Here is a 56,166-nt window from a genome sequence, read left to right as displayed (position 1 = left end):
GTCGGGGCTGATCTTAGCGCCGCCGCGTTGAAGTTCGGTGATCTCGGCGCCGTAGCGCTCCGCAGGGGCGTCGGGGCGTTGGATCGGGCGGGTGGCGATGTCGTGGGGTTCGGTCTCGGGGTGTCGGTCGGTGATCGTCGTGTCGTCGATGATGCCGTGTCCGGCGATCTCGCGGCAGTAGGCGTCGAGGATGTTCTGTGCCGCGAGGAGGGCTGTCCGTGCGGCGTGGATGTCGTTGGTGGCGGCGAGTGCGCAGTGTCGGGCCGACTCGACTGCGGGTTGCGTGGAGCCGGTGGTTGCGGTGTCGAAGGTGGTGGTGCCGTCGTCGATCGCCTGTTCGGCGTGGGCGGTGGCGGCGAGGGCGTCGACGAGTAAGGCATGGGCACGGCGCAACTCCGTCACGACGTCGATCACGGACACGATCCGACTCCTCACCGTCAGTGATAAGCCTCATGGTGTCGGATCGCGCGATGCCACCGACAAGCGGGGCGGCGGATTTTCGGGGAGAAGCAGCCCAGGGGCGGTGTCGTGCGAAGAACCTCGCTCGACACCGTCCGTGGACGCGGGGTCAGCGGAGTCTGTCGGCCTTGATCGCGCCGAGGAAGCCCGTGAAGGCGGCGTGGCCGACGACGAGGGTCCCGCCGTCGCGGTTCTTGGTGTCGCGGATGCCGACTAAGCTGGAGGTACGGCCGACCTCGACGCAGTTGGTGGTGCTGTGGCTGCGGCTGGACTTCTGCCAGCCGGTCAAGCTGTTCATGAGGGCTGCTCCCACCTGGCTAGTTGTCGCCGAATCGCGTCTACGGATTCCTCCGGCTGCAACGCCGAGCCCGAGACCGCCTCCAGAACGCGACCGTAGGCGGTCGTGTGTTTCCGCTTGTCGAGCAGGATCGAGGCTGCGTGGTGCTCGACGTGAATCACGCGGCCATAGGAAGTATCCAGGACCATGAACGACCCTTCCAACCCTGGATGTACTTGATCACCAGGTAGCAGCCGAATGGTCACGTTCGGCTGCTTCGACATGACGAGCAGGTGGTCGAGCTGCTGGACCATCGCTTCTGCGCTGCCGACCCTCCGTGTCAAGGCTCCTGCATCGATGATCGCCGTGTACTCGATCCTGCGGAGAACTTCTTGCCGCCCGATCCGCAAGGTTGCACGGCCGTCAAGGTCGCGGGCGTCCGGCCCGGCGCTTGACATTACGGCCCGTGCGTATTCCCATGTCTGGAGCAGCCCCGGAACGATCATCGCCACATCGGTAATCCGTTCGGCCGCACGTTCATGAGCTATGAGGTCGGCAAGCGCGGGCGGGAACTCACTCCCGGTGGCCCACCTAGGGCTTTGGTCGTCGTCGAGCATCTCGACGAGACGGTCTCGCTCGCGACCACGAACGCCGAGCTCATCCAAGATGGCCAGGACTTCACGAGCTGGCGGGGTGCGCTGGCCGGTCTCCCACCTGCTGAGCGTAGTGGGGTCAATCCCGACTGCATCGGCGAGCTGCTGTCCGGTGAGCCCTGCCGCATCCCGAGCTGACTTCAGCGCTACGCCGAGTGCCCGAATTCTTGGTGGTGGCGCCATGCGCCGGAGCGTACTTGGCACAACGCCCCTCGCCGACATTCGATCTATTGGGGGATAGACAGCAACTTGCCGTCAAATGCACTCTTGCCGGCATGTCTTTGATTGACAGCTGGAGGCCATCAGTGGCCCTGACTCTCTCGATCCCCGGTCTGCTCGGCCCCGTCATGCTCGTCGCGACGGGCTGGTCGGCTTGGTGTGATCCCGTGTCTCGGCGCGATGCGTGTGTGCCAGAGCGCTTGTGGACCGGCGGCCATGGCGCTAGCTGTGCGCGGCTCGTGCGGTTCGTCGTCACTCGGCGGCGGGTCGGTGGTGCGTTGTGATGCCGGCCGTCGCTGTGGGTGTGTTCCTGCTCGTCGCGGGGTTCTCTTTGGCGGTATGGGGTTACCGCGTTCCGGCGTCGCGTCGACCGGGGCATCTCCGGACGGTGGCGTTCTCCGTGATCGTGGCGCGGTTGGCTGAGGAGCGCCTGGGCACCGTGGCGGTGCGGCTGTGACGACTTTGTTCGTGTTGTTCCTCGACACCGACACCAGGGGTGGTGTCATGTTCGTGACCTCGGGTGTCGGTGGGGTGTTGGTCGAGGGTGTTCGGCCGGGTCGTGATCCGGTACGTGCGGCGATCAGTGCGACCGACGCGGTGGATGTTCTTGAGGGTGTGTGGGCGGGGCGGGTTGTCGATCTGCCTGCGATGGACGGTGTCACCGGCCTTCGGCGGCTTCGGTTCTGGTCTGGGCCGCAGGGGGTCGAGGTGTCGATCCGCAGTCGCGCCGCGACGCTGGGCCGTTGGCTGGTTCACGCCGACCGTGTCCCGGAACTCGGTGACGCGCTGCGCCGCGCGCTGACCACCGCCCGTACCCACACCACCACCGGGGCGGCCCTGGGCACGAACACCGTGCCCTTCGACACCGAAGCCCAAAGCGAGGTCGCGGTCGGGATCGGCGCAGGTGGCGCTGTCGCCGCCGCGCTCCAGGTCGTCCCCGGCGGCCGCCGATGACCGGCCCGTGGTTCGTCCGGTCCGTGGGCGACGGGGACACCCACCGTGCCCACCGGGAGTACTGGACGTCGGACGGACTCGCCCGCATCCGCCCGGTCTGCGACCCGACCACCGTGTTCACGGCGCTGAACCGCAGGCCCGTGGCCGTTCCGTACTACGACGAGCATCGCTGCCCGGACTGCCTGACCGCCTCGCGCGTTCCCGACCGACCGCGTCATCTGGCGGTGGTCCGATGAGGACGCTCGTCACTTACCGGGCCGTTCCGGTCGTGCACCGGCTGCGGGCCGCCCGCGTCCGGCCCTACATCGTGGTGTTTACCGGCGGGCGACGATGACGCCCGATGAACGCGAGGTCGCCGCCGAGCCGTTGATGAGGCGGCAGCCCGCGCCGCCGCTGGTCGGGATCTTCCTCGATCTGTACACCGTGTTCGTCAACGTCGGCGAACCCGTGCCACTCGACGGCGATCGGACATCCACGATCTGCGGCGCCACGGTCACCATCGGCCCGGTTGCCGTCGACGGCCCCGCCGGAGTGGTGCCCTACGTGCAGGACTGTGCGTACTGCGCCGCGATCCTCGACGGCGACACGACCCCCGCGCTGTTCACCGCCGGGTGGTCGCTCTGCCTGCGCCGCATCGACCCCGACGGCAGACCCGGCCCGGTCCACATCATCGGAGCCGAGGGCGTCGACGACACGACACTGACCACCCGGTGCGGCAACCGAATCATGCTCGACGACACCACCGAACAGGTCGACCCCGGCCACGGCGTCCCCTGCACCCCCTGCCTGCTCCGTTCAACCCCGAACTGACCACCACACCACCGACTGTTCAGCACCCAGCACCCAGCACCCAGCACCGACACCGAGGAGAACACTCACATGCCCGTGACCCGGCCGCCCGCCACTCCGGCCCCGCCCGACCGGCCCACGCCACCTTCCGCCGCACCACCGAATTCGACGGCGAACAGGCGAACGACTACGCCCCCACCAGCACACGCCGCCACACCGACCCCGCTCGACGTCGCCGTCGGCGCAGGCACTGTGACGGCCGAGCCCTGGGTCCTCTGGGAAACCCTCATCGCCGCCACCCAACGCTGGACCACCCAGCCCGCCGACGCCCTGCGCAACAACCACGGCATCACCGTCTACGACTACCGACTCCTCCGTCTGCTCGCCCGCACACCCCGACCGATGCGCAAGGCCGTCACCCACACCGCACTCGACCTCCCACCCCGAAGCCTCGACCACAGCATCACCCGCCTCGCGGACCGGGGCTACCTCACCGTCACCGGCCGAGGCACCGAGAAACGACTCGCCATCACCGACTACGGCATCGAACTCCTCGAAGCCGTCATCGACACCCTCCGGACCGCCACCGCCGAACCCGCCACCGCACTGCCACCCCGCGACCGCACCGTCCTCGTCACCCTCCTCAACCGACTACGCCACTGACCAAGAACACCGCCGCGCCGTGTGGCCTCCGCTGTCGTCCAGCCCGGCGCGGAAAGCGGCGAGCTCGTCGGCGAAGGTCACCGTTCGGACCGGGCAGCGCCGGGCGGCCGGCCACGCCGGGGTCGTGGAGTCCAGTCCAGCGAGGTCGGCGCCGACCGCACGACCCTCCAGCCGAGTCTCGACGGCGTTGATCAACGCCGCGTCCAGGCTGATCCCGCCGTAGGCACCAAGCACGACGAGACCCGGCTGCTGAGGGGGGCCGGGTGTCGTCGTCGCAGGCGGAATCTGAACAGGGACGGGTCACTTCAGGTGGTGACGCCGAGGATTCGGCCGACTTCCGGACTGACCGGCGGTTCCTGGTCATCGAGTAGGTGCCATTGGTAGGCGTCGTGTTCGGTCAGGGTCGGGTTCGCCGCGTCGGCGGTCTCGACACGCCAGTTGTGCTGGCGGGTGAGACGGCCGCTGCCGGAGGTGTAGTCGAAACTCCCCAGGTAGTGGGAGATGGTCGTGACCGTGAGGCCGGTCTCCTCCTGGACCTCGCGGCACAGCGCGGTGTGGAGGTCCTCTCCGGGTTCGACGCGGCCTGAGGGAAGTTCCCATAGGCCCGCGAGGAAGTCGTCGTGGCGTCGGCGCAGGAGCAGGACGGCACCGTCGTGGACGATCACTCCGGCGACGACCTGCCGGTGGATGCCTGCGGCGTGGTCGGCTGCGGTGAGGGAGGCGAGGTCGGTCATGGCGATGTCGTGTCGTCCTCTCGGAGGTCGTGACTGTGGCTGATGATCTTCTCGAATGCGGTGATGTAGTCGGTGACGAGAGGGTTGTCGTCGTGGGGGACCGTCATCTTGAGGGTGCGGGAGCCCCCGGACAGGGACTGTCGGGGGTTCACGTGGCACTCCCCTGCGCCGCTCAGCGGTTGACCTCCCGCGCGTGATACGCCAACATAAGGTGAATAGTCTCGAATATTCTAGGGAGGCGCAGATGCGCGCTAGGTTCCTCGGGAAAGATCCAGAGTCCAACGTGGGTGACTCGCCTACGCTATTCGCGACGGATCGCACCGACCGTAAGACCTACATCGTGCAGGGCTGGAACGTGACCGACGTTCAAGCCCGCGCCGATGTGGGGCCGGTTCCTCCCGGTGAAGGCATTGTCGAGGTTCCAGAAGAAGTTTTGAAGTACTGGGTACGTAGGTATCAGGAGGGGGAACTCTGAATCGGTATATCGAGCCCGGCCCAGAGTTCGGACAACTATTTCGAGCGTTTGAGCATACGGCTTTTCGTCTGGAGGTCAGGGCCACCTATGCGCCACCATATGAGCGCGAGTCGTACGAAAAATTCCTAGCAGGTGAACCGTACGAGTTGCCGTGGATGCAAGATTGGCTGTCAATGGTGCGAGAGGCGACAGCTGAAGGGCGGCGTTTCATGCGAGTGCGAGTAGTTTCTCTGCCGCTGAGTGACTACAATCGATGGAGCTATGTTATTGCTCAGCACAATATTGCGGCAGGTGAGGATATTCGATATATCACCCATGAAAGTGCCCAGGAGGCAGGGCTGCCTGACAGCGACTACTGGTTGTTCGACTCGCGCCAACTCTTGCGAATGGAATTCGGTGAGGACAATCGTTTCGTTGGCGGTGAACTCATTGGTGACTCTGCCGAGATTGTCCAACACAACTATTGGCGTGATGTTGCTTGGCATCACGCGGTAAGACGGGATGAATTTGCCACCGCAGAACAATTCGGGCGCGCCCAACGTTCATGAGGCACGTGTCGCCTTGGGTAAGCGACTCCGTGAGCTGCGTCGCCGTGCTGGCCTGACGGGGATGCAGCTTGCGGAGTCGCTGTCATGGCCTCAGTCTAAGGTATCCAAGCTGGAGACTGCCAGACAAACGCCTAGCCCCGAGGATATTCGAGCCTGGATTAGGATTACCGATAGCGGTTCGCAAACCGAAGAACTGCTAACAGCGCTACAGACGCTTGAGGCGCAGCACGCAGAGTGGCAGCGCGTTCTAAACCCTGGGCTGCAACCCCATCAACAAAAGCTCTCTGAGTTAGACGCAAAAACCCGAGTTTTTCGCGCCTTTGAGGCAACGGTTATCCCGGGCTTGCTGCAAACAGCAGCGTATGCGAGGGCGCGCATGGCGCAAGGTGTCATTCTCTATAACGCCAATAACGATATTGGCGAAGCGGTGCGAGCTCGAATGAGGCGGCAAGAGTTGCTATATCGCGAAGATAAGCGATTTCATTTTGTTATCACGGAGGCTGCCCTGCGGCTGCGTTTGTCTGCGCCTAATGTCATGCTCGCCCAACTGGATCGCCTCGTTTCTCTTTCGACATTGCCTAATGTTCGTCTTGGCGTAATTAGTTCCAGCGCTCAATACGTGGTTGGCCCGTGGCATGGCTTTTGGCTCCGCGACAATGAGCGGGTTCTAATCGAAACATTTTCTGCCGAACTAAATTTAGTTCAAGCTCCAGAAATTGCGCTATACAGCAAAATCTTTGAACAATTCGCGGCGATTGCAACCTATGGGCGCTCTGCGCGAGAAATTATCACATGCGTGGCCGATGAGCTCGCTTCGGAAGCGTCGCCGGAGGGTGAGTGATTCTCCGCCGCTGAATCTCGCGAAAATCTGCTGAATATTCGAGAATAATTCTCGCCTTGTGTGTTTTGCCTGCTTAGGCTCCCGTCGTGTCCCGCAATCGGCGGGGGAGCTTCGGGAGGCCTGGTGGCGACGTTCGTTCCGTTGTTGGCGCGGGAGCAGGTTGAGCGGCTTCCGGCGCGTGCGCGTGAGGTGGTGGAGTACCGCAAGTCCGGATTGAGCCTGAACCACATTCAGGGGTGCCCGTTGGACTGCGCGTACTGCATCCGGCACACCTACGGCTTGTGGGATGCGCGGCAGCCCCGCGCGCTGATGTCGGACGCGGACGCGGTGGCCGAGCTGGTGGGACACCGCTACTTTCAGCCGCACGTGACGCCGGTTCAGGTGTTCAACCGGGCCACTGACCCGTTCTTGCCGAACGTCCGGCCGCATACGTTCGCGGTGTTGGAAGACCTGGATGAGCGCGGGCTTACCAATCACGTGCTGGTGATTACCCGGCACCAGATGAAGCCAGCCGACGTAGACCGGTTGAACCAGCTTCGGCACGTCAAGGTGACGTTGTTGTTCACGTACTCGGGTATCGACAACAAGCAGATCGAACCGTACCCGTCCCACGTGGCGGCGGAGTCGCTGAAACTAATGAGCGCTCCGGCACGGCGGAAGTACCGGACGGTGTTGTACTGGCGTCCGCTGGTGCCGGGCCTCAACGATTCCGACGAGCACCTGACGACGGCCCGCGAATTGGGGGAGCACGCCGACGCCACGGTATTTACGGGCCTGTTCTACCGCGCCGAAATAGCCGACTACTACAAAGCGAACGGCCTGCCGGAGCCGTACGACGAGACAGCGCGGCGCAAGATCGTTCCCGAGACCCTCGAAAAGCGTGTGTTGGCGGCGTTTCCGGCGTCGGCTCCGTTGTTCCGCAAAACGTCGTGTGCGGTGTCCTATGCGCACGGGTTGTCCGATTACAACGGGCATTACGGCATCCGGGAGCTATGCGATATCTGCCCGCTGTCGCAGGTGGAACTGTGTGCGGGCGCGCACCGTGTGCCGACCGCTGACCAGCTCCGGCATGCCGCCGCGTCGCTGCCGGAGGCTCGCGGCTTGGAGGTTGTCGAGGTCAGCGAGCAGGCGGTAGTGGTGGCGGGTTTGGACACGGAGCAGCCGCGCTACTACCTCCAACACGCGCTCGGGTTTCAGGTCCACGATGTAGCCCACCCGCACCGCAACCGGCGGCATGGGCGGGCTGAGATCGGATGGAAGGAAACCAGCGGAAATGACTGATTGGACGAGCCTTACCTATGTAGTCGTGGACGTGGAAGGCAACGGCCAGCAGCCCCCAGACCTTGTGGAACTGGCGGCGGTGCCAATCTATGGTGGTGTCATTGGTGAGCCGGCGAGTTGGCTGGTGAAGCCTGATCGGCCCATTACGCATTTCGCGCGCAAGATTCACGGCATCACTAACGACGACGTGACCGACGCCCCGACATTCGATGACGTCAAGGCCGACGTGTTGGACGCGCTGAACGCGCACGGTCTCAGGGCAGACGGGTTGATCGCGCATAACGCCCATGTGGATGTCGGGGTCTTGCAACGCAAGCTCGGGGATTGGGAATGCCCGGAAATCTTCGACACCCTCAAACTCGCCCGTCGCCTATTGCCGGACGCCGATAGCTACAAGCTCGGCGCTCTGGTGGACGCGTTCGAGCTGGCCGAGGGGCTGCCCGATGGACTCGCGCCGCACCGCGCAATCTACGACACGTTGGTGACTGCGCGGCTGTTCGTGCGCCTGGCGACCCGGCAGGACATGCGCCCGCTGACGCTGGAAGAGCTGCGCGACAAACCGGGAGGGGGCGAGGATGACACTCCGTCCCTTTTCTGACCGCGATCGTGGGTTGTTCGTCTCGGTGGACGGCCCCAGCGGCGCGGGTAAGTCCACTGTCGTGCAGCACTTGGCGCAACTGCTAGTTGCGTCCGGGGAGACCGTGCACACCACGGTCGAACCCTCTACCGGTCCTATCGGCGCGTTGGCGCGCGAGTTGACCGAGACCGTTACCGGCCGGGCTCTGGCGTGCCTGTACGCCGCCGATCGCTATCACCATGTGGAAACCGAGATCCGGCCTAAGCTCGCCGAGGGCGCAACGGTGATCGTTGACCGGTACATCCCCTCGGGTCTGGTGGTGCAACGGTTCGACGGTATCGACCCGGCTTTCCTGTGGAAGCTCAACGCCGAGGCCGACCGTCCCGACCTTGCGGTGATCCTGGAAGCCGACCCGGCTGTGATCGCGCAACGTCTCGGAGAGCGCGGAGCACACAACCGGTTCCAGCTCCGCCCCGGCAGCGCTCACGCGGAGATCCACTTCTACGCCCAGGCCACCGAGCGGTTGATACACGCCGGGTTCGACGTGATGCGGGTGGACTGCACCCAACCCGCTCACCACGCCGCCACGCGCATCGTGGAGCGGTTGACAACGTTCTTCGCGCCCGCGAAGGAGGCCCAGCGATGATGCCGGACCCGGTGTGCCGCATGGGTTTCGGGACCATGCAACTGATCGGCCCCGGCCACTGGGGCGCGGCCGACGACCCGGCCAACTCGATACAGGTTCTTCGGGACGCGGTGGATGCGGGCGTGACCCACATCGACACCGCCGATTCCTACGGCCCGTTCACCGCAGAGAAATACATCCGCAAAGCACTGCACCCTTACCCCGAGGGGTTGACCATCGCCACGAAGGGCGGCCTGACCCGGCAAGGCCCGAACCAGTGGGCACCGTGTGGCCGTCCCGAGTACCTGCGCCAATGCGTCGAGATGAGCTTGCGGCGACTCCAGATTGAACGAATCGAGCTGTACTACCTGCACCGCATTGACCCGGCCGTGCCGATGGAAGACCAACTTGCCGTGCTTGCCGACATGCAGAGAGAGGGCAAGTTGGGCCACATCGGACTATCTAAAGTCGACATGTCGCAGGTCCGCGAGGCAAGCAGGCTCGTGGATATCAAAGCGGTACAGAACAAGTACAACCTGACCAACCGCGCGTCGGAGTACGTGCTGAGCCACTGCGAACGCGCCGGAATCACGTTCGTGCCCTACGCCCCACTTGCCTCCGACGGGCTCACCCGCGCGGTCGGCGAGTTGGCGACTGTGGCCGCCAAACACGACGCCACCCCGGCACAACTCGCGCTCGCGTGGCTGCTGCACCACTCCCCAGCCATCACGGCCATCCCTGGTACCTCTGACCGTACGCACCTGGGTGAAAACGTTGCGGCGCAGCACATCAGGTTGACGGCCGAGGATATGACCGAGATTGAGGCGGCGTCAGGGCAGGGGGACGCATGAACCCCAAGCGCCCGAGCCCGTACCGCCCGAGTGTGAGGCCGTGATCGCGCTCGCCACACAGGTGCTCAACGACCACACCAACCCAGACAGTCCACCGAACTCGGGATGTCCGGGTCGCCGGGGGTGGCGGTGGTTGGCGTGTAACTGCCCTGCCGGATCTCCTCGCTGTGCGGAATGCCCGTCCCGAGGTGGATCACGGCGGGGGGAGCGCATGTCGGTGGGGCCACGCCCTGGTGGTGGGTGTAGGGACGTTCGGGGACGGTCCGGGCGGCGTCGGCGTCGGTGGTGACGGGCTGCCTTACCTGGAGCGGATTCTGGGTGTCGAGTTCGTTGACGATCCGCCTGCTGACGCCGTGACTGCGACACTGGCTCTCGCCGAGGATCGACATCATGGACCGACGCGGGTTCCTGACTGCCACCAGCGCGGCAAGCCTGAGCATGCTGGGCCTGACCGATCCCGACGCGGTGTCCCGTCAGCTGAGCCGTGCTACCGGATCGGTGCGGGTCGGTGCGGGCGAGGTGACCGCGATCCGCACCATGACCACCACCCTGGGAGACGCCGCCGCAGAGCTGGGCGGGGGACACGCCCGTCACTTGGCCGTGCGCTACCTCGTCGAGGACGTCGGCCCATGGCTGGCAGGCCGCTACACCGACCGCGTCGGACGGGAACTGCGCGCCGCCACGTCCGAGCTGACACACCTGGCCGGTTGGATGGCCCGGGACGCCGGTGCCGACGACCTCGCCGCGCGGTACTACGACCACAGCTACCGCCTGGCCACCGAAGTCGGGGCCGGGGCCGAGGAACTCGCGGCCACCGCACTACGCGGTCTGGCCGAACGCGCTACCGACGCAGGCGACATCCCGACCGCACTGGCCGTCGCGGAGGCCTGCGCGCAACGCGGCCGTGACCTCGCCAACCCGAAGGCCAGGGCGTACTACGTCACCACCCATGCCCGCGCCGCTGCGGCAGCCGGGGACCGCATCACCGCATCTCGGCTGTTGAGTGCGGCGCAGGCGGCGATCGAGACCGCCCCGACCACACCAGGTCGGTCCTGGGCCTCGCACTACAGCCATGGCCGCTGGGCACACGACGCCGGGATGATCCTTGCGAGGCTGGGGGACCACCGCGCCGCAGCGGAGCACCTCCACCTCGCCCTGGACATCCACGGCCTGGACCGCCGCCGCAGCCGCGCCCTCGTCCTGGCAGACCTCGGTGGAATCCAGCTCGCCCAGGGCGCCGTCGATGCGGCCCTGGCCACCTGGACGGAGTTCCTCGACGTCGCAGACGGCGTCCGATCGGTACGCATCACCGACAGCATCGGCGCCATCGGCACCCGCCTGCCTGCTACCGCTGGCGCCGAGGAACTGCGCGAGCGGATCGCCGGAGAGTCGGGGCTGCCCGGCTGAACTCAGGAACAGCCGGGTCGGCTGTGGCAGTCAGCTTCGTATGGGCACCGAGTTCGCGTGGCGGCGCGCCGAGCGCGGCCACGGTGCGAGACCTGGGCGGGCGGCGCCGCGTGTGGGGGGAGACACGCGAGCCTGCGTACCGTCGCCTCGGGCGACCGGCGCCGTGACAGACCCGGCGGGACACACCGGACGTGACGCTCGCCGCCCTCGCGCTCGCCCGATCGGGTGGCGCGGGCGGTTACCGTATCCGGTCATGGACCTGCTCGTCGTGGATCACCCGCTGGCCAAGGCCAGGCTCAGCACCATGCGGGATGCCCGCACCGACAGCCCCACCTTTCGGGCGGCACTGCATGAGCTGACCCTCATGCTGGTGTACGAGGCCACCAGGAACGCCCCGGTGGTCACCGAGCGGATGCACACCCCGGTCGCCCGCACCGACGGGTACCGGCTGAAGAATCCGCCGCTGTTGGTGCCGGTGCTTCGGGCGGGTCTCGGCATGGCCGACCAGGCGCATCAGCTCATCCCGGACGCGCAGATGGGCTTCGTGGGCCTGGCCAGGGACGAGGAGACCCTCCAGCCGACCCCGTACCTGGAGTCGCTGCCCGCCGACCTCTCGGGCCGCCCGGTGTTCGTGCTCGACCCGATGCTGGCCACCGGCGGATCGATGGAGTACACGATCCGCCTGCTCACCGATCGCGGCGCCACCGATGTCACGGCGCTGTGCGCGCTGGCCGCGCCGGAGGGGATCGAGCGGCTGCGTGCCATGGCGGCACCGCCTCGGATCGTGACCGCCAGCATCGACGAGCGTCTGAACGAGTCGGGCTTCATCGTCCCGGGCCTGGGCGACGCGGGGGATCGGCAGTACGGCGCCGTCTGACGTCCGTTGTTCCGCCCCGGCGGCCGGGGGTGTGCCTCGGTCGCCGAGGGCGAGGATCGTCTCCCTGCCGCACGCCGGCGCCGGGTTAGAAGACGAGCCCGGTTCTCCACGAGCCGAATCCGACTCCTGCCGTTCTCACCAGGGTCCGGCCCGCCCCGGCCGTCCAGAGCCGGGGCCTCCGGGCCGGACCACGGCCCGATGACGACGTCGCGCGCCGCGTCTCCGCCGCCCGCCGCCTCGCCCAGCCCGGTCGCCTGCCGCCCCGGTCCGGTGCACGTCCGCCCGAACCGGAGAAGCCGCCGTCCACCGCGACGTCCGCCCGTTGTCCGGCCGATCTCGCTGGGCCGATCGAGTGAGGCGACTGGTCTAGACCTTGACATGGAGTGGTCTGGACCACATCGTCAGATCATCGATCGAGAGCCAGTGCACTTCCCGGAGCCTCCTTGGTCGAGCGGTGTCCCCACGCTCGGCGCGCCACACCGCCTTCCCGGCACCTGATTCTCAAGCGTTCCCCGACCGAGCCCTGCGTCCGTTCGGCCAGGCGAGCTGCCCGGCCTCGGCGCCGCACCGGTCGGTCCGGTCCCGAATCGCTAGGAGTGTCCATGTCCAGACCGAGACGTCGATGGCAGTTACCCGTCCTGGCCGCCGCCGCCCTGCTGACCGCGGGCGTCACCACCCTTCCCGTGACGGCGCAGGAGCGCAGTCCTGAATCGATGACGCAGGCGTCCCAGACCTCGGATGCCGCGCTCGACCAGGACGGCTACCGCAAGATCGGTTACTTCACACAGTGGGGTGTCTACGACCGGAACTACCTGGTCAAGAACATCGACACCTCGGGGTCGGCCGCATCGCTGACCCATATCAACTACGCGTTCGGCAACATCACCGAACAGGGCGAGTGCTTCCAGGCCAACCAGCTCGGGCAGGGCGATGCCTGGGCGGACTACCAGCGTCGCTACACCGCCGAGCAGAGCGTGAGCGGCGTGGCAGACGTCTACAACCAGCCGTTGGCAGGCAACCTCAACCAGCTCCGCCAGCTCAAGGAGAAGTACCCGCACCTGCGGGTGCAGATCTCCTTCGGCGGCTGGACCTGGTCCCAGCACTTCTCCAACGCGGCGGCCACCGCCGAGTCCCGTCGCGCCCACGTCGAGTCCTGCATCGACATGTGGATCCGCGGCGACCTGCCGGTCATGGGCGGCGACCCGCAGGGCGGCCCCGGCGCCGCGCTCGGCGTCTTCGACGGCGTGGACCTCGACTGGGAGTGGCCCGGCTCCGAGGGCGCGCCGGGCAACGTGATCCGGCCGGAGGACCGGGAGAACTTCACGCTGCTGCTCCAGGAGTGGCGCACCCAGCTCGACGCGATCGGCGCCGAGCACGGCAAGGAGTATGAGCTCAGCGCGTTCCTGCCCGCCGACCCGGAGAAGGTCGACCTCGGCTTCGACGTGCCCGCGGTCTTCGAACAGCTCACCTTCGGGACGCTGCAGGGTTACGACTATCACGGCGGCTGGGACCCGACCACCAACCACCAGTCCGCGCTGCGGCTCGGTGAGAACGAGCCGGGGCCGCTGTTCGTCTCCGGCGAGGTGGTCGTGGACAAGTGGCTCGACGAGGGTGCGCCCGCCGACAAGCTCGTCCTCGGCGTCCCGTTCTACAGCCGAGGCTGGACCGGCGTGACCGGCGGCGGCGACGGTCTGCACCAGCCTGCCGCAGGTCCGGCACCCGGCCGGTACGAGGCGGGAATCAACGACTACAAGCTGATCAAGCCGTTGGTGGGCTCCTCCACGCTGCACCGAGATGAGGCCACCGGTCAGGCCTGGCTGTTCGACGGCAGCACGTTCTGGACCTACGACGACCCGACCGAGATGGTGCGCAAGGCCGACTACGTCCGGGAGCGCGGCCTGTCCGGCGCGATGATCTGGTCGCTGGACGGCGACACCCCGGACGGCGAGCTGATGGCCGCCCTCGACGGCGAACTGCCCAGCGACCCGAACCCGCCCGGCGAGCCCGGTGAACCCGGGGAGCCGGGAGAGCCCGGCGAGCCGGGCGACTGCACGGCGGCGGCGTGGAGCGCATCCGGCGTCTACACCGCCGGTGCGGTGGTCTCCCACGGCGGCCACGAATGGCGGGCGAAGTGGTGGACGCAGGGCGAGACGCCGGGCACCACTGGTGAATGGGGCGTCTGGGAGGACCTGGGAGCCTGCTAGACCCGGAACCCGACCCCCGACGGGCCGCCTCGTCTGGTAGGTCTCGGGCGTGAAGGGCATCGGTCAGCCACCCGGTGCCCTTCACGTGACCCTGCGGCCTTCCGCCCGAGCCGAGCGGCCGTGCCGAGCGGCCGTGCCGAGCGGCCGAGCCGAGCGACCACGCCGCGTGGATCGGCCATCGCCGCGAACGGGCGAGGTGCCGGGCGGCGTGAGTCGGCAGGGGCGTCGGGACGGGACCGGCGAAACCGTCGTCGGGCGGCACCGGACCTGCCATGCGACCGGCGGTCGAACCGTCAGGCCGCAGGCCTCCTGCGCCAGCCCCGGATGTTCGCCGTGAGCGCCTCCCGACAGATTCCCGCCGAGACCTCCACCGCCGCGAAGCCGCCGTCCAGCTCCAACGAGACGAGACCGTGGACCATCGCCCAGCAGGCGTAGGCGATGTCGTGTGCGGGGCGGTCGACGAGCAGGCCTTCCTCGATGCCGCGCTCCACGGTCGCCACGAGGGGGCGCATCGCCTCCGTCGCGGCCTGGGTCGCGGCCTCGTCGGCCTCCAGTGCCGTCGAACCCGAACGCTGGAACATCACCGCGTACAGATGCGGATCGGCCAGCGCGCTGCCCCGATAGGCCATGCCGAGTTCCAGCAGGTCCTCGGTCGGATCATCGGTGCGTGCGACGGCGTCGAGCCGCCTGCGCAGTCGCTGGAACGCCTCGATGTACACCGCCCGCAGCACGGCGGCCTTGCTACCGAACAGCGAGTACACGGCCGTGGTCGACGTGCCTGCGTCGGCCGCGAGTCGGCGCAGACTCAGACCCTCCGTGCCGTGGGTGGAGATCAGCTCGCCTGCCCGATCGAGCAGCCGTAGCCGCAGCTGGTCATCGTGAATCCGGGGCCGAGCCATCCTGCGAGGATAGCCGGCACGGCCCGGACCGAGGTCGGGCTCGGCGCCTCGTCGCAGGTTCTCGCGGGCCGTCCGGCCGCCATGGGGCCGCCGGACCACCGTGGTCCGAACGCCGATGCCGCCCGGTGGCGCGCAGAAATCGTCCTGGAGCGCGGTGATACCACTCCGGTACCATGGCGGGCATGGCGATGACACTGCGACTCACCGACGAGGAGAACCGCAGGCTTGCGGAACTCGCCGCGTCCGAGGGTCGGTCCAAGCAGGAGATCGTCCGGCTCGCGCTGGCCGATCGGTGGTCCAGGCAGCAGCGCGACGGCGAGCTGGGCGAGGTCCTCGGCCGGGTGCTGCCGCGCTATCAGGGTCTGTTGGACGGGCTGGGCCCTGCCTGAGTCACCCGACATGACGACCGAGTACCTCGATGCCAGTGATCTCTTCGTTCTCGCCACCGCGGTCACCGGCGGTGATGTGGTGGTGCGTGACCTCGGCCTGCTCGATGCGGCCGCCCACCGGCCTCGTGCGGTCGTGCTGGGGATCGAGGCCTACGAGACCCTGTGGCTGAAGGCCGCGGCGCTGCTGGACTCGCTGGTCCGCAGCAGGCCGCTCGCCGAGGGCAACTGGCGTCTCGGCTGGGTCGCGGCGGTCACGTTATGTGACATCAACGGCTGGTGGATCGATGCGGAGGACGAGGTCGCGATCGATCTTGTCCGGCAGGTCTCCGCAGGCACGCTGGAGCCACGCGAGCTGGCGGGCCGCCTCGAAGGCTGGGCAGTCCCCAAGGCCGCCGAGCCCGACTGACCAGCAGATCTTCCGCCGGGTGCCGGCCTCGTCGCCGCACCTCCGTGCCATCCGGGCGACCGGGCACCGCCGTCGGAGGCCCTCGATCCGGAACAATCTCGTCGCCGACGGTCACACCCGAAGCCTTGTGCTGGAGTGCACTCCAGCTCCTACTGTCCTCAACGTGAGTTACTCGATCGCACAGGCGGCAGCACACAGCGGGCTGTCGATCGACACCCTGCGTTATTACGAACGCATCGGGCTGGTCGATCCCCCGGCGCGAGACAGCGCCGGGCGGCGGGCGTACTCCGACGAGGACTTCCGATGGCTGTCCTTCCTGACTCGGCTGAGAACCACGGGGATGCCCATCCGGTTGATGCGGGAGTACGCGCGGCTTCGGCTCCTCGGCGGCGGAACCGCATCGCGCCGCAGGCAGATCCTGGCCGACCATCGCAAGGAGGTCGGCGACCGGATCGCCGAGTTGCAGACCTGCGCCGACATCCTGGATTTCAAGATCTCCCATTACGAACAGATCGAGCGCGGCGGGCAACCGACGTCTGACGCTCAGGAGGCGACCGCATGACCTTTCCGGAACGCAGGCTGGGCGCACTGACCACCTCGGCACAGGGCCTCGGCTGCATGGGGATGAGCGAGTTCTACGGGCCGGGTGACGACACCGAGTCCATCGCCACGATCCACCGCGCCCTCGAACTCGGCGTGACCCTGCTGGACACCGCCGACATGTACGGGCCGTCCACCAACGAGCAGCTGGTCGGCCGGGCACTGGCAGGCAGGCGTGACCAGGCTGTGCTGGCCACCAAGTTCGGCTTCATCCGAGGCAGTGACCCCAAGGCCAGGGGCGTCGACGGCAGCCCCGCTTACGTCCGCAAGGCCGTGGAGGGCTCGCTGGGTCGACTCGGCGTGGACCACATCGACCTCTACTACCAGCACCGCGTCGACCCGAACGTGCCGATCGAGGACACCGTCGGCGCGATGGCCGAGCTGGTCGCCGAGGGGAAGGTCCGCCACCTGGGTCTGTCGGAGGCAGGCGCCGCGACCATCCGCCGTGCCCACGCCGTGCATCCGATCGCGGCGGTGCAGTCGGAGTGGTCGCTGTGGTCCAGGGACATCGAGGCCGAGGTCGTGCCGACCTGTCGTGAGCTGGGCATCGGTCTGGTGCCGTACTCGCCGCTGGGCCGGGGTTTCCTGACCGGCAGGTTCACCGCGACCGAGGACTTCGGGGCCGAGGACTTCCGGGTCGACCAGCCTCGCATGTCGCCGGAGAACCTCGCCCACAATCTCGCGCTCGTGGCGGCGCTGCGGGCCTTGGCGGTCGAACGGGGCGTCACTGCGGGTCAGCTCGCGTTGGCGTGGGTGCAGCACCAGGGCACGGACGTCGTCCCGATCCCCGGCACCAAGCGGCGTCGCTATCTGGAGGAGAACGCGGCCGCCGTGGACATCACGCTCAATGCCGAGGAGCTGGCGCGCATCGAGCAGGCCGTGCCCGCCGACCAGGTGGCGGGCACTCGGTACCCCGAGGCGGGCATGCGGATGCTCAACGGCTAACGCTCGAACGCCGGGGACGGCGTGTTCCGGCCGGGCGGTGGAACTCGGCGCCGCAACCGGGCGGGACAGCCGCCCGGCGGGACGAGAGTGCCGTCCGACGAGGGCGACCGGACGCCGTGACGACGCGCGGATCCACGTGCGTCGTCACGGCCTCGAGTTCCTGGTGACCGGCCACGAGCTCGTGGTGACCGTCGATCGGCACCTCAGCCGAGCAGGGCGGCGACCTCGACGCGGAGCGCGGCGATCCGGCCCTGAGCGCGTGCCCTGGCCGCCTCGAGTTCCGCGGTCCCCGCGCCTGCCTCGCGCGCCGGGTCGGCCGCAGGCGTTCCGGCGCCGCTCTCGGTGGACCCGCCGTCGGCCGCCGGGCCGTTCGAGACGGGCTCGACCACCTCCAGGTAGGCCTTCACCTTCGGCTCGGTGCCGGAGGGCCGCACCACCACTCGCAGCCCCGCCCCACGCAGCACGATGACGTCCGAACGCGGCAGCAGGTCTTCGGCCTCGACGTCGACGCCCGCCAAGGAGGTCGGGGTCGCGGTGCGCAGCTGTCGCATCACTCGGGTTCCGGCGGCGACCTCGGGCAGCCGGACCGAGAGCTGCTCGGTGAGATGCACGCCGTGGCGGATCGCCAGCTCGTCGAGCACGTCCCACAGGTTCCGGCCCGTCGCCCGCAGCCAGGCCGCCAGGTCCGCGCCCAGCACGGCCGCTGAGATGCCGTCCTTGTCTCGCACCGAGTCCGGCGCCACGCAGTGGCCCAGCGCCTCCTCGTAGGCGTAGACGAGGCCGGTGCCCGCGCCGTCTCCCGACCGCACCAGCCACTTGAACCCGGTCAGCGTCTCGTCGTAGCGCACCCCGTGCGCGGCGGCCATCGCCTTGAGCTGCGAAGAGGACACGATGGTCGTCGCCACCAACGGGTCCGGATGCGCCGTGCGGTCCAAGGTGGACAGCAGGTGATGTGCCAGCAGCACCCCGGTCTCGTCGCCGCGCAGCATCTGCCACACCCCGTCGCGTCCGCGTGCCCCGAGCGCACACCGGTCCGCGTCCGGGTCCAACGCCACCGCCAGGTCGGCCGAGCACTCCTCGGCCAGGGCCAGCAGCGCGTCCACGGTCCCCGGCTCCTCCGGGTTCGGGAAGCTCACGGTGGGGAAGTCGGGATCGGGCACCGCCTGTTCGGCGACCACGCGGACGTCGGTGAATCCCGCCGACCGCAGCGCCGCCACCAGCGACTCGCCGCCGACGCCGTGTAGGGGGGTGGCCGCGATCCGCAGGCCCTCGCGGTCGACGGCGCCCGGCCCGCCGGGCGCCTGTGTCGTTGTGCCCGGTTCGTTGGTTGTTGGTGTCGTTGTGCCCGGTTCGTTGGTTGTTGGTGTTGTTGTGCCCGGTTCGTTGGTTGTTCGCGTCGTCGTGCCCGGCGAGAGCGCACGTGGCGGAGCGGGCCTGGTCACGGCCGAGGCGGCGGCCAGGTAGTCCTGCACGATCGAGTCGTCGACGACCCCGCTGGGCCGTCCGCGCGGGACGGAGATCGCGGCGGGGGCCGCCTCGATCGCCGCCTCGATCTGCCGGTCGGCGGGCGGCACGATCTGCGTGCCGTCGCCGAGATACACCTTGTAGCCGTTGTCCTGCGGCGGATTGTGCGACGCGGTGATCTGCACGCCTGCGACGGCCCGCAACGCGCGCACCGCGTACGCGAGCACGGGCGTCGGCAACGGCCGGGGCAGCACCCTGGCGTCGAAGCCTGCCGAGGCGAGGACCCCGGCGGCGTCCTCGGCGAACTCGGCCGAGCCGTGCCGGGCGTCGCGGCCGACCACGACGATCCCGCCGCCGTGGCCCTGCCGGGTCAGCCACTCCGCCAGCCCTGCGGTGGCCCGCACGACGACGGAGCGGTTCATCCCGTTCGGCCCGGCCCGCAGCGGCCCGCGCAGCCCGGCCGTGCCGAAGGTCAGCGTCGCCGACATCCGGTCGGTCAGCTCCCGGTGCGCTGCCTCGTCACCGCCCATCGAGCTTGCGAGAAGTCGCTGGAGTTCGGTGCGTGCCTCGGGATCGACGTCGTCGGCCATCCAGCGGAAGGCCGCGTCGCGCAGCTTCGGCGACAGCGGGCTCACAGCCGGATCACCAGCTCGCGCAGCAGGCCGCCCAGTTCGGACGCGGCCTGTCGGCCTGCCTCGACGACCTCTTCGTGGTTGAGGGCCTCGCCAGAGAGGCCTGCGGCGAGGTTGGTGACCAGGGAGAGCCCGAAGACCTCCGCGCCTGCCGCCCTGGCCGCGATCGCCTCCAGCACCGTGGACATGCCGACCAGGTCGGCGCCCAGCGTGCGCAGCATCCTGATCTCGGCGGGCGTCTCGTACTGCGGCCCCGGCATTCCGGCGTAGACGCCCTCGGTGAGGGCGGGATCGATCGTGGCGGCCAGCGCCCGAAGCCTCGGCGAGTAGAGGTCGGTGCAGTCGACGAATCGCGGCCCGGTCAACGGCGAGGCGGCCGTCATGTTCAGGTGGTCGCCGATCAGCACCGGCTGGCCGACGTGCATGCCCGCACGCAGTCCGCCTGCGGCGTTGGTCAACAACACCGTCTGACAGCCTGCGGCGGTCGCGGTGCGCACACCGTGCACGACCGGGGCGACGCCCATGCCCTCGTACAGGTGGATGCGGCCGAGGAGCACCAGGACGTGCCTGCCCTCGACCTCGACGGAGCGCACGGTGCCGCCGTGACCGGCGACGCTGGGCGCGATGAAGCCCGGCAGCTCGTTCATCGAGATCTCGGCGCTCGGCTCGCCGAGCACGTCGGCGGCGGGCCGCCACCCGGAGCCCAGCACGATGGCGATCTCGTGGTGGAGCTGTCCGGTCAACTCGGCCAGCATCGCCGCCGCCGCGCTGGCCACGGCGGACGGGTCGACGTTCCTGGTCGCGGTCGGCGGCGCAGGCGAGACCTCGGGCACTGCCGAGCCTGCGGCGGGGACGGTCGTCACGGGAGGTACAGCGTCATTGCCGGTCACGTCCTGGAGCTTAGAGCCTGTCTTCGGTCCCTCTCCCGTCGTGAGCGGGGATCGGCGTGGATGAGCTGCCAGGCGGAGGAGGGAGCCATGGCGGAGTCATGGTGACCGACGACAACGCCGCAGGTCGCCGCGCCGGCCCCGCGCAACAGGAAAGAGGGGTCGAAGAGAGGCTCTCGGCCTGTCTTCGATCCCTCTGGAGTCGTGAGCAGGGATCGGCGTGGATGAGCTGCCAGGCGGAGGAGGGAGCGATGGCGGAGTCATGGTGACTGACGACAACGCCGCAGGTCGCCGCGCCGGCCCCGCGCAACAGGAAAGTGGGGATTGAAGACAGGCTCTCAGAGGCTGTCGGTCGCCCGTCTCGTCGATGTGCGCTGGATCAGCCTGGTAGCGCCGCGCGGTGGGCGGGGCGGATGTCGCCGGACACGGTCTGGCGCGGCTCCGTCCGACGACGGCGGCGTGGCGAGTGACACGGCTCGGCCTCCGCCCTCAGCGGAGGATGAAGCCGTCCGAGACGTGCTCGAAGATGCGGCTGCCCGCCCCCTCCGTGTCCGTGGGCACCGTCACCGACAGCACCCACAGATCCTCGTTCCTCGGCCGCAGACTGGCGAAGGTGCTGCGCCGCAGTTCGCCTTGGTGGGCATTGCTCGTCAGCCCTCGGTCCACCATCCGATAACTGATCGCCCGATCCGGCTCGTCGCCGTCCTGGTGAGTCCCCAGGGTCGTGTCGCTCTGCATCAGCACCTCGCCGGTACTGCTGGTCGACGTGTTCCCGAGGTATGCGAGGTAGCCCGCGACGTCGGCGTCGGGGTAGAGCCCGACGAAGCGCTGAACGGAGATCATCCGGCTGCCGTCCGGAGAGAGATAGCGGTGCAGGACGCTCGCGCCGAGCTCGCCGTCTCGGTGCTCGTAGAAGGTGAGCCAGTCCGCGGGCACGTCCACCGTGTACCGCCCGGCCGTCGAACCGGCCGAGTCATCGCCGCCCGTTGCGGTGTCGGTGCGTCGCTCGTATCGGGGCTCGGGCGTGCCGGGGCCTCGGGTGCCGTCCGCGTCCCGACCGCTCGACGGCAGCGCGGTCTCGCCTGCCAGCGTCCTGGTGATGGCGAAGCCGCCCGCTGCGGCGGACAGGAACAGCACGGTCGCCAGCAGCAGCGTCGTGAGCCTGCGGCCGCGTCGGGGCCGGTGGGCCGAGGTCCGATCCTGCGGCGGTGCGCGGAACGCGGCGGACCGGGTGCGTGGCGGCGCCTGCTGGGGCGCGGTGAAGGGCAGCGGTCCTGGATCACTGGCCAGCGGCGTGTGCGGAACCGCCGTGGGGGCGGGTCGCCGGATGATCACCGTGTCGGAGTCGGCGGCGTCGTCCTCGACCCGGGGCACCTCCTCGGTGTGACCCGGCTCCTCGGGGCGCGTCGGCGGCTGGTCGTGCTGCACCGGCCGGGCGCAGGCCTGCTCCTCGTCGGACTCCCCGTCCTCGGCGTACTCCTCCTCGGCGTACTCGTCCTCCGCGTGCTCGTCCTCGGCGTCGAGCAGCGCCGAGACGCCCGCCGTCGAGTCCGGCAGTAACGGCTGGAGTCGGCGGCGCACCTCGGCCAACGGCAGGCGCAGTGCGGCATCCTTGACCATCAGTCCGCTGATCAACGGGGCCAGCGGGCCGCCGCAGGTCGGCTGCGGGACGGCGCCGTGCACCACCTCGAACACGGTCGCCACCGGGTCCGCTCCCGAGGAGTACGGCGGCTGTCCCTCGACGGCGGCGAAGAGCGTCGCCCCCAGCGCCCACAGGTCGGCGGCGGGCGTGACCGCGCCACCGGAGGCGACCTCCGGGGCGATGTAGCTCGGGGTGCCCAGCATGAGCCCCGTCGCGGTCAGCGTGGTCTCCGCGACGTTGCGGGCGATGCCGAAGTCGGTGAGCTTGATCTGTCCGTCGCGCCCGACCAGCACGTTGCCCGGCTTCACGTCGCGATGGGTGATTCCGGCCCGGTGCGCGGCCTCCAGCGCGGCGGCGAGCGAGTCGGCGACCAGCGCGGCCTCCTGCCTGGCGAGCGAGCCGTGTCGGAGCAGGACTTCAGCGAGGCTGTTGGAGGGCACCAGCTCCATGACGACGAACGGCTCGCCGTCGTGACGGGCGACGTCGAAGAGCGTGACGACGTTCGGGTGGGAGAGGACGGCGTTGGCCCGTGCCTCCCGCATGGTGCGTTCGCGCAGCTCGTCGGCCTCCGCCGACGGGATGCCCACCGGCAGCAGGACCTCCTTGACCGCCACCTGACGATGCAGGAACTCGTCATAGGCGGCCCAGACCGTGCCCATCGCGCCTCTGCCCAGGAGCTGATGCAGGCGATACCGCCCGGCGATCAGGCGGTCACCATCCGGCGACGGAGTGCTTCTGGTGGGCACGGATTAGTTCTCCCCTCAATTCGGGACCTCTACGTTGTACGTCACGGGACCCTTGACCGTGGATCTATCGACCGTGGGCGCCACGGAGGGTTCACCGACGACCACAGCACAGGAAGGCTTCCATGATGGGTGACGCACGGCGGGCGGAATCCGGATTCGAGATCCGGTCGGTGTACCGGCCTGCCGACGTCGACGAGGAGGCCGGCCCGCCCGAACGGATCGGCGAACCGGGGAGTTACCCGTTCACCAGGGGTGTCTACCCCACGATGTACACCCAACGGCCCTGGACGATGCGGCAGTACGCGGGCTTCGGCACGGCGAGTGAGTCCAACGCCCGGTATCACCAGTTGATCAAGGCGGGCACCACCGGACTGTCGGTGGCCTTCGACCTGCCCACTCAGATGGGCTATGACTCCGACGAGTACATCGCGCACGGCGAGGTCGGCAAGGTCGGCGTCGCGATCGACTCCGTCGAGGACATGCGCACCCTGTTCGACGGCATTCCCCTGGGCGGGGTCTCCACCTCGATGACCATCAACGCGCCCGCGAGCGTCCTGCTGCTGCTTTATCAGATCGTCGCGGAGGAACAGGGCGTCGACCCGGCGAAGCTGACCGGGACGATTCAGAACGACGTGCTCAAGGAATACATCGCGCGCGGCACCTACATCTATCCGCCCGCCCATTCGCTGCGGCTGATCACCGACATCTTCGCCTACTGCAAGGAGGTGCTGCCGAAGTGGAACACGATCTCGATCTCGGGCTATCACATGGCCGAGGCGGGGGCGACGCCCGCGCAGGAGATCGCGTTCACCCTGGCCAACGGCATCGAGTATGTGCGTGGCGCCATCGCGGCGGGCCTGTCGGTCGACGACTTCGCGCCTCGACTGGCCTTCTTCTTCGTGTCCAGGACCTCGTTGCTGGAGGAGGTCGCGAAGTTCCGGGCGGCCCGTCGGATCTGGGCTCGGGTCATGAAGGAGGAATTCGGCGCGACGAGTCCGAAGTCGTTGACGCTGCGTTTCCACACGCAGACCGCGGGCGTGCAGCTCACCGCACAACAGCCCGAGGTCAACATGGTCCGGGTCACCATTCAGGCATTGGCGGCGGTGTTCGGCGGAACCCAGTCGCTGCACACGAACTCCTATGACGAGGCGATCGCGCTGCCGACGGAGAAGGCGGCCAGGCTGGCGCTGCGCACGCAACAGGTGATCGCCTTCGAGAGCGACCTCACCGCCACCGTCGACCCCTTCGCCGGGTCGTACGCGATGGAGGCGATGACCGACGAGGTCGAGGCCGCGACGCTGGCTCTGATGGCGAAGGTCGAGGAGCGCGGCGGCGCGGTGGCGGCAATCGAGGAGGGGTTCCAGAAGTCCGAGATCGAGGAGACCGCGTACCAGAACTCTCGCGAGATCGACGGCGGCGAGCGGGTCGTGGTGGGCCTCAACCGGTTCACCATCGACGTCGAGGAGCCCTACGAGCCGTTGCGCGTGGACCCGACCATCGAGGAGGCGCAGGCCGCCCGGCTCGCCCGGCTCCGGGCCGAGCGCGACGACGCGGAGGTGAAGTCTGCGCTCGCCGAGCTGACCGAGACGGCGAAGGGGACGGGCAACGTGCTATACCCCATGAAGCGAGCGCTCGTCGCGCGGGCTACCGTCGGTGAGGTGTGTCACGCATTGCGCTCGGTCTGGGGGACGTACGTCCCCTCGGAGGTCTTTTAGCGGACGCAAGAGGGTCAAACCCGGTATCGGTGCAGGTCGCAAGCCTGCGCCCAGTGGGCGACGTCGACCGTGAGAGCGGGCTCGACGCCGCTTTCCGCGCTGCCCTCACACCAGTCTCACGCGCTCTCGATCCTCGAGAACGGCGGCGATCGGCTGTGCCGATGCAAGAAGCCCGGTTAAGCGACCGTAGGATTTCCCTTGTCCCGCGCAGTGCCCGACGGACCTGACAGTCCGCCATGCCACGTGCCTGCGTGGGTCGTGACCAGGCGATCCACCCGAGTCACGGAGGAGCGATGAGCGAACTCGACCAGGCGGCGGAGCCGTGCGGGAGGAGGTTCGCGTGCTTCTGCTTGTGACGGCTCACCTGCTGCTTGCGGGCCTGTTGCCCATGCTTGTGCGCAGGATAGGCCGCTGGGCCTTCGCGCTGGCCGCGATCGTCCCGGCCGCCACACTGCTGTGGTCTCTCGGCAGGCTCTCCGCCGTGTTGGGGGGAGAGGCGCCCGTCGAGACCTTCGCCTGGGCGCCGAGCATCGGTCTGGAAGTGGCGCTGCGTCTCGACGCGCTCTCGATGTTGATGATCTTTCTGGTCTCGGGGCTCGGCGCGCTCATCCTCGTCTACTGCGTCTATTACTTCGGCTCGCACGGTGAGGGCATCGGACGGACCTCCTCGCTGCTGCTCGCCTTCGCGGGCGCGATGTTCGGTCTCGTCGTCGCCGACGACCTCATCAGCCTCTACGTCTTCTGGGAATTGACGACGGTCTGCTCCTTCCTCCTGGTCGGACAGGACGGGACCGGCAAGAAGATGCGCCGCTCGTCGGTGCAGGCCCTGTTGGTGACCGTGTTCGGCGGGCTGACGATGCTGATGGGCATCATCATGCTCGGCCACGCCGCAGGCACCTTCCGCATCTCGGAGATCGTCGCCGATCCGCCCGCAGGCGGGGGCGTCACGATCGCCGTGGTGCTCGTCCTGATCGGCGCCTTCACGAAGTCGGCGCAGGTCCCGTTCCACCCGTGGCTGCCCGGTGCCATGGTCGCGCCGACGCCGGTCAGCGCCTACCTGCACGCGGCTTCCATGGTCAAGGCAGGCGTCTACCTGGTCGCGCGGCTGGCACCTGCCTTCGCCGATCAGACCGCGTGGTGGCTGCCGGTGGCGGTGATCGGCATCTGGACGATGCTGATCGGCGGCGTCCGCGCCCTGTTCCAACACGATCTGAAGACCATGCTGGCCTACGGAACGGTGAGTCAGCTCGGCTTCCTCATGGTGTTGACGGGGACCGGCACCTATATCGGCGCCATCGCGGGCGCGACGATGCTGCTGGCGCACGGGCTCTTCAAGGCGGCGCTGTTCCTGATCGTCGGGATCATCGATCACCAGACGGGGACCCGGGACATCCGGAAGCTGTCCGGGCTCGGCAGACGATTCCCCGGCCTGGCCGTCCTGGCCGTGCTCGCGGCGGGCTCGATGGCCGGGCTGCCGCCGATGCTCGGTTTCCTCGGCAAGGAGGCGGCCTTCCAGGCGCTCCTGGAGAGCGGGGGCACCGTCGATCTGCTGGTGCTGGCGGGACTGGTCGTCGGTTCGGTGCTGACCGTCGCCTACAGCATCCGGCTCGTCTGGGGCGCCTTCGGCGACAAGCCCGGCGTCGAGCCGATCGCCGCTCCCTCCCCGGCCCTGGGACTCGTGCTTCCCGCCGCGATCCCGGCGCTCGCCGGCCTGGTGCTGGGGCTGTGGTCGGCCCCGGTCTACGGGCTGGTGACGCCCTACGCCGAGGCGTTCCGCTCCGGAGGCGAGAGCTATTACCTGGCGCTGTGGCATGGATTCAACCTGCCGCTGCTGCTGTCGGTGGTAGTCGTGGTGCTGGGCGTGCTGCTCTACCGGCTCCGTGAGCGGTCCAGCGCCGAGAGCGGGCCGCAGATCCCGCACTTCCTGCAGGCGCAGACGCTCTACGACCGCTCGGTCCTCTCGCTGGAGGTGATCTCCTACGGCGTGACCGGCCGACTCCAGGTGGGTTCGCTGCCCACCTACCTCGGCATCATCCTGCTCACGATGTTGTTCATCCCCGGCACGGCGGTGCTGACCGGCACCACGTTCCTCGGGGAGCAGCAGCTCTGGCACTCCGCGGTGCAGGTCCCGCTCGCCGTGTTGGTGTGCATCGCGGCCATCGCCCTGACGATGGTGCGACATCGCATGACGGCGGTGCTGCTGACCGGTGCGATCGGCTACGCGATCGGCGCGTTCTTCATCGTCGACGGAGGCCCGGACCTGGCGCTGGCTCAGTTCCTCGTCGAGACGCTGACCCTGGTGGCCTTCGTGTTCGTGCTGCGGAAGCTGCCCGCGCGGTTCACCCAGATCGAGTCGGCCAAGCGGCTGCGGTGGCCGAAGGTGGTGATCGCGGTGGCGGCGGGCGGCTTCGTGGCGATCTCCACGGTGATCTTCTCCGGTGCGCGGCAGGCGCCGCCCACCTCCAGCGAGGAGTACATCGCCAACGCGCCGGAGGGTGCACACGCCACCAACGTGGTCAACGCGATCCTGGTCGACTTCCGAGCCTTCGACACCGTCGGTGAGATCACCGTGCTCGCGGTGGCGGCCACCGGGGTGGCGAGCCTGATCCTCGCCGTCCGCCGGACCAGGACGCCGTCGCTGCCCGAGACCGACGATCAGGCCGTGCTGGCGACGCCGGGCGGCGCAGGCGCCAGCGGCGGCGCGGCGGGGGAGGACGCCGCGTTCGAGGTCGGTGACAGCCCGGCGGCACAGGCCATCGCACGGGACTCGGCGAACGGCCCCACCGAGGCGGGCCGACAAGACGCCTCATCCGCTGCGGACGGGTCGGAGTCCCCGGACTCGAGGCCGACGAACGACGAGGAGGGACGACGATGACCGGTTCCATGGCGCGGCGGCTGTCCTGGGAGGACTGGGACACGCCGCGAGAGGCCTGGCTGCTCGCAGGCGACGCGCGGGACGGTCGGGAGCGTTCGGTGCTCCTCGAGGTCGCGGTGCGGCTCCTCTTCCCGACGGTCCTGGTGCTCTCCCTCTACCTGCTCTTCGCCGGGCACAACCGCGCGGGCGGCGGCTTCTCCGGCGGACTGGTCGCGGGCCAGGCCTTCGTCCTGCGTTACGTCGCGGGCGGGCCGTTGGAGATGCGCGAGGCCGTCCGGCTCCGGCCGCCGGTGATCATCGGGCTCGGGTTGAGCCTCGCGGTCCTCTCGGGGCTGGTGCCCACGTTCTTCGGCGGTGTCGTGCTGGAGACCACCTATTTTCAGGCCACCCTGCCGGTCCTGGGCGAGGTCACGTTCGTGACCAGCCTGTTGCTGGACATCGGGGTGTACGTGCTGATCGTCGGGGTGGTCATCGACCTGTTGCGGACCCTCGGCGCGGGAATCGAGGAACAGCTCGTGCGAACGCGGAGGGTGGCGCGATGACGGGGGGCTCGATCAACCTCGTCTTGGCGCTCACGCTGGGCGTCCTGTACTCGGTCGGCTTCTATCTGATTCTTCAGCGGTCGCTGATGCGGATCGTCATCGGCACCGTCATCATCGGCCACGGGGCGAACCTGTTCCTCCAGGCGGCGGGTGGGCCGCCCGGCAGGGCGCCGATCATCAACGGGGTCCCCGTCGAGGAGATGACCGACCCGTTGCCGCAGGCGATGGCCCTGACCGCCATCGTGATCACCTTCGCCCTGTCGACCTTCCTTCTCGCTCTTGCCTATCGCTCCTCGGTGCTGCTCGGCCATGACGAGGTACGCGACGACGTCGAGGACCGACGAATTCGACGTCTCCAACAGCGGCTCTCCGAAGACGAGGACGACGACGACTCCGAGACCGACGACCAACAGGAGGCCGTTCGGTGAACGTGCTCGTAGCGCTGCCGGTACTGCTCCCCCTGCTGGCGGCGGCCCTCTCGCTGGTCCTGGGCAGCTTCGCGAATCTGCAGCGGATGCTCGGGGTGCTGGTACTGACCTTCATCGCCGTGAACGCGGGCTTCCTGCTGTACATAGCCGACCGGGACGGGCCGGTCGTGCTCCAGATGGGCGGCTGGGCCGCGCCGTTCGGTATCACGCTGATCGCCGACCGGCTGGCCGCCCTGCTGCTGCTCGTCTCGGCGGTCGTCATGCTCGCGGTGCTGATCTTCTCGATCGGCCAGCGGATCACCGACTACGGTCGGGACACCTCCAGCACTGCGTTCCACCCGATGTACCTGGTGCTGTGTGCGGGCGTCGCCCTCGCCTACCTGACGGGCGACCTGTTCAACCTGTTCGTCGCGTTCGAGATCATGCTCGCCGCGTCCTACGTGTTGATCGTCCGGCGCACCACGGCCACCCGGATACGTGCCGGGATGACCTACATCATCGTCAGCCTGACCTCGTCGCTGCTGTTCATCACCATGATCGGCCTGGTCTACGCCGCGACGGGAACGGTGAACCTCGCCGACCTGGCGGGTCGGGTCGGTGACCTGCCGCCCGGAATCCAGACCGCGCTGGCGCTGATGATGGTCGTGGTGTTCGGCATCAAGGCGGCGATGGTGCCGCTGCACTTCTGGCTGCCCGACAGCTATCCGACCGCTCCCGCGCCCATCACGGCCATCTTCGCCGGGCTGCTGACCAAGGTCGGCGTCTACGCGTTGATCCGAACCCAGACCCTGGTCTTCGACCATCAGCAGAGCTGGACGCTGATGCTGATCATCGCCCTGGTGACGATGATCATCGGTGCACTGGGCGCGATAGCGCAGAACGACATCAACCGGCTGCTGTCGTTCCTGCTGGTCAGCCACATCGGGTACATGTTGTTCGGCCTGGGGCTCTACGACGTGATCGGCCTGGCGGGCGTGATCCTCTACGTGGTGCACCACATCACCGTCCAGGCCGGGCTGTTCCTGGTCAGTGGTCTGCTCACCCGACATACCGGCACGGTGGCGCTGCGCAGGATGGGCGGCATCGCGAAGGCGTACCCGCTGGTCGCGGTGTTGTTCGCGCTGCCTGCGCTGAGCCTGGCGGGCATCCCGCCGTTCTCGGGCTTCGTGGCGAAGCTGGTGCTGCTCCAGGGCGGCGTCGGTGTCGGGACGACGACGGCCTACGTCGCGACGGCCGCCGCCGTGCTGACCAGCTTCCTCACCCTGTACGCCATGGCGCGGATCTGGGTCCTGGCGTTCTGGGGCAAGGCGCGCGCGCCGCACGCCGACCCGGACCCGACCGACGAGCTGATCATCGGCACCGGCTCGACGTCGAAGTCGATGGTCGTCGCCACCGGGTCGCTGGTCGTCTTCGGCGTGCTCATCGCGGTGTTCGCCGGACCGTTGTCCGAGATCAGCGCCCGCGCCGCCACCGACCTGCTCGACGGCGGCCCCTACGTGACCGCTGTGCTGGGAGAGGACGCGGGATGACCATGACACGCAAGGCTCGTCGCCACGCCTGGCTGCGGTTGCCGCTGATCCTCTGGCTCACCGTGGTGTGGGTGCTGCTCTGGGGCACGCTCGACGTCCCGACCGCGCTGGCGGGGCTGATCATCGCGATCGGGGTGGTGATGACCTTCCCCATGCCCGCGATCGCGACTCGCCTGCGGGTCCGCCCGCTGCGGCTGCTGTACCTGCTGGTCTGGCTGCTGGTGGACCTGTTCACCTCGGCCCTGCAGGTCGCCTGGGAGTCGATCCGGTACGGCCCGCGCACCAAGGCGGGCATCATCGCGGTGCCGGTGCCCTCCGACATCGATCACGTGGTGGTCGCCGCGGCCAACCTCGTCTCGCTGGGTCCCGGCAAGTTCGTCCTGCAGATCGATCGATCGCAGAGGGTCTTCTACGTCTATGCCGTCGGACTCCGAGACAGCGCCCACGCGGACCGGGTCCGGCGTGAGGTCCTGGGGTTGCAGCGCCTGGTGGTGCTCGCCATCGGATCGGACGAGGACGTCCTGGCCCTGGACCACCTGGTGCCGCCGAAGTCGGCGGACACCCCGGAAGCACTCGGCGATCGGGCCGGGGGCTCCACCGGCAGAGAGGACGGCTGAGATGGAGATCGTCTTCGCGATCACGTTGGCGCTGCTCTGTGTGGCAGGCCTGATCATCGTGGTCCGGCTGGTGCGGGGGCCGACGACGCTCGACCGCATCGTGGCGGTGGACGTGTTCGTGATCCTGATCGTCGGCGGCACGGCGGTGGGCATGGCCGTCCAGGCCGACGGCTCCAACATCGCCCTGCTCGTCGCGGTGACGCTGCTGGGCTTCGTCGGCTCGATGACGGCCGTGCGAATGGTCGAGCGGAAGGGGACGCATCGATGAGCCTCGCGGATGTGGTGTCCTCGATCTGCCTCATCGGGGGCGCGATGTTCTGCGTCCTCGGTGCCCTCGGTGTGTTGTGGTTCCCCGACGTCACCTCCCGGCTCCAGGCCGCCACCAAGCCGCAGACTCTCGGCCTGCTGCTGCTGTTGATCGGCACCGCGATCCAGCTGGAGTTCATCTACGCCTCCGGGCTGATCCTGGTCGGCCTGTTCCAGATGATCACCGCGCCGGTGTTGTCGCAGATGGTGGGGCGGGCGGCCTACCGCTCCGGTGCGATCCGGTCGGAGTCGCTGGTGATCGACGAGCTGGGTGAACGACTGGCCAAGGAGAAGCGCGGGGAGAGCGGCTCGGTGGGCTGAGGTCGGGCGCGGCGGCCCTCGGCCGGGGCGGCGCGGGTCGCCGCCGAGGCGGTGGGCATCGGCGGCCTTGCCGCCCCGACCGGCTTGGTGGGCGCCTTCCCACCTCGGGCTGTGCGCCGATCGATCCGTCGTCGATCGCCACGGGGGTGCGCTTCCGCCGGTGTCCCGCCGTCCGGCGCCGTCCCGCCCGGCGACGTCGGATCGCGGCGACGCCCTCGACGTCAGTCGCGGATCAGGAACGGCGTGATGAGTCCGCCGACGGCGTGCCGGGCGAACTCCAGCCCCTCGTCCTGATCGGTGTCGGGCACCCGGTACGCGCCGTTGCCGCCCGCGATGGTGGCCGTCAGGTTGATCAGACTGCTGCGGCGTTGGAACGGGGACCGGCTGATCGTCACGCCGATGACGTCGGTGCGCCGCAGGGCCGTCGTGCACCGGCTCACCGACCCCTTCCTGGACACCAGGAACTCGGCGTCGTGGGCGTGGCCGAGACTGCGGTAGGCGTCCAGGGCCAGCAGCAGGGCGACGGGCAGTGCGAATCCGGCGAACCACCAGCCGATGTGCAGCAGGACGTCGGTGAGCAGCACGCCGAGCAGGAGCAGCACGGCGAGCGGTGCCGCCACCCCGGCCAGCGCCCAGCCGATCCGGCGTCGTCGGGCCGCTCGAGGATGGGGCCGCAGATCAACCGCGTCGACGGGGAAGGCCTCGCGCCCGATGATCCGAGCCGCGACCTGCCGCGCAGGCGACCAGCGCACCGGGGGGAGCAGGGTGCTGCGGTCCTTGCTCTGCTCGTCGTCGTCGCGGCCGAGTCCGGTGGCGACGGCTCGAACCGAGGCGGCGCCCGCCCAGCGCAGCGACAGCGGCTCCCGGAGCTGCACGCCGATCAGGCGGCTGCGTTCGAGGGTGATGTTCCGGGTGGTAAGCAGGCCGCGCCGCACCTGGATCGCAGCGGGCGACAGGGTGAGCCGATGCCGCCACCACGACTCGACGTAGAGCGCGACGGCGGCCACCGTCCCGATCGCCAGCGCGAGCAGGACCAGCCCGCCGATGCTCAGCCACAGCGGAAACTCCGCGAGCGTCGCGAACGCCGCCGGGATCACCGTGCCGTCCACGTCGACGCCGAGCATGTCGAGCAGTTCGTAGCCGCCGCCGAACGCGGCGAGCCCGAGCAGCGGGTTCACGAAGGAGAAGGGCGCGAACCGCAGCCAGGCGATCTCCCAGCGGGCCAGCACGACGGTCTGCCGCTCGGTCGCCTGCCGAGGAAGCAGCGCTGCCCGGAGCTCGTGAGCCACCGACCGCCCGAGCGCGAAGACGCGCAGCGCCGAGTCCTCGTCGGTGACGTTCTCCCCGGTGCCGATGCGGACGCTGGTCACCCCGAGCAGCCTGCCGAGCGGCTCGGCGGTGGCGTCCACGCTGCGTACCCGATCGAGGGACACGCTGCGCCTGCTGCGGAAGACGACGCCCTTGCGCAGTTCGAAGCGGCCGTCCGCCACGCGATACCGGGTCATCCGTGCCCGCAGCACCTCGTACAGCGGAATCAGGATCGTCGGCGGCGCCACGCTCAGCCAGATGATCCAGCCCGGTACGCCCCGATAGATCAGCAGCGCGGTCACGGGTAGGACGAGTGCGAAGAGGTAGCCGCAGCTCACCACGGGGGTGCGTGGGTCGATGCGATGCCAGCGCTCGTCGGCGGCGGTCATGTCGCGTCTCCCGTCACGTCCTCGGCGGCCTGGGTCTGCTCGGTGAGCCGCTCGGCGATCTCCTCCGCCAGGGTGTGATCCAAACCCGCGATGGTGAGTGCGCCGCGCGCCGAGGCGGTGGTGACGGTGACCGTCGCGAGCCCGAACATCCGCTCCAGCGGGCCGCGCAGGGTGTCCACGGTCTGAATCCTCGCCAGCGGGGCGATCCGCGACTGTTCCCAGAACCACCCGCTGCGGGTGTAGACGGCGATCTCCGTGGTCTCCCAGCGGTGCACGCGGTACCGCCAATGCGGCATCACCAGCAGATACGCCAGTCCCGGCACGGCGAGGACGCAGGCGGGCATGGCCAGCCAGAACCTCGCGGGTTCGATGAGCCAGGCCAGCAGGGCGAGGAGCAGCACGGGCGGGAGCGCGAGCAGGACCGCCCTGGCGGACCACCACCCGACTGCTCGGCGGTCGAGCCGGTGTCGGGGCGGTCGTAGGCGGAACGGTCGTGCGGCGGCCATGGCGTCGCCTCTTCCTGGAACGGCGGTAAGATCGATACGATTGTATCGGTAAATCGATACGCCTGTATCGATGATGGGGAGACTGGAGGTTTCACCAGGTGGCGAGCACCGCGAATCGGGCGGAGCGACGGCGGCAGATCGCGGCGGGGCTGCTGCGCGTCGTCGTATCGGAGGGCATGGACGCGGCCTCGATGCGGGCGGTGGCCACCGAGGCAGGGGTTTCGCTGGGGATGGTCCAGCGGCTCTTCGAGACGAAGGACGAGCTGCTGCTGTTCACCTATCGCGCGTGCATCGACGCGATGGCCCGCCGGATCACCGAGGCGGTGGAACAGCGGCAGCAACAGCCGTTTCTCATCCTGCTGCGGGCCGCGCTGCCGATGGACGAGGAGCGGCGCGCGGACTGGCGGTTCATCATCGCCTTCGGTGAACGCTTCGGCAGCCGTCCCGAGATCGCCGAGATGATTGCGGAGGACGACGCGCAGTCCTATCGAGACATGCTCGCTCTTCTGCAGGCGGCCGAGCAGATCGGCCAGATCCCGGCAGGCCATGACCTGGAGGGGGCGGCCCGGCTGCTCCGGCTGCTGTCGGAGGGAATGACACTGTCCCTGCTCGCCGGTCGCGACGGCTCGGTGGCGGCGGCGACGCGCGGGCTCGACACGGCGCTGGCCCTCCTCCGCGGGGTGCCGGTCGGTGCGGCACCGGATGACGACACCGCGCCGACCGAGTGAGTCGATCCGCGACCGCCGTGCAGAACGAGGCGGGCCTGCCTGGTCCGGCGGCCGACGGGGCACCCCCGCCGCCGGACTCGACCTGACCTGACCCGGTCCGGTCGCCCGGCCGGCAGTCGCCGACCGTGTCCCGCGAATCCCGGCGCCTGTCGTCGACTGACGTCGGAGGCCCGCCACATCCTGCGGTGTCGGCGCTGCTCACCGCGTCTGGCCCGATGACGACGGCGACGCGACGCCGTCAGGCGTCTGTCAGGCTCGGCCGCCGCGTCGGGCGGTCTCCGCAGAGGATCAGTCGCTCGTCCCTGTCGCCTGACCGCCATCGTGAGGTTGAATCAGCAGTCATGACCGTGGTGCTCGGAATCGATAGTTCAACCCAGTCGACGAAGGTGCTGGCGGTGGACGCGGACAGTGGCCGCATTCTCGGCCAGGCCCGCGCCGCGCATCCCGACGGCACCGAGGTGGACGCCGAACACTGGTGGACCGCCTGCAACCAGGCGATGGCCGAGGTCGTCGACGGGCTGTCCGAGCCGGTGGCGGCGATCTCGGTGGCGGGACAACAGCACGGCATGGTCACCGTGGACGCGGCGGGCGAGGCGGTGCGGCCCGCACTGCTGTGGAACGACACCCGATCCGCGCCGCAGGCCGCCGAACTGGTCGCCGCCGACGGGCCGCAGACGTGGGCGCGCCGCACCGGGCTGGTGCCGGTGGCGAGCTTCACCGTCACCAAGCTCGCCTGGCTGGCCGCCCACGAGCCGGACAACGCCGATCGGGTCGACTCCGTCCTGCTACCGCACGACTGGCTGACCTGGCGTCTCGCGGGCGGCGGCACGGCGGAGGCCTGCACGGACCGGGGCGACGCCTCCGGCACCGGATACTTCTCCGGCCGCGAGGGCGTCTGGCTGCCCGACGTGCTCGGCGAGGCCTTCGGCGGCAGGCAGCCCCGGCTGCCCAGGGTGTTGGGACCGGTGGAGACGGCGGGCCGAGGGCCCGGCGGCGCGGTCCTCGGCGCCGGCACCGGCGACAACATGGCTGCCGGCCTGGGCCTGGCGGCAGGCCCCGGCGACGTGGTGATCTCGCTGGGCACGTCCGGGACCGTCTTCGCGGTCACCGAGGACGCGACCGAGGACCCCACCGGCATCGTCGCGGGCTTCTGCGACGCCACCGGCCGATTCCTTCCGCTGGTCTGCACGCTGAACGCCGCCAGGGTGCTGACGGCCGCCGCCGCGATGCTGGACACCGACCTCGCAGGACTGGACGCACTCGCCCTGCGCGCCGAGCCCGGTGCGGGCGGGCTGACCCTGCTGCCCTACCTCGACGGGGAGCGCACCCCCAATCTGCCGGATGCGACCGGCACTCTGATGGGGCTGCGCCGGGACAACATGACGCCGGAGAACCTGGCGCGGGCGGCCGTCGAGGGAATGCTCTGCGGCCTGGCCGAAGGGCTCGTCGCCCTGCGTGACCTGGGCGTCGCGGTGCGGCGGGTGCTGCTGGTCGGCGGCGCCGCCCGATCCGCCGCCGTCCAGAAGGTCGCTCCCGAGCTGTTCGGCGTGCCGGTGGAGGTGCCGGAGCCCGGCGAGTACGTCGCGCTCGGTGCGGCCAGGCAGGCGGCGTGGGCGCTCGCAGGCGGGGAGCACCCACCGGCATGGCCCGTGGAATCCGTACGCTTCGAAGCGGAGGAGGGGTCGGGTTCGGCCGTGTGGGAAGCACACGCGCAGGCGCGACGGACAGTACATGGACGGATTCAGTCCACCGATGGAAGCACCGAGACAGCCGATCGGTGACAAGCCACCTCGGGTGGAGACGCACGACCAGTCGCGACTGCTGACACTGATGCGCGACGAGGGGCCGATGTCGCGCGTCGAACTGGGCGAACGACTGGGCCTGCCGCGCGCGCGGTTGGCGGCCGAGGTCAACCGGCTGGCCGAGCTGGGGCTGGTGGAGTCCGGCGGGCCTGCGGCCAGCCGGGGCGGCAGGCGGTCGACCCTGGTCGGCCTGTCGAGTTCGCTGCGCCTGCTGGCGGTCGACATCGGCGCGACCTCGGTCGGCGTCGCCGTCACCGACCCGTACTGCGAGGTGCTGGAACACCTCGTGGAGGAGTGCGAGGTCCGCTCCGGCCCGGTCGCCGTGCTGGACCGGGCGGTGGCGCTGTCGACCCTGGCGCTGGCCAAGGTGCCGGGTCGGCTGCTGGCGGCGGGCATCGGCCTGCCCGGGCCGGTGAGCTTCCGGGAGGGCATGCCGGTGGCGCCGCCGATCATGCCCGGCTGGGACCGCTTCCCGGTGCGCGATCGGCTCGCGTCGCAGTGGGGCTGCCCGGTCACCGTGGACAACGACGTGAACGCGATGGCGCTGGGAGAACGGCATGCGGGCGTCGCCCGCTCGCTCGACGACCTGATCTTCGTCAAGGTCGGCACCGGCATCGGCTGCGGCATCCTGCTCGGCGGCCGCGTCTATCGCGGCGTCGCGGGGACGGCGGGCGACATCGGGCACATCCGGCTCGATGACTTCGGCCCGGCCTGCGCCTGCGGGGAGTCCGGCTGCCTGGAGGCCTACTTCGGCGGTGCGGCGCTGGCCAGGGACGCCCTGACGCTGGCCCGCAGCGGTCGCTCGGAGTTCCTGGCCGAGTCGTTGTCCCGGCACGGCGAGCTGTCCGCGCGGGACGTCGCACTGGCGACGGGCGCGGGCGACTTCGCGGCGGTCAACCTGGTGCGGGAGGGCGGGCGGCGACTCGGCCAGGTGGTGGCCTCGCTGGTGAGCTTCATCAACCCCGGCATGGTCGTGATCGGCGGCGGCGTCGCCAGGCTCGGTCACCAGCTGCTCGCGGAGGTCCGCAGCTCGGTGTATCGCCGGTCGATGCCGCTGGCCACGGGCAACCTGCCGATCGTGCTCTCGGAGCTGGGCGATCTCGCAGGCGTCATCGGTGCCGCGTGGACCGCGAGCGAACGGGCCTTCGCCGTCACGACCTGAGCGACCCTGTGGTCGGCAGGCGTGCCTGCGGGTCGCGGCGTCGACGCGTCGGGGGGCTGCCTCCGTAGGCAGCCCGCCCCGTCGGTCGCCGCCGAGTCGTTCCGATTCTCGCTGCGCGCAGCGGGATGTTCGCCGCCCAGGCAGCCGGTCGGGCGGACCGGCTGCCTCGACTCGGTGCGGATCTCGCGACGGGGCCTGCGCCAGGGCCGAGACCGCGTCTTAGTCCCTGCCCCGAGCGGGCGAGGTTCGGGCGTGCAGCTCGCCGGTCCGCCCGGCCTCCGGTGGATCCCCGCGACGACCTGCGGCGCGTCGGCGAGCCCCGCGTCTGGCGCGTGCCCTGCTCAGTCCCAGCGGAAGAACACGGCCGCGATGACCGCGCCGAGGACGGTGGTCGCACCGAGGCTGATCAACTGGGACGCCTCGACAGCGGCTCCGACCCAGGCGGCGGCGAGGGCGTCGACCGCCGCGCCGAAGGGCAGCCATTCCCCGATGCTCGCCAGCACGTCCGGAAGTGAATCCGGCCCGCCGAACATGCCGCCGAGGGCACCGAAGGCGAAGAACGTGACGAGGCCGATCGCGACCGCCGAATTGGGCGTCGGCGCAATGGCGGCGACGATCATGCCGACGGCGTACATCGCCGCCATGGCCAGCAGGTAGACGCCGACGGCCGTGCCGAGGTGTGCGGGCAGGTTGGCGCCGAAGCCGAGGAACGCCACGGCGACCGCGACGGTCAGCCCGATCACGGTCTGGATGACGCTCACGATGACCTGGGCGATCAGGACCATGCTCGGGGAGGCGGGCGTGACCGAGAGCCTGCGCAGAATGCCGGTGCGGCGGTAGTAGGCCAGGAAACTGGGCATGTTGATGATGCCGACGGTGGCGATGACCATGGTCAGCACCAGCGGGAGGACGAAGAGATCCAGCGCCGTCCGCCCGTTGCTCACGACCTCGTCGCCCGCCGAGGAGGCGCTCATCACCAGGATCAGCAGCGGAAGCCCGATCGGGACGACGAGGCCCGCCGTGTCCCGCGCGACCATCTTGGCCTCGCACCTGATCAGCGTCAGCCACGCCTTCATACCCGGCCTACGGGCTTCGATCGCGGTGCTCATTCGGAGTCCTCCAGTTCCTTTCCGGTGAGTGCGAGGAACGCGTCGTCGAGGTTCTCCGCGCCCGCGCCCGCGACCAGGCCCGCGGGGGTGTCCAGGGCGATCACGCGCCCCGCGTCGATGAGCGCGACGCGGTCGCAGAGGCGTTCGACCTCCTCCATCGCGTGACTGACGAGCAGGATGGTGACGTCCTCGGTGCGGAGGCGATCGATCGTCTTCCACATCTGCCGCCGGGCCCGTGGGTCGAGACCGGTGGTGAGTTCGTCGAGGATCACCACGCGGGGCCTGCCCGCGAGGGCCAGGGCGATGGACAGTCGTTGCTGCTGACCGCCGGAGAGCTTCTCGAAGCGGACGCGGCGCTGCTCCTGGAGACCGACCAGGTCGAGCAGCTCGTCTGCGGGCCGAGGGTTCGGGTAGAAGCTGCGGTAGAGGCCGATGAGTTCGGCGACCGTCAACGCCCCGTGCAGCGTGGCCTGCTGCAACTGGACGCCGAGGAGCTGCCGGACCTTGGCGCGGTCGCGCTGCGGGTCTAGGCCCAGGATGCGGACGCGCCCGTTGTCCGGCTTGCGCAGCCCGGCGATCATCTCGACCGTGGTGGTCTTGCCCGCACCGTTGGTGCCGAGGATGCCGAGCACCTCACCGGTCTGGACACGCAGGCTCACGTCGTCGACCGCGATCTTGTCGCCATAGCGTTTATGCAGGGCCTCGGCGTGAACTGCCGGTTCCGGTGCTGTCATGCCGTCAGACGCTAGGCAGTCGGACCGGTGCCGCGCCTGTGCCGGAAGTCAGGAACTCCGGCCATGACTTTCGGCACGGGCGGGGGTGCCGGGGCGTCTTCTAGGGTGGCCTGATGCGGCGGTTGAGCTTGGATCAGTGGTCTGGGCTGGCGATGCTCGTCGTCTCGGTCGGGGTGGGCGGGATGGTGCTGATCGGCACGACTCCACTGATCATCCCGAGGGGCTGGTGGCTCGCCCTGTTCGTGGTGTTCCTCGGGACCCTGCTGATCGCGGCGGACGAAAGGCCGCGCAGGGTCAGGTACGCGATGTTCGCCGTGTCCGTCGTGTCGTCCTGGGCGGTGGTGCTGACCGCGCCGGACATGGGCCTGCTGCCGATCCTGCTGGTCGTCACCGTGGCGGTGAGCGTCTACGCCGTGCCGCCGCCGGTGGGGCTGACGGTCATCGGGCTCAACACCGTGGTGCTCGTCGTACTGATGATGCTGGTGAACGCCTCGCCCACCGAGTCGATGACGATCGTGGGCTTCTACATCGCCATCCAGCTGGCCACGATGTTGAGCTCCCTCACGCTCATCCGCGAACAGCAGATGCGCCGCGAGCTGACCACGGCGCACATCGACCTTCGGGCCGCGTCGGCACTGCTGTCGGAGTCCGCCCGCACTGCCGAGCGACTGCGGATCTCGCGCGAGCTGCACGACGTCATCGGCCACCAGCTGACCGTCCTCACCCTGGAGCTTGAGGCGGCCCGGCATCGCGAGGGCGAGCGGGCCCGCGAGCACGTCGACCGCGCCGACCGGGTGGCCCGTGACCTGCTGGCCGACGTCCGGGCCACGGTGGGCGAACTGCGCGTCGAGCCTGCGGACCTCACCGAACTGCTGCGCCAGGTCGGACGCGGCCTGCCCGGCCTGGAGGTGTCGATCGACGTCGACCCCGAGGTACGGCTCGACGAGGAGCGGACGGCGGTGTTCGTGCGGGCCGTGCAGGAGATCGTCACCAACACCATCCGGCACGCCGAGGCACGAGAACTGTGGATCGAGGTGTCGGCCGATTCGGCGGGCACTGTTCTGACGGCGGTGGACGATGGACGGGGCGACACTGAACCGATGGCGGGTAACGGGCTTCGCGGGCTCACCGAGCGGTTCACGGCCTTCGGCGGCGACGTGACCTTCGACGGCAGCCGGGGCTTCAAGGTCACCGCGCTGATGCCGACATGATCCGGGTGGTGGTGGTCGACGACCAGACCCTCGTACGGCACGGCATCCGCACCCTGCTGGACATCGCCGACGTCGACGTGGTCGGCGAGGCCGACGACGGCCGGTCGGCGCTGGAGGTCATCGCGGCGACTACGCCCGAGGTGATCCTGCTGGATCTGCGGATGCCCCGCTTTGACGGCATCTGGACCCTTCGGGAGCTGGCCGAGCGCGGGATCGAGATCCCGGTCCTCGTGCTCACCACCTTCGACGACGATTCGCTCGTCCTGGACGCCCTGCGGGCCGGGGCGCGCGGTTACCTGCTCAAGGACGTCACCGTCGAGCAGCTCACCCGCGCCGTGCACACGCTGGCCGACGGCGGAACCCTCATCGCGCCGTCCATCACCGACCGCATGCTGCGGGCGATCCGGTCCGGCCCGACGCCGGACGGCGCAGGCACGCACCAGATCCAGGAACTGACCGAACGCGAACGGGAGGTGTTGCGACTCATGGCGGAGGGCTACAGCAATCGTGAGATCGCCGAGGCCCTGTTCCTGGCCGAGGGGACGGTGAAGAACCACGTCTCGACCATCCTCGTGAAGCTCGGCGCGCGCGACCGGACCAATGCGGTCCTGCGCGCACTGCACCAGGGAATCCTGCGGTGAACCCCGTCATCGGTGGCCGAGGCGGCCCGGCCGTTCGCGCTCAGGGCGCGATGAGCCGGCCTGCGAGGTCGCCGATCTGGCGACGGATACGAGTACCGGTCCACCCTTTCGAGCTGACCAGGTGGTCGAGGACGTCGATCCGCGTGTAGGAGAGCAGCGCGAAGGCGATCCAGTCCGCCTGGTCGGCGCCGACGATGTCCACGAGCAGCTCGGTGAACAGGGCATGCGCGATGCGATAGTTCGGGGTGTCGAAGCACCCGCTGCCTGCGGAACCCGGCTCGAGGTGTTCCATCGCGAGGGTGATCTGCCGGTTGTTCAGCTTGAACTCGACGAGGGCGTCCAAGACCGCGATGATCCGCTCCGGTGCAGGCGTGCCAGGACCCAGCGGCGGAGGGCCCTCCTGGATGGCCGAGGTCAACGCAGCGATGCGAGCCTCGAAGACCGCGGTCAGCAACCCGCCCCGGTCGCCGAAGCGACGGAACAACGTGCCCTTTCCCACGCCCGCCTCGGCCGCGATGTCGTTCATCGTGATCGACAGGGGATCGGCGGAGGTCTCCAGGAGCGTGGCCGCGGCGTCGAGGATCGCCTGCCGGTTGCGCGCCGCATCCGCTCGTTCCCTGCCGGCCACGGCCACTCCTCACGTCTTAGAGCCTGTCCTCGGTCCCCGCTTTCGTGTTGTGCGGGGGCAGGCGTGGCGATCTGCGGCGTTGTCTCTCGGTCACCATAGCTCCGCAAAGGCTCCCTTCTCCGCCTGGCAGCTCAGCCACGCCGACCCCCGCTCACGACTCCAGCGGGATCGAAGACAGGCTCTTACAGCCGGAATTCGGCGGCGGCGAACTCGCGGAAGGAGCGAGGTGCCGTGCCGGTCACCCGCAACACGGTATCCGTTGTGCGGTCCTCGATCCCGCCTGCGATCGCGACGTCGAGCTGCGCCAGGAACGTGGCGATCATCGGGTTCACCCCGACCGCCTCGAAGCGGACTCGCAGCTTGTCCGCATCATCGGTCACGTGAGTGATCGGCAGGCCGCTGACCTCGGTCAGGATGGCGGCGACGTCGTCATAGCTCAGCGCCGCAGGCCCGGTCAGGATCAGATCCGTGTTCAGCGGGGTCGGCGACAGCAGCGCCTCGACGCCGACGCGGGCGATGTCGTCGGCGTCGATGAAGCCGACCCGCCCGTTCCCGGCCGCCGTGGTGATGACGGAGTCCGCGCGAATGCTCTGGGCGTGCACGTGGTCACCGAGGACGTTCTGCATGAACCAGCTCGGGCGGAGGACCGCCCATTCGTCGAAGATCTCCGCGACGGCCTCGTGCACGATGCCAGGGCCGGGGCCCCCGGCGGCCACGACGGAGGTGCTGAGCAGGACGACCCGGCGGACGCCCGCGTCACGCGCGAGTTTCAGGAAGGGCAGCATCACTGCCTGCGGGTCGCCGTCGTCGCCGGGTGCCACGAGATACATCCGGTCGACGCCGACGAGCGCGTCGGGGTGAGTGCTCGCGTCGTGCCAGTCGAACCGGGTGCCGACCGTCCCGGCCGGTCCGATTCCGGCGCGGTTGGCCGAGATCACCTCGAGCCCGCGCGCCGCCAGCCTGGCTGCCACCCGGCTCCCGGTGGTGCCGCTCGCGCCGGTGACGAGAACACGCCCGGACAGTTGGTCAGCTCGCATCGCCTCGGTCCTGCCGCCCTCCTGGCCTGCCGGGTGCTGGTCCGCCGCGTCGTGGTCTACGACGTCCTGGTCTGGAGCGTCGAGGGGATTCCAATAGTCGCGGTAGCGCGCGATCAACCCGTCCCGCACGGTCAGCACGACCACGTAGGACATCTGGTAGGGCTCCCCGGTGCCTGCGACCGTGCCGGTCGCGGTCATCTCGATGATCGCGACGTCGGGGTTCAGGGTCTGGTGCGTCTCCAGGCTGCTCAACCCGTCGACATGGGTGCGCGACATGACGCCCGTGAGGTACTCGCCGAGCGCCTGCCTGCCTTCGACGCTGCGCGGCTGTCCTGGGCGGGCGAAGGGGAACTCGAAGACGACGTCCTCGGTGCACAGATCCAGCCAGGCCTGGACCTCGCCGGTCTGGAGCGAGGTCAGCGCCTGTCTGAAGACGTCGAGAGCGGAAGGAGTGGTCATGAATCCTCCTGATTGCCTCAATAGGACCGCTGGTCCGCTTAGACGATACGGACCAATGGTCCGGTTGGCAATCCGGATGGCCGGTGATTCGGGCCGAAGCGATCCGGCCCGGGCCGCGAGGCCGGCGTGATCGGCCATCGGCGGAGGGGGGCTGAGTGGCAGGTCACGCAGCGGAGACCGGGGCGGGCGCCGCGAGGAGGTGGCGGGGTGAGCCGCGCGTTGAAGGGTGCGTGCCGGGCGGGTGCGAGCGCCATGTGCTCCTGATCGCAACGCTCGTCGGTGCCATGCAGTCCCTTGTGTCGTCGTCACTCTGCGCTCAGCCCGGCAGGCGGACCGCGCCCGGCCCTTCCGCACTAGGTCCTCGCCATCGGCGCGACCCGACGCCTTCCGATGCCCTGGCTGCGTTCTGCCCGGATGCGCCGTCCTCGCGATCTCGAGTCGGCGCAACGGCAACCGCAGTGGACGAACGTGCACGTCATCTGGGAGCGCTCCCAGTCCTGCTACGCCAGCTGGGCCTGCGGCCCGTTTCTCCGGGGCGGAAGATCACCACGCTGAGCGCCTCTCCTTGCACGCTCCTCACCGGATTCGCGGACTCTCGTGTGCTCGTTCCAAGTCGATTCGCCCAGTTCCAAGCCTGGTGAGGCCGATCCGGTCCACCGCAGGGCGCCCGGCTCCCGCGACTCTGACTCGTCGCCGATCGTGCGGATGTCGCGCGCACTCCGCCCTCGCCGCCCTGCCTGCCGCGGGCGGTGGCGCGCGGATCTTCCGTCGTCGTGCCGCTCGGCGTCGAATGCGTCGAATCTCGTCGAACGGCGTCGAACGCGACGTCGGCCCGAGTCGTTTCCGTGTCCCCGCTTCGTGCGCCGCGACCGTGCCCCCGCAGCGCCCCTCGCGGGCCCGAAGCGAGGGGCGGCGCCAACTGATCGACTCGGCCCGAACCGGTCACTCGTCGTGGTGGCAACCGCTTTCGGCTCACGGATCGTCGACGAACTTAAGGTCTCAACTGAGCATACTTTCGTTGGGATAGTTCACAAGTGTGCCCGGATGTGTTGCTCTGATCGAGTGGCTCGGATGGAAGTTCCTGGTACTTCACCTTGACGAGTGAGCTGGGCCACCTTAGTTTGATGAACCACCCAACGAAGCGAGGTTCTGGTGCGAGGCAAGCAGGATCGCCCGGTCGATCAGGCCGGGCTGCGCAAGGCGAACCTTGCGCTGATCCTCGATCTGCTTCGTGGCCACGGTCAGCAGTCGCGCGCACAGCTCGCGGGACTCAGCGGCCTGAGCAAGGCGACGGTGTCGAATCTCGTCGCGGAACTCGAGGTGCGGGACCTCGTCCGCCCCGCCGGGATCGTCGCGGGCCGCCAGGGCAGGCCGGGGATGCTCGTCGAGGTGCAGCCCAAGACGGTGTCGGGGATCGGGCTCGAGGTGAACGTCGACTACCTCGCCGCCACCGCGATCGACCTGACCGGCGAGGCCATCTTCGAATGTCGAGTCCCCGGCGACGTGATCGCACTCGGACCGGAACGGCTGCTCGACCAGCTCGCCGAGCTGGCGAGGAAGGTGCTGGCCGCCGTCGACGCCGAGGGCGCGTGGACCGCCGGGATCACGGTGGCCGTGCCCGGCCTGATCGACCCTGCGACCGGAGTCGTCCAGCTCGCCCCGAATCTGCGCTGGCGCAAGGTGCCGATGGCCGACGGCCTCGCAGGCCGGATCGGCTACTCGCTGGCCCGGATCACCGTGGACAACGACGCGAACCTCTCGGCGCTGGCGGAGCAGACCTCGGGCAACGTGGTCGGCGTCAAGGACCTCCTCTACCTCACCGGTGCCTCCGGCATCGGCGCCGGGATCATCGCCGACGGAATTCCGCTGCGCGGCGCGTTCGGCTCGGCGGGCGAGGTCGGACACATGGCGATGGACCCGATGGGTCCCTACTGCTCATGCGGCTCGCGTGGCTGCTGGGAGACGCAGGTGGGGCTGATCGCCCTGCTCCGAGCCGTCTCGACCCATGAGGACCCGGTGCGCGATCCCGCGCTGGACCTCGAACAACGACTGACGATCATCCGAGCGCGTGCCGAGCGCGGCGACCGCCGCACTCTGGACGCCTTGCAGCAGATCGGCTCGGCACTGGGCATCGGCATCTCGATCCTGGTCAACGTGCTGAACCCGGCGGTGGTGGTGCTGGGCGGTTACTTCGCGACACTCCAGGAATGGCTGGTCGAGCCCGCTCGGCGCGAGGTCGCCGCCAGGGTGCTCGGCCCGGATGCCGCAGGCGCTCGGCTGGTCCCGTCCGGCCTCGCCTTCAACGCGGCCAGTCGCGGCGGCGCCTACGCGGCGATGCAGCGAGTGCTCGACGACCCCACCTTGGCCCCGGTTCAGGCAGCGGAAGCGACGGAGGCTCCGGCATGACAGACAAGGACTCCACGACGGAGTCGACCCCGACGGGGCCGGACTCCTCGGGGCCCGACGCCTCGGGCCCGGACTCCTTAGGCCAGGACTCCCCAGACAGGGACTCCACGGCCGAGGTGCTGCTGGAGATGTCCGGCATCGTCAAGATCTTCCCCGGCGTGCGGGCGTTGGACGGTGTGAACCTGGGTGTCCGGGCTGGTGAGGTGCACTGCCTGCTCGGCCAGAACGGCGCCGGGAAGTCCACCCTGATCAAGACCCTGGCCGGGGCCCACCAGCCCGACGAGGGCGAGATCCGCTGGCGCGGCGAGGTCGCCAAGCTCAGCTCCCCGGTGGCCGCCCTGCGCCTCGGCGTGGCGACCATGTACCAGGAGTTGGACCTGGTCCCCGGCCTGTCGGTGGCGGAGAACATCTTCCTCGGCCACGAACTCGCCTCGGCGGGCTTCACCCGGAGACGGGCGGCGAACAAGGCCGCCGCCGAGCTGATGCGCAGGCTCGGCCACCCGGAGATCCGGCCCGGCCGCGAGGTCGGCGGGCTCTCGGCGGCAGGCCAGCAGCTCGTCTCGATGGCCAGGGCGCTCGCCCACAACGCCCGACTGATCGTGATGGACGAGCCGACCGCCGCGCTGGCCGCCGACGAGGTGGACAACCTGTTCCGCATCGTTGAGGAGCTGACCGCAGACGGGGTCGCCGTCGTCTACATCTCCCACCGCATGGAGGAGATCCGTCGGATCGGCGATCGGGTCACCGTCCTCAAGGACGGCCGGACCGTCGCGCGGGACCTCGACGCACAGGGTACGTCCACCTCGGAGCTGGTCGCCCTGATGACCGGCAAGGAGTGGGACGCCGCCTTCCCAAGCCGCCCCGAACACGTCGCACCTGACGCCGCCGAGGTGCTGCGGGTGGAGAACCTGAGCCGCACTGGCGAATTCGAGCCCATCGACTTCACCGTCCGCGAAGGCGAGGTGCTCGGTCTGGCCGGGCTCGTCGGCGCGGGCCGCAGCGAGATCCTGGAGACCATCGCGGGCGCCAGGAAGCCGACCACCGGGCACGTCTCGGTGGACGGACGCAGGCTGCGGCCGGGCAGCGTGCCCTCGGCGGTGTCGGCAGGCGTCGGCCTCGCACCCGAGGAGCGCAAGAGTCAGGCTCTGCTGCTCGACATGTCGGTGGCACACAACGTGACGCTGGCCAGCCTCGGCCGGTACAGCAGGTTCGGCTTCTCGGAGCGGGCCAGGGAGCTGGCGGACTCGGAGGAGAAGCTGAAGGAACTGGATCTGCGGCCCGCCGACCCGCGTCGGATGATCCGCACCTTGTCCGGTGGCAACCAGCAGAAGGCCGTCGTCGCGCGGTGGCTGGTGCACGGCACGCGAGTGCTGCTGCTGGACGAGCCCACCCGGGGCGTCGACGTGGGAGCCCGTGCCGAGCTGTATCGGCTCATTCGTGAACTGGCCGCCAGCGGTGTCGCGGTGGTCCTGGTCTCCAGTGAGGTGCCGGAGGTTCTCGGGCTCGCCGATCGGGTGCTGGTGCTCCGCGAGGGGCATCTGGTGCGCGAGGCGGCAGCCGGAGAGCTGACCGAGGCCGACGTGCTGGACATGGTGATGGAAGGGAGTGCAGCGTGACCGACAAGCCTAATTCGGTCCTCGGCTCCGACGACAAGACTACGGACGACTCTACGAAGACCGGCTCGGGGCAGGCGCCTTCGCCCGAGTCGTCCGTACCGCAGCCCACCGCCCGTTTCGCCGCCATGGGCGGTGGGCTGCGACCAGACGTGCGCATCCTCGGGCTGCTCGGGGTGCTGCTCCTGCTGTGCGTGGTCGGCTACCTGACCTCCGACGGCCTCTTCCTCACCGAGGGCAACATCTCGACGGTGCTGCGGCTCTCCGCCGCCATCGGCGTGGTCAGCATCGGCATGACCTTCGTCATCGCCACCGGGGGCATCGACCTCTCGGTCGGCTCGATGGTGGCCTTGTCGAGCGTGTGGATGACGACCGTGGCCACGCAGTCCTTCGGCTTCGGGATGATGGTGGTCTGCGGTCTGGTCGTCGGACTCGCCGCCGGTCTCATCAACGGAATCCTGGTCTCCTACGGCAAGGTCGTGCCCTTCATCGCGACGCTGGCGATGATGGCCTCGGCGCGCGGACTCGCGGAGCGGATCAGCGGCAGGCAGACCCAGGTCGTCACCGAGCAGGACTTCCTGAGCTTCTTCCGGGGCGACTTCCTCGGCATCCCGGTGCTGATCTGGATCTTCGCCGTCGTCTTCGCGGTCGGCTGGGTACTGCTCAACCGCACCACCTTCGGCAGGCGGACCCTCGCCGTCGGCGGCAACCCCGAGGCCTCCCGGCTGGCGGGTATCAACGTGAAGCGGCACCTCGCGATGGTCTACGGACTCGCCGGGCTGTGCTGCGGCATCGCCGCGATCATGGTCGTGGCGCGGACCACCTCGGGGGCGGCGAGCAACGGACTGCTCTACGAACTCGACGCGATCGCCGCGGTGGTCATCGGCGGCACGCTGCTCAGCGGCGGCCGCGCCTCGATGTTCGGCACGCTGATCGGCGTCCTGATCTTCACGGTGCTCGGCAACATCTTCACGCTGAACAACCTGGAGACCGACATCCAGAACATCGCCAAGGGCGTGATCATCGTGATCGCGGTGCTGCTCCAGTACCGCACGCTGAACACCAACCGGACCACATAGCGGCGGGGGACGGCTACCCACGTCCGAACCCGCCGCGAGAACGGCGGTCAGCGCAGCACCGAGAACGCAAGGACCGTCAGCACTGCCTGCCACACAGTCCCGTCGACACGTTCAATGGAGAACACATGTCCGAGAACCCGCTGTTCGCTCGCCGTCGGTTCCTGTTGGGTGGCACTGCCATCGGCGCAGGAGTCCTGCTGAGCGCCTGTACGTCGAACGCCGCGCCGGCGAGCGACAGATCGCAGCCCGTCGCGCAGGGCGGCGGTGACAACGCCGAGCCGGGCGAGGAGGTCACGATCGGCTTCTCCGCACCGGCCGCCGACCACGGCTGGATGGCCGCGATGACGCGGAACGCCCAGGCCCAGGCCGAGATCTACTCCGACGTCGTGTTTAACGCCACCGAGGGCACCAACGACGTCAACCAGCAGATCGCCCAGGTCGAGACGCTGATCAACTCCGGTGTCGGCGTGCTGATCATCCTCCCGCACGACGGCGCCGCGCTGACCTCGGCGGGCCAGCAGGCGATGGACGCAGGCATCCCGGTCATCAACGTCGACCGGATCTTCGACAGCCCGCTGGCCTACCGGATGTGGATCGGCGGCGACAACTACCGGATGGGCGTCAACGCGGGCAACTACATCGGCGAGCGGCTGATCGCCGACGGTGTCGACGACCCGGTGATCGCCGAGGTCGCGGGCATCGACTCGCTGCCGCTGACCCAGGAGCGCAGCCAGGGCTTCGCCGACGCGTTGGAGCGGCACGGCTTCAGCGTCACCAACCGGGTCGCGGCCGAGTTCACCGTCGAGACCGGCGAGTCGGAGACGGCCAACCTGCTCCAGGCGGCGCCCCGGATCGACGCGCTGTGGAACCACGACGACGACCAGGGCATCGGCGTGCTCGCCGCGATCGACAGCGCGGGCCGCAACAACCCAGACGAGCTGTTCGTGGTCGGCGGTGCAGGCTCGATCAACATGATGAACTACATCGAGGACCCGGAGAGCGTGGTCGCCGCGACCGTCCTCTACAGCCCCTCGATGTGCTCCTCGGCGGTGTCGATGGCCCGGCTGCTCGGCCAGAGCAAGGGCATGGGCGATCTCGCGGAGCACGAGATTCCCGCCTCGCTGACCACCTACTCCGCCGTGGTCACAGCGGACAATGTGGCCGACTACCGCGACGTGGGCTTCGAGTCCTGATCAACCGTACGGCGAGGGCACCTAAGGTCGGGCCTGCCTGCCCGCCGTCCTCGCCGTGCCATTACGCATCGAGAAGGTGAGGAACGCGCATGGCAGGCAGCGACGGCATCGGCGTGGGAATGGTGGGCTACTCCTTCATGGGGGCGGTCCACTCCCAGGCCTGGCGGAGCGTGCACCGTTTCTTCGACGTCCCGCTCGCCCCGAGACTTGCGGTGCTCGGCGGCAGGGACGTGACCAAGACGCAGGCGGCGGCCACCCGGATGGGCTGGGAGTCCGTCGAGACCGACTGGCGGGCGCTGATCGCCCGCGACGACGTCGGGATCGTCGACATCTGCACTCCGGGTGACACCCACGCCGAGATCGCCATCGCGGCGCTCGCCGCGGGCAAACACGTCATCTGCGAGAAGCCGCTGGCCAACACGGTCGCCGAGGCCGACGAGATGGTGCGTGCGGCAGCCGAGGCCGCCACCAGGGGCGTGCGCTCCATGGTGGCGTTCAACTACCGCCGGGTGCCCGCGCTGGCGCTGGCCAGGAAGATGATCGCCGACGGGCGGCTGGGCACGATCCGGCACGTCCGCGCCGTATACCTCCAGGACTGGCTGTCGGACGAGAACGCCCCGCTGGCCTGGCGACTGCGCAAGGAGAAGGCGGGCTCCGGGGCGCTCGGCGACATCGGCGCCCACATCATCGACGCAACTCAGTTCATCACCGGACAGACGATCACCGGGGTCTCGGCGCTGACCGAGACCTTCGTGAAGCAGCGGCCGCTGCCCGTCGAGGCGGCGGGCGGCCTCACCGCGGGCGCCGTGGACTCGTCCAAGCCGGTGGAGTACGGCGAGGTCACCGTCGACGACGCCGCGCTGTTCCTCGCGCGGTTCTCCGGCGGGGCGATCGCCACCTTCGAGGCGACCCGCTTCGCCACCGGTCGCAAGAACGCGATGCGGGTGGAGATCAACGGCTCGGCGGGCAGCCTGTCCTTCGACTTCGAGTCGATGAACGAGTTGTGGTTCCACGACGAGACGGTGGACGCCGCCGAGGGCGGCTTCCGACGCATCGTGGTCACCGAGCCGACCCATCCCTACCTCGCGGCGTGGTGGCCGCCCGGTCACGGGCTCGGCTACGAGCACACCTTCACTCACGAGGTGGCCGACTTCCTGACCGACATCGGCAACGGGGTGGACCCGACGCCGAGTTTCGCCGACGGTGCTCAGGTACAGCGTGTCCTGCACGCTGTCGAGCGCAGTGCCGCCGAGTCCTCCTCCTGGACCACGATCGCCGACTCGAAGGGTGACGTATGACGACGTCAGCAGCAGTGACCGACGGGATCGATCCGTACCAGCCGCGTCCGGAGCACAAGTTCAGCTTCGGACTGTGGACCATCGGCTGGCAGGGCGTCGACCCGTTCGGCGTGGCAGTCCGTCCGCCGCTGGACCCGGTGCGCGCCGTCGAGAAGCTGGCCGAGCTGGGCGCATGGGGCATCACCTTCCACGACGACGACCTGATTCCCTTCGGGTCCAGCGAGAGCGAACGCGAGAAGATCATCGCCGCGTTCAAGGGCGCGCTGGCCTCGACGGGGCTGGTCGTCCCGATGGCGACGACGAACCTGTTCGGCCAGCCGGTGTTCAAGGACGGTGCGCTCACCGCCAACGACCGGGACATCCGTCGGTACGCACTGCGCAAGATGCTGCGCAACATCGACCTCGCCGCCGAACTGGGTGCGAGCACCTATGTCGTCTGGGGTGGCCGCGAGGGCGCCGAGTCGGCTGCCGCCAAGGACATCCGGGTGGCGCTCGACCGCTACAAGGAGTCCCTCGACCTGGTGTGTGCCTACATCAGGGAGCGCGGCTACTCGATGCGGCTGGCGCTGGAGCCCAAGCCGAACGAGCCGCGCGGCGACCTGCTGCTGCCCACCATCGGCCACGCCATCGCGTTCATCAGCACTCTCGAACACCCCGAGATGGTGGGGGTGAATCCCGAGGTCGGCCACGAGCAGATGGCGGGAATGTCGATGGTGCACGGCGTCGCCCAGGCGCTGTGGCAGGACAAGCTGTTCCACATCGACCTCAATGGACAGAACGGGCCGAGGTACGACCAGGACCTGCGCTTCGGCAACGGCGACGTGAAAAGCGCGTTCTTCCTGGTGGACCTGCTGGAACACGGCGGTTACGAGGGCCCGAGGCATTTCGACTTCAAGCCGCCGCGCACCGAGGACGACGAGGGCGTCTGGGTCTCGGCGGCGGGTTGTATGCGCAATTACCTGATCCTCGCCGAGCGGGCCAGGGCGTTTCGCGCGGACCCCGAGGTGGCCGAGGCGATGAGCGCCTCGCGACTCGGTTCGCTCGCCGTCCCGACTCTCGCTCCTGGTGAGACCCTGTCCGACCTTCGTGATGAGGAGTTCGACCCGGTCGAGGCCGGTCAGCGCGGACTCCATTACGAGCGACTCGACCAATTGGCCTTGGAACACCTGTTCGGCGCCCGAGGATAAGGCGCACGGGGGGGTTCTGCGAAGAAGGGAAAAGCCTGCCTCGGTGGCGGCCGAGGCAGGCTGTTTCACCGGTCTGATTCGAAGGAGGCACCAGCCGCTAGCGACAGCCCCAACTCGCCGACCACGACCTCGGTCGCAGATCGGCGAGATCCGGTGACAACAAGGAGAAAAATACCAGTGCAACGGAGCAGACTGGAAAGCAACTCCGATAAGTATGTGTTAAGCCAGAGACCGCGCGCGCACACCGGGCGACGCGGCAGGCTGGCGCGGCGGGCAGGAATCGTGACGCTCTCCCTGCTGACCGCACTGGGAGTGAGCGGCACGGCGTCCGCCCTCCCGACCGCAGGACTGGGCGCACGGCCGGACGTCTCCGACCGACAGAACCGGCTCGACCCGATCTCGCAGGCACCGGAGGCCGCCCACGAGGGACACGATCCAGGCGACGATCACGATCACCCGCCGGACCACGGCGGTGACCAGGAGTTCGACGCGCTCGTCTTCTCCAAGACCGCCGGGTTCCGGCACGACTCGATCCCGGCGGGCATCGCGGCGATCGAGGAGCTCGGCGAGGAGCACGGCTTCACCGTCACCGCGACGGAGGACGCCGAGGACTTCACCGACGACAACCTCGCCCAGTACGAGGTCGTCGTCTGGCTGTCGACCACCGGGGACGTGCTTAACGACGAGCAGCAGGGCGCCTTCGAGCGCTACATCCAGGGCGGCGGCGGTTACGCGGGCGTCCACGCGGCCTCGGACACCGAGTACGACTGGCCCTGGTACGGCGACCTGGTGGGTGCCTACTTCGACTCTCACCCGCACATCCAAGAGGCCACGGTTCACGTCGAGGACCACGACCACCCGTCCAGCGCACATCTGCCGGAGGAGTGGGTGCGCACCGACGAGTGGTACAACTACCAGGAGAATCCTCGGGAGGACGTCCACGTCCTCGCCGCGCTGGACGAGTCCTCGTACGACGCAGGCTCGGGCGCGATGGGCGATCACCCGATCGCCTGGTGCCACGAGATCGACGGCGGCCGGTCCTGGTACACCGGCGGCGGCCACACCATCGAGTCCTTCTCGGAGCCGGAGTTCCGCCAGCACCTCGCGGGCGGCATCCAGAGCGCGGCAGGCGCGGTGGACGCGAACTGCGGCGGTGACCACGGCGGCCACGACCCCGACCCCGAGGCCCCGGCCGACGAGGACTTCGACCAGATCACCCTGGCCCAGGGCGACGGCGTCACCGGTGAGCCCATCGGACTCGCGGTGCTCCCCGACCGGCGCGTGCTGCACACCTCGCGGTACGGCGAGATCTTCCTGACGACGCCGGAGGCCACCACCACGCTGGCAGGCCAGATCCCCGTCTACAACAACGACGAGGACGGCCTCCAAGGCGTCGCGATCGACCCGAACTTCGAAGAGAACCAGTGGGTGTACCTGTACTACGCACCGGTTCTGGACACCCCGACCGGCGATGCGCCTCTGACGGGCACGGCCGAGGACTTCGTACCGTTCGAGGGTCACAACCAACTCTCCCGGTTCAAGCTCCTCGACGACGGCACGCTGGACATCGACAGTGAGCAGGAGATCCTCCAGGTCCCCGCGGACCGGGGCATCTGCTGCCACGCGGGCGGTGAGATCGACTTTGACAGCCAGGGCAACCTGCTGCTGTCCACCGGCGACGACACCAACCCGTTCGAGTCCTCCGGCTACACGCCCATCGACGAGCGGGCCGACCGCAACCCGGCCTTCGACGCGCAGCGCAGCTCCGCCAACACCAACGACCTGCGGGGCAAGGTCCTGCGGATCACGGTGGAGGAGGACGGCTCTTACACCATCCCGGAGGGCAACCTCTTCCCGGAAGGCACCGAGCTGACCCGGCCCGAGGTCTATGCGATGGGCCTGCGCAACCCGTTCCGATTCGCGGTCGACCCGGTCACCGACTGGATCTACCTCGGCGAGTACGGCCCGGATGCCGGTTCTGCCAACCCGGACCGAGGCCCGGGCGGCTTGGTCGAGTTCAACCTGATCACCGAGCCGAGCAACCTCGGCTGGCCTTACTGTGTCGGCGACAACGAGCCGTTCATCGACTACGACTTCGCCACCAGCACCTCCGGCGAGGCCTTCGACTGCGCGGCACCGCAGAACACCAGCCCGAACAACACCGGGCTGACCGAGCTGCCGCCCGCCGACCCCGCGTGGATTCCCTACGACGGCAACTCGGTTCCGGAGTTCGGCAACGGCGGCGAGTCCCCGATGGGCGGCCCGGTCTACCGGTTCGACCCTGAGCTGGCCGTCGACACGAAGTTCCCGGAGTACTACGACGGCAAGAACTTCGCCTACGAGTGGGACCGGGGCTGGATCAAGACCATCGACGTCGGCGAGAACGGCGAACCGGGCACGATCGCCCCGTTCTTCGACTCGATGGAACTGACCAGGCCGATGAACATCGAGTTCGGCCCGGACGGATCGCTGTACGTGCTGGACTACGGCAGCGGCTACTTCGGCGGGGCCCCGGACTCGGCGGTCTACCGGATCGACTACACCCAGGGCGGCCGGACGCCGAGCGTCGCGCTGTCGGCCGACGTCACCAACGGTCCGGCTCCGCTCACCGTGGAGTTCGACCCGACCGGCACCGTCGACCCGGACGACCAGGAGCTCACCTACGAGTGGGACTTCGACGGCGACGGAACGACTGACTCCACCGAGGCCGGCCCGGTCAGCCACACCTACACCGAGGCAGGCCAGTTCCAGGCTCGACTGGCGGTGACCGACACCGACGGCCTGACCGGCGCGGCGACGGTGACCATCACGGCAGGCAACACGGCACCGACCGTGGAGCTGGAGTTCCCCGTCGACGGCGGCGTCTTCGCCTTCGGCGACCAGGTTCCCTTCCAGGTGACGGTGACCGACCCCGAGGACGGCGAGATCGACTGCTCACGCGTCGTCGTCGAGTACATCCTCGGCCATGACAACCACGGCCACCCGCTCAGCCGGGAGACCGGTTGTGAGGGCACCATCACCACCGTCGCCGACGACGGACACGGTGCGGACGCCAACATCTTCGGCGTCATCGACGCCAGTTACACCGATGACGGCGCCGAGGGCGTGCCCGCCCTGGAGGGCTCCGACCAGAACATCCTGCACACGAAGTCGAAGGAGGCGGAGTTCTTCCACAACAGCGAGGGCGTCGACGTCATCGACTCCCACGCGGGCGCCTCGGGCGGCGGCCAGGTCGGCAACATCGAGAACGGTGACTGGATCTCCTTCGACCCGGTGAACCTGCACGGTGTCGACGGCATCGGTTACCGCGTCGCCTCCGGCGGTTCGGGCGGGTCCATCGAGGTCCGCTCCGGCGCACCGGACGGCGAGCTGCTCCAGACGGTCGAGGTCGCCAACACCGGCGACTGGAACACCCACGTCGACATCGACCCGACGCCGGTCACCGACCCTGGCGGCTCGCACGAGCTGTTCTTCGTGTTCGTCGGGGGCGAAGGCGCCCTGTTCGACCTGGACGTCATCCGCTTCGACGGTCCGGGTGTGACCGAGCCGGGCGGCAACGATCCCGGCGAGCCGGGCTGTGAGCCGGGCACCCCTGAGGAGGGCTACCGCAGTCTCTTCGACGGCACGCAGGCGTCGCTGGACGGCTGGAACCAGGCCGGACCGGGTGAGTTCGTCCTGCAGGACGACTGCACCATCCTCTCGACCGGCGGCATGGGCCTGCTCTGGCACGGCGAGGAGCTGGGCTCCTACAGTTTCAAGGCCGACTGGATGATGACGGGCGACGACAACTCGGGCGTCTTCGTCGGATTCCCGGACCCCGGTGACGACCCGTGGGTGGCCGTCGACGAGGGCTACGAGATTCAGATCGACGCGACGGACGCCGACGACCGCACGACCGGTGCGATCTACACGTTCCAGGGCGCCGACCTCGAGGCCCGCGACGCCGCGCTCAACCCGCCCGGCGAGTGGAACTCCTACGAGATCGTGGTCGAGGGCCAGACCATCAAGGTCTACCTCAACGACGTGCTGATCAACGACTTCGTCAGCACCGACGAGAACCGCGACCTCACCAACGGATACGTCGGCATCCAGAACCACGGCGACGGCGACGACGTCTACTTCCGCGACATCCAGGTCGCCGACATCGCGGACGAGGCCGCCCCCGTCACCACCCTGAGCACCGACCCGGCCGAGGCCGACGGTGCCGAGGGCTGGTTCACCTCCACGCCCCTGTCGGTGAGCCTGTCGGCCGCCGACGAGGGCAGCGGAGTGGCGAGCACCGAATACCGGATCGACGAG

The 56,166-nt window shown here is 69.1% G+C and carries 55 protein-coding genes (2 of these 55 running past the window's edge); 39 read left to right on the top strand and 16 right to left on the bottom strand.

Annotation, left to right across the window (positions count from 1 at the left end; genetic code table 11):
- The 3 genes from UA74_RS27550 to UA74_RS27540 form a co-directional block, all read right to left on the bottom strand.
- Window positions 1–420, bottom strand: partial view of a hypothetical protein gene (locus tag UA74_RS27550; RefSeq protein ID WP_075742797.1) — the 5' portion only. 321 nt of this gene lie to the left of the window's left edge; only the first 420 of its 741 coding nucleotides appear in the window; its start codon is at window positions 418–420; the stop codon falls past the left edge of the window.
- 148 nt (window positions 421–568) lie between these two features.
- Window positions 569–757 (bottom strand): DUF397 domain-containing protein, encoded by a 189-nt coding sequence (locus UA74_RS27545; protein WP_075742796.1) that lies wholly within the window; start codon window positions 755–757, stop codon window positions 569–571.
- Window positions 754–1,572: a helix-turn-helix domain-containing protein gene (locus UA74_RS27540; protein ID WP_075742795.1), complete on the bottom strand. Its 819-nt coding sequence runs from the start codon at window positions 1,570–1,572 to the stop codon at window positions 754–756. Before UA74_RS27540 ends, UA74_RS27545 begins: the two co-directional genes overlap by 4 nt.
- 319 nt (window positions 1,573–1,891) lie before the next feature.
- Between UA74_RS27540 and UA74_RS32505 the strand changes: the two genes are divergently transcribed.
- The 5 genes from UA74_RS32505 to UA74_RS27520 all read left to right on the top strand — a co-directional run bounded on the left by UA74_RS32505 (window position 1,892) and on the right by UA74_RS27520 (window position 4,014).
- Complete coding sequence (locus UA74_RS32505) at window positions 1,892–2,065, top strand: hypothetical protein (protein ID WP_157434470.1); 174 nt, start codon at window positions 1,892–1,894, stop codon at window positions 2,063–2,065.
- Window positions 2,062–2,562: a hypothetical protein gene (locus UA74_RS27535; RefSeq protein WP_157434469.1), complete on the top strand. Its 501-nt coding sequence runs from the start codon at window positions 2,062–2,064 to the stop codon at window positions 2,560–2,562. The genes UA74_RS32505 and UA74_RS27535 overlap by 4 nt, the downstream gene beginning before the upstream one ends.
- The gene (locus UA74_RS27530; protein WP_075742793.1) at window positions 2,559–2,798 is read left to right on the top strand and encodes a hypothetical protein; all 240 of its coding nucleotides are present in this window, start codon (window positions 2,559–2,561) and stop codon (window positions 2,796–2,798) included. Before UA74_RS27535 ends, UA74_RS27530 begins: the two co-directional genes overlap by 4 nt.
- A gap of 94 nt (window positions 2,799–2,892) precedes the next feature.
- Complete coding sequence (locus UA74_RS27525; protein ID WP_075765748.1) at window positions 2,893–3,372, top strand: hypothetical protein; 480 nt, start codon at window positions 2,893–2,895, stop codon at window positions 3,370–3,372.
- Between the two features lie 231 nt (window positions 3,373–3,603).
- Window positions 3,604–4,014: a hypothetical protein gene (locus UA74_RS27520; RefSeq protein WP_075765746.1), complete on the top strand. Its 411-nt coding sequence runs from the start codon at window positions 3,604–3,606 to the stop codon at window positions 4,012–4,014.
- 305 nt (window positions 4,015–4,319) lie between these two features.
- On the opposite strand, the gene UA74_RS27510 is transcribed toward UA74_RS27520, so the two are convergent.
- Together UA74_RS27510 and UA74_RS32500 are read right to left on the bottom strand one after the other, a co-directional pair.
- Window positions 4,320–4,748: an NUDIX domain-containing protein gene (locus UA74_RS27510; protein ID WP_075765742.1), complete on the bottom strand. Its 429-nt coding sequence runs from the start codon at window positions 4,746–4,748 to the stop codon at window positions 4,320–4,322.
- Window positions 4,745–4,900, bottom strand: a complete 156-nt coding sequence (locus UA74_RS32500) for a hypothetical protein (RefSeq protein ID WP_157442336.1) — start codon at window positions 4,898–4,900, stop codon at window positions 4,745–4,747. Before UA74_RS32500 ends, UA74_RS27510 begins: the two co-directional genes overlap by 4 nt.
- Window positions 4,901–4,992: 92 nt before the next feature.
- On the opposite strand from UA74_RS32500, the gene UA74_RS27505 reads away from it, so the two are divergent.
- From UA74_RS27505 to UA74_RS27475, 7 genes are all read left to right on the top strand, one after another.
- On the top strand, window positions 4,993–5,223 hold the full coding sequence (locus UA74_RS27505) for a hypothetical protein (protein ID WP_075765740.1): 231 nt from the start codon (window positions 4,993–4,995) through the stop codon (window positions 5,221–5,223).
- On the top strand, window positions 5,220–5,771 hold the full coding sequence (locus UA74_RS27500) for a DUF6879 family protein (RefSeq protein ID WP_075765738.1): 552 nt from the start codon (window positions 5,220–5,222) through the stop codon (window positions 5,769–5,771). The genes UA74_RS27505 and UA74_RS27500 overlap by 4 nt, the downstream gene beginning before the upstream one ends.
- Entirely contained in the window at window positions 5,725–6,612 is an 888-nt protein-coding gene (locus tag UA74_RS27495; RefSeq protein ID WP_075765736.1) for a helix-turn-helix domain-containing protein, read from the top strand. Before UA74_RS27500 ends, UA74_RS27495 begins: the two co-directional genes overlap by 47 nt.
- Before the next feature lie 123 nt (window positions 6,613–6,735).
- Window positions 6,736–7,893 carry a radical SAM protein gene (locus tag UA74_RS27490; RefSeq protein ID WP_075765734.1) on the top strand — a complete coding sequence of 386 codons (1,158 nt, stop codon included), beginning with the start codon at window positions 6,736–6,738 and terminating at the stop codon, window positions 7,891–7,893.
- A complete protein-coding gene (locus UA74_RS27485) occupies window positions 7,886–8,491 on the top strand; it encodes a 3'-5' exonuclease (RefSeq protein WP_075765732.1) in 606 nt (201 codons plus the stop codon). Before UA74_RS27490 ends, UA74_RS27485 begins: the two co-directional genes overlap by 8 nt.
- On the top strand, window positions 8,469–9,116 hold the full coding sequence (gene tmk / locus UA74_RS27480; RefSeq protein WP_075765730.1) for a dTMP kinase: 648 nt from the start codon (window positions 8,469–8,471) through the stop codon (window positions 9,114–9,116). Before UA74_RS27485 ends, tmk begins: the two co-directional genes overlap by 23 nt.
- A complete protein-coding gene (locus tag UA74_RS27475; RefSeq protein ID WP_075765728.1) occupies window positions 9,113–9,946 on the top strand; it encodes an aldo/keto reductase in 834 nt (277 codons plus the stop codon). The genes tmk and UA74_RS27475 overlap by 4 nt, the downstream gene beginning before the upstream one ends.
- A 65-nt stretch (window positions 9,947–10,011) precedes the next feature.
- On the opposite strand, the gene UA74_RS32495 is transcribed toward UA74_RS27475, so the two are convergent.
- Window positions 10,012–10,338, bottom strand: coding sequence for a hypothetical protein (locus UA74_RS32495; protein WP_157442335.1), 327 nt, complete (start codon window positions 10,336–10,338; stop codon window positions 10,012–10,014).
- On the opposite strand from UA74_RS32495, the gene UA74_RS27465 reads away from it, so the two are divergent.
- From UA74_RS27465 to UA74_RS27455, 3 genes are all read left to right on the top strand, one after another.
- Window positions 10,337–11,353, top strand: a complete 1,017-nt coding sequence (locus UA74_RS27465) for a transcriptional regulator (protein WP_075765724.1) — start codon at window positions 10,337–10,339, stop codon at window positions 11,351–11,353. The two genes, UA74_RS32495 and UA74_RS27465, sit on opposite strands and share 2 nt — an antisense overlap.
- Window positions 11,354–11,606: 253 nt before the next feature.
- Window positions 11,607–12,230, top strand: coding sequence for a uracil phosphoribosyltransferase (gene upp / locus UA74_RS27460; protein WP_075742788.1), 624 nt, complete (start codon window positions 11,607–11,609; stop codon window positions 12,228–12,230).
- Window positions 12,231–12,832: 602 nt separating this feature from the next.
- Complete coding sequence (locus UA74_RS27455; RefSeq protein WP_075742787.1) at window positions 12,833–14,434, top strand: glycosyl hydrolase family 18 protein; 1,602 nt, start codon at window positions 12,833–12,835, stop codon at window positions 14,432–14,434.
- Between the two features lie 293 nt (window positions 14,435–14,727).
- On the opposite strand, the gene UA74_RS27450 is transcribed toward UA74_RS27455, so the two are convergent.
- Window positions 14,728–15,333 carry a TetR/AcrR family transcriptional regulator gene (locus UA74_RS27450; protein ID WP_075744305.1) on the bottom strand — a complete coding sequence of 202 codons (606 nt, stop codon included), beginning with the start codon at window positions 15,331–15,333 and terminating at the stop codon, window positions 14,728–14,730.
- A gap of 182 nt (window positions 15,334–15,515) precedes the next feature.
- Here UA74_RS27450 and UA74_RS27445 point away from each other — a divergent pair, with 182 nt between their 5' ends.
- From UA74_RS27445 to UA74_RS27430, 4 genes are all read left to right on the top strand, one after another.
- Complete coding sequence (locus tag UA74_RS27445) at window positions 15,516–15,722, top strand: ribbon-helix-helix protein, CopG family (protein ID WP_075744304.1); 207 nt, start codon at window positions 15,516–15,518, stop codon at window positions 15,720–15,722.
- A gap of 10 nt (window positions 15,723–15,732) precedes the next feature.
- The gene (locus UA74_RS27440) at window positions 15,733–16,128 is read left to right on the top strand and encodes a type II toxin-antitoxin system death-on-curing family toxin (RefSeq protein WP_075742786.1); all 396 of its coding nucleotides are present in this window, start codon (window positions 15,733–15,735) and stop codon (window positions 16,126–16,128) included.
- A 163-nt stretch (window positions 16,129–16,291) separates the two neighbouring features.
- A complete protein-coding gene (locus UA74_RS27435) occupies window positions 16,292–16,690 on the top strand; it encodes a MerR family transcriptional regulator (protein WP_075742785.1) in 399 nt (132 codons plus the stop codon).
- Window positions 16,687–17,673 (top strand): aldo/keto reductase, encoded by a 987-nt coding sequence (locus UA74_RS27430; protein ID WP_075742784.1) that lies wholly within the window; start codon window positions 16,687–16,689, stop codon window positions 17,671–17,673. The genes UA74_RS27435 and UA74_RS27430 overlap by 4 nt, the downstream gene beginning before the upstream one ends.
- Window positions 17,674–17,876: 203 nt before the next feature.
- Here the strand turns inward: UA74_RS27430 and UA74_RS27425 are convergent, their stop codons facing one another.
- The 3 genes from UA74_RS27425 to UA74_RS27415 all read right to left on the bottom strand — a co-directional run bounded on the left by UA74_RS27425 (window position 17,877) and on the right by UA74_RS27415 (window position 23,044).
- The gene (locus tag UA74_RS27425) at window positions 17,877–19,727 is read right to left on the bottom strand and encodes a phospho-sugar mutase (protein ID WP_404800005.1); all 1,851 of its coding nucleotides are present in this window, start codon (window positions 19,725–19,727) and stop codon (window positions 17,877–17,879) included.
- A 41-nt stretch (window positions 19,728–19,768) separates the two neighbouring features.
- Complete coding sequence (locus UA74_RS27420) at window positions 19,769–20,545, bottom strand: purine-nucleoside phosphorylase (RefSeq protein WP_075744303.1); 777 nt, start codon at window positions 20,543–20,545, stop codon at window positions 19,769–19,771.
- Window positions 20,546–21,145: 600 nt separating this feature from the next.
- On the bottom strand, window positions 21,146–23,044 hold the full coding sequence (locus tag UA74_RS27415; protein WP_257787490.1) for a serine/threonine-protein kinase: 1,899 nt from the start codon (window positions 23,042–23,044) through the stop codon (window positions 21,146–21,148).
- Window positions 23,045–23,166: 122 nt separating this feature from the next.
- On the opposite strand from UA74_RS27415, the gene UA74_RS27410 reads away from it, so the two are divergent.
- The 8 genes from UA74_RS27410 to mnhG all read left to right on the top strand — a co-directional run bounded on the left by UA74_RS27410 (window position 23,167) and on the right by mnhG (window position 31,377).
- On the top strand, window positions 23,167–24,759 hold the full coding sequence (locus tag UA74_RS27410) for an acyl-CoA mutase large subunit family protein (protein ID WP_232237505.1): 1,593 nt from the start codon (window positions 23,167–23,169) through the stop codon (window positions 24,757–24,759).
- Window positions 24,760–25,099: 340 nt separating this feature from the next.
- Window positions 25,100–27,634 (top strand): hydrogen gas-evolving membrane-bound hydrogenase subunit E, encoded by a 2,535-nt coding sequence (mbhE, locus tag UA74_RS27405; protein WP_083684169.1) that lies wholly within the window; start codon window positions 25,100–25,102, stop codon window positions 27,632–27,634.
- Window positions 27,631–28,176 (top strand): MnhB domain-containing protein, encoded by a 546-nt coding sequence (locus UA74_RS27400; protein ID WP_075742781.1) that lies wholly within the window; start codon window positions 27,631–27,633, stop codon window positions 28,174–28,176. Before mbhE ends, UA74_RS27400 begins: the two co-directional genes overlap by 4 nt.
- Window positions 28,173–28,604: a Na(+)/H(+) antiporter subunit C gene (locus UA74_RS27395; protein ID WP_075742780.1), complete on the top strand. Its 432-nt coding sequence runs from the start codon at window positions 28,173–28,175 to the stop codon at window positions 28,602–28,604. The genes UA74_RS27400 and UA74_RS27395 overlap by 4 nt, the downstream gene beginning before the upstream one ends.
- Window positions 28,601–30,133 (top strand): Na+/H+ antiporter subunit D, encoded by a 1,533-nt coding sequence (locus UA74_RS27390; RefSeq protein WP_075742779.1) that lies wholly within the window; start codon window positions 28,601–28,603, stop codon window positions 30,131–30,133. Before UA74_RS27395 ends, UA74_RS27390 begins: the two co-directional genes overlap by 4 nt.
- On the top strand, window positions 30,130–30,750 hold the full coding sequence (locus UA74_RS27385; RefSeq protein WP_232237504.1) for a Na+/H+ antiporter subunit E: 621 nt from the start codon (window positions 30,130–30,132) through the stop codon (window positions 30,748–30,750). The genes UA74_RS27390 and UA74_RS27385 overlap by 4 nt, the downstream gene beginning before the upstream one ends.
- 1 nt (window position 30,751) lies before the next feature.
- Window positions 30,752–31,018: a monovalent cation/H+ antiporter complex subunit F gene (locus UA74_RS27380; RefSeq protein WP_075742778.1), complete on the top strand. Its 267-nt coding sequence runs from the start codon at window positions 30,752–30,754 to the stop codon at window positions 31,016–31,018.
- A complete protein-coding gene (mnhG, locus tag UA74_RS27375) occupies window positions 31,015–31,377 on the top strand; it encodes a monovalent cation/H(+) antiporter subunit G (protein WP_075742777.1) in 363 nt (120 codons plus the stop codon). Before UA74_RS27380 ends, mnhG begins: the two co-directional genes overlap by 4 nt.
- Before the next feature lie 221 nt (window positions 31,378–31,598).
- On the opposite strand, the gene UA74_RS27370 is transcribed toward mnhG, so the two are convergent.
- Both UA74_RS27370 and UA74_RS27365 read right to left on the bottom strand, forming a co-directional pair.
- Window positions 31,599–33,074: a PH domain-containing protein gene (locus UA74_RS27370; protein ID WP_075742776.1), complete on the bottom strand. Its 1,476-nt coding sequence runs from the start codon at window positions 33,072–33,074 to the stop codon at window positions 31,599–31,601.
- Window positions 33,071–33,580 (bottom strand): PH domain-containing protein, encoded by a 510-nt coding sequence (locus tag UA74_RS27365; protein ID WP_075742775.1) that lies wholly within the window; start codon window positions 33,578–33,580, stop codon window positions 33,071–33,073. The genes UA74_RS27370 and UA74_RS27365 overlap by 4 nt, the downstream gene beginning before the upstream one ends.
- Before the next feature lie 98 nt (window positions 33,581–33,678).
- Here UA74_RS27365 and UA74_RS27360 point away from each other — a divergent pair, with 98 nt between their 5' ends.
- The 3 genes from UA74_RS27360 to UA74_RS27350 all read left to right on the top strand — a co-directional run bounded on the left by UA74_RS27360 (window position 33,679) and on the right by UA74_RS27350 (window position 37,272).
- A complete protein-coding gene (locus tag UA74_RS27360; RefSeq protein WP_075765720.1) occupies window positions 33,679–34,308 on the top strand; it encodes a TetR/AcrR family transcriptional regulator in 630 nt (209 codons plus the stop codon).
- 341 nt (window positions 34,309–34,649) lie between these two features.
- Window positions 34,650–36,089, top strand: a complete 1,440-nt coding sequence (gene xylB, locus UA74_RS27355) for a xylulokinase (RefSeq protein WP_075742773.1) — start codon at window positions 34,650–34,652, stop codon at window positions 36,087–36,089.
- A complete protein-coding gene (locus tag UA74_RS27350; RefSeq protein WP_075742772.1) occupies window positions 36,061–37,272 on the top strand; it encodes an ROK family transcriptional regulator in 1,212 nt (403 codons plus the stop codon). Before xylB ends, UA74_RS27350 begins: the two co-directional genes overlap by 29 nt.
- A gap of 341 nt (window positions 37,273–37,613) precedes the next feature.
- On the opposite strand, the gene UA74_RS27345 is transcribed toward UA74_RS27350, so the two are convergent.
- On the bottom strand, window positions 37,614–38,381 hold the full coding sequence (locus UA74_RS27345) for an ABC transporter permease (protein WP_075742771.1): 768 nt from the start codon (window positions 38,379–38,381) through the stop codon (window positions 37,614–37,616).
- Window positions 38,378–39,115 carry an ABC transporter ATP-binding protein gene (locus UA74_RS27340; protein ID WP_075742770.1) on the bottom strand — a complete coding sequence of 246 codons (738 nt, stop codon included), beginning with the start codon at window positions 39,113–39,115 and terminating at the stop codon, window positions 38,378–38,380. The genes UA74_RS27345 and UA74_RS27340 overlap by 4 nt, the downstream gene beginning before the upstream one ends.
- A 113-nt stretch (window positions 39,116–39,228) precedes the next feature.
- Here UA74_RS27340 and UA74_RS27335 point away from each other — a divergent pair, with 113 nt between their 5' ends.
- Together UA74_RS27335 and UA74_RS27330 are read left to right on the top strand one after the other, a co-directional pair.
- Window positions 39,229–40,326: a sensor histidine kinase gene (locus tag UA74_RS27335; RefSeq protein WP_075742769.1), complete on the top strand. Its 1,098-nt coding sequence runs from the start codon at window positions 39,229–39,231 to the stop codon at window positions 40,324–40,326.
- The gene (locus tag UA74_RS27330) at window positions 40,323–40,967 is read left to right on the top strand and encodes a response regulator (protein WP_075742768.1); all 645 of its coding nucleotides are present in this window, start codon (window positions 40,323–40,325) and stop codon (window positions 40,965–40,967) included. Before UA74_RS27335 ends, UA74_RS27330 begins: the two co-directional genes overlap by 4 nt.
- 40 nt (window positions 40,968–41,007) lie before the next feature.
- On the opposite strand, the gene UA74_RS27325 is transcribed toward UA74_RS27330, so the two are convergent.
- Together UA74_RS27325 and UA74_RS33155 are read right to left on the bottom strand one after the other, a co-directional pair.
- Window positions 41,008–41,595 (bottom strand): TetR/AcrR family transcriptional regulator, encoded by a 588-nt coding sequence (locus tag UA74_RS27325; protein ID WP_075744300.1) that lies wholly within the window; start codon window positions 41,593–41,595, stop codon window positions 41,008–41,010.
- A gap of 182 nt (window positions 41,596–41,777) precedes the next feature.
- Window positions 41,778–43,091 carry a nuclear transport factor 2 family protein gene (locus UA74_RS33155; RefSeq protein ID WP_232237502.1) on the bottom strand — a complete coding sequence of 438 codons (1,314 nt, stop codon included), beginning with the start codon at window positions 43,089–43,091 and terminating at the stop codon, window positions 41,778–41,780.
- 1,152 nt (window positions 43,092–44,243) lie between these two features.
- Here UA74_RS33155 and UA74_RS27310 point away from each other — a divergent pair.
- The 7 genes from UA74_RS27310 to UA74_RS27280 all read left to right on the top strand — a co-directional run.
- A complete protein-coding gene (locus UA74_RS27310; RefSeq protein WP_075742767.1) occupies window positions 44,244–45,497 on the top strand; it encodes an ROK family transcriptional regulator in 1,254 nt (417 codons plus the stop codon).
- Window positions 45,498–45,625: 128 nt separating this feature from the next.
- On the top strand, window positions 45,626–47,113 hold the full coding sequence (locus UA74_RS27305) for a sugar ABC transporter ATP-binding protein (protein ID WP_075744298.1): 1,488 nt from the start codon (window positions 45,626–45,628) through the stop codon (window positions 47,111–47,113).
- A 125-nt stretch (window positions 47,114–47,238) separates the two neighbouring features.
- Complete coding sequence (locus UA74_RS27300) at window positions 47,239–48,189, top strand: ABC transporter permease (protein ID WP_083683696.1); 951 nt, start codon at window positions 47,239–47,241, stop codon at window positions 48,187–48,189.
- Between the two features lie 125 nt (window positions 48,190–48,314).
- Complete coding sequence (locus UA74_RS27295; protein ID WP_075742765.1) at window positions 48,315–49,382, top strand: substrate-binding domain-containing protein; 1,068 nt, start codon at window positions 48,315–48,317, stop codon at window positions 49,380–49,382.
- An 89-nt stretch (window positions 49,383–49,471) separates the two neighbouring features.
- Entirely contained in the window at window positions 49,472–50,680 is a 1,209-nt protein-coding gene (locus tag UA74_RS27290; RefSeq protein WP_075742764.1) for a Gfo/Idh/MocA family protein, read from the top strand.
- Window positions 50,677–51,867, top strand: coding sequence for a xylose isomerase (gene xylA / locus UA74_RS27285; protein WP_075742763.1), 1,191 nt, complete (start codon window positions 50,677–50,679; stop codon window positions 51,865–51,867). The genes UA74_RS27290 and xylA overlap by 4 nt, the downstream gene beginning before the upstream one ends.
- Window positions 51,868–52,083: 216 nt before the next feature.
- Window positions 52,084–56,166: the 5' portion of a ThuA domain-containing protein gene (locus UA74_RS27280; protein ID WP_232237500.1), read on the top strand. The gene runs 942 nt beyond the window's last position; the window shows 4,083 of its 5,025 coding nt (coding positions 1–4,083); it begins with the start codon at window positions 52,084–52,086; its stop codon lies off the right edge, out of view.

The organism is Actinoalloteichus fjordicus (genome assembly GCF_001941625.1).
GTDB lineage: Bacteria > Actinomycetota > Actinomycetes > Mycobacteriales > Pseudonocardiaceae > Actinoalloteichus_A > Actinoalloteichus_A fjordicus.
This window is presented reverse-complemented; position numbering and strand designations above follow the sequence as displayed.

What these genes read in the sequence shown, in the direction of transcription:
- UA74_RS27545 (WP_075742796.1), bottom strand. Translation starts at nt 757, where the DNA reads ATGAACAGCTTGACCGGCTGGCAGAAGTCCAGCCGCAGCCACAGCACC.
- UA74_RS27540 (WP_075742795.1), bottom strand. Translation starts at nt 1,572, where the DNA reads ATGGCGCCACCACCAAGAATTCGGGCACTCGGCGTAGCGCTGAAGTCA.
- UA74_RS32505 (WP_157434470.1), top strand. Translation starts at nt 1,892, where the DNA reads ATGCCGGCCGTCGCTGTGGGTGTGTTCCTGCTCGTCGCGGGGTTCTCT.
- UA74_RS27530 (WP_075742793.1), top strand. Translation starts at nt 2,559, where the DNA reads ATGACCGGCCCGTGGTTCGTCCGGTCCGTGGGCGACGGGGACACCCAC.
- UA74_RS27525 (WP_075765748.1), top strand. Translation starts at nt 2,893, where the DNA reads ATGACGCCCGATGAACGCGAGGTCGCCGCCGAGCCGTTGATGAGGCGG.
- UA74_RS27510 (WP_075765742.1), bottom strand. Translation starts at nt 4,748, where the DNA reads ATGACCGACCTCGCCTCCCTCACCGCAGCCGACCACGCCGCAGGCATC.
- UA74_RS27505 (WP_075765740.1), top strand. Translation starts at nt 4,993, where the DNA reads ATGCGCGCTAGGTTCCTCGGGAAAGATCCAGAGTCCAACGTGGGTGAC.
- UA74_RS27495 (WP_075765736.1), top strand. Translation starts at nt 5,725, where the DNA reads ATGAATTTGCCACCGCAGAACAATTCGGGCGCGCCCAACGTTCATGAG.
- UA74_RS27485 (WP_075765732.1), top strand. Translation starts at nt 7,886, where the DNA reads ATGACTGATTGGACGAGCCTTACCTATGTAGTCGTGGACGTGGAAGGC.
- tmk (WP_075765730.1), top strand. Translation starts at nt 8,469, where the DNA reads ATGACACTCCGTCCCTTTTCTGACCGCGATCGTGGGTTGTTCGTCTCG.
- UA74_RS27475 (WP_075765728.1), top strand. Translation starts at nt 9,113, where the DNA reads ATGATGCCGGACCCGGTGTGCCGCATGGGTTTCGGGACCATGCAACTG.
- UA74_RS27465 (WP_075765724.1), top strand. Translation starts at nt 10,337, where the DNA reads ATGGACCGACGCGGGTTCCTGACTGCCACCAGCGCGGCAAGCCTGAGC.
- UA74_RS32495 (WP_157442335.1), bottom strand. Translation starts at nt 10,338, where the DNA reads ATGATGTCGATCCTCGGCGAGAGCCAGTGTCGCAGTCACGGCGTCAGC.
- upp (WP_075742788.1), top strand. Translation starts at nt 11,607, where the DNA reads ATGGACCTGCTCGTCGTGGATCACCCGCTGGCCAAGGCCAGGCTCAGC.
- UA74_RS27455 (WP_075742787.1), top strand. Translation starts at nt 12,833, where the DNA reads ATGTCCAGACCGAGACGTCGATGGCAGTTACCCGTCCTGGCCGCCGCC.
- UA74_RS27450 (WP_075744305.1), bottom strand. Translation starts at nt 15,333, where the DNA reads ATGGCTCGGCCCCGGATTCACGATGACCAGCTGCGGCTACGGCTGCTC.
- UA74_RS27445 (WP_075744304.1), top strand. Translation starts at nt 15,516, where the DNA reads ATGGCGATGACACTGCGACTCACCGACGAGGAGAACCGCAGGCTTGCG.
- UA74_RS27440 (WP_075742786.1), top strand. Translation starts at nt 15,733, where the DNA reads ATGACGACCGAGTACCTCGATGCCAGTGATCTCTTCGTTCTCGCCACC.
- UA74_RS27430 (WP_075742784.1), top strand. Translation starts at nt 16,687, where the DNA reads ATGACCTTTCCGGAACGCAGGCTGGGCGCACTGACCACCTCGGCACAG.
- UA74_RS27425 (WP_404800005.1), bottom strand. Translation starts at nt 19,727, where the DNA reads ATGGCCGACGACGTCGATCCCGAGGCACGCACCGAACTCCAGCGACTT.
- UA74_RS27410 (WP_232237505.1), top strand. Translation starts at nt 23,167, where the DNA reads ATGATGGGTGACGCACGGCGGGCGGAATCCGGATTCGAGATCCGGTCG.
- UA74_RS27400 (WP_075742781.1), top strand. Translation starts at nt 27,631, where the DNA reads ATGACCGGTTCCATGGCGCGGCGGCTGTCCTGGGAGGACTGGGACACG.
- UA74_RS27395 (WP_075742780.1), top strand. Translation starts at nt 28,173, where the DNA reads ATGACGGGGGGCTCGATCAACCTCGTCTTGGCGCTCACGCTGGGCGTC.
- UA74_RS27385 (WP_232237504.1), top strand. Translation starts at nt 30,130, where the DNA reads ATGACCATGACACGCAAGGCTCGTCGCCACGCCTGGCTGCGGTTGCCG.
- UA74_RS27380 (WP_075742778.1), top strand. Translation starts at nt 30,752, where the DNA reads ATGGAGATCGTCTTCGCGATCACGTTGGCGCTGCTCTGTGTGGCAGGC.
- mnhG (WP_075742777.1), top strand. Translation starts at nt 31,015, where the DNA reads ATGAGCCTCGCGGATGTGGTGTCCTCGATCTGCCTCATCGGGGGCGCG.
- UA74_RS27370 (WP_075742776.1), bottom strand. Translation starts at nt 33,074, where the DNA reads ATGACCGCCGCCGACGAGCGCTGGCATCGCATCGACCCACGCACCCCC.
- UA74_RS27365 (WP_075742775.1), bottom strand. Translation starts at nt 33,580, where the DNA reads ATGGCCGCCGCACGACCGTTCCGCCTACGACCGCCCCGACACCGGCTC.
- xylB (WP_075742773.1), top strand. Translation starts at nt 34,650, where the DNA reads ATGACCGTGGTGCTCGGAATCGATAGTTCAACCCAGTCGACGAAGGTG.
- UA74_RS27350 (WP_075742772.1), top strand. Translation starts at nt 36,061, where the DNA reads ATGGAAGCACCGAGACAGCCGATCGGTGACAAGCCACCTCGGGTGGAG.
- UA74_RS27345 (WP_075742771.1), bottom strand. Translation starts at nt 38,381, where the DNA reads ATGAGCACCGCGATCGAAGCCCGTAGGCCGGGTATGAAGGCGTGGCTG.
- UA74_RS27340 (WP_075742770.1), bottom strand. Translation starts at nt 39,115, where the DNA reads ATGACAGCACCGGAACCGGCAGTTCACGCCGAGGCCCTGCATAAACGC.
- UA74_RS27335 (WP_075742769.1), top strand. Translation starts at nt 39,229, where the DNA reads ATGCGGCGGTTGAGCTTGGATCAGTGGTCTGGGCTGGCGATGCTCGTC.
- UA74_RS27330 (WP_075742768.1), top strand. Translation starts at nt 40,323, where the DNA reads ATGATCCGGGTGGTGGTGGTCGACGACCAGACCCTCGTACGGCACGGC.
- UA74_RS33155 (WP_232237502.1), bottom strand. Translation starts at nt 43,091, where the DNA reads ATGACCACTCCTTCCGCTCTCGACGTCTTCAGACAGGCGCTGACCTCG.
- UA74_RS27305 (WP_075744298.1), top strand. Translation starts at nt 45,626, where the DNA reads ATGTCCGGCATCGTCAAGATCTTCCCCGGCGTGCGGGCGTTGGACGGT.
- UA74_RS27300 (WP_083683696.1), top strand. Translation starts at nt 47,239, where the DNA reads ATGGGCGGTGGGCTGCGACCAGACGTGCGCATCCTCGGGCTGCTCGGG.
- UA74_RS27295 (WP_075742765.1), top strand. Translation starts at nt 48,315, where the DNA reads ATGTCCGAGAACCCGCTGTTCGCTCGCCGTCGGTTCCTGTTGGGTGGC.
- UA74_RS27290 (WP_075742764.1), top strand. Translation starts at nt 49,472, where the DNA reads ATGGCAGGCAGCGACGGCATCGGCGTGGGAATGGTGGGCTACTCCTTC.
- xylA (WP_075742763.1), top strand. Translation starts at nt 50,677, where the DNA reads ATGACGACGTCAGCAGCAGTGACCGACGGGATCGATCCGTACCAGCCG.